Annotated in this window: 52 protein-coding genes (2 of these 52 only partly in view); 4 read left to right on the forward strand and 48 right to left on the reverse strand. The window is 49.9% G+C overall.

Annotated elements, in window-relative coordinates; translation table 11 throughout:
- The 11 genes from FKP33_RS10855 to FKP33_RS10905 all read right to left on the reverse strand — a co-directional run.
- Positions 1 to 342 carry the beginning of an iron-containing alcohol dehydrogenase gene (locus tag FKP33_RS10855; RefSeq protein WP_141334996.1) on the reverse strand. 816 nt of this gene lie to the left of the window's left edge, so only the first 342 of its 1,158 coding nucleotides appear in the window; its start codon is at positions 340 to 342; its stop codon lies off the left edge, out of view.
- Between the two features lie 80 nt (positions 343 to 422).
- Complete coding sequence (locus FKP33_RS10860; protein WP_141334998.1) at positions 423 to 1,376, reverse strand: 3-hydroxyacyl-CoA dehydrogenase family protein; 954 nt, start codon at positions 1,374 to 1,376, stop codon at positions 423 to 425.
- 17 nt (positions 1,377 to 1,393) lie between these two features.
- Positions 1,394 to 2,152, reverse strand: a complete 759-nt coding sequence (locus tag FKP33_RS10865; protein ID WP_141335000.1) for an SDR family NAD(P)-dependent oxidoreductase — start codon at positions 2,150 to 2,152, stop codon at positions 1,394 to 1,396.
- Positions 2,153 to 2,206: 54 nt separating this feature from the next.
- A complete protein-coding gene (locus FKP33_RS10870) occupies positions 2,207 to 3,373 on the reverse strand; it encodes an iron-containing alcohol dehydrogenase (protein ID WP_054797730.1) in 1,167 nt (388 codons plus the stop codon).
- A gap of 12 nt (positions 3,374 to 3,385) precedes the next feature.
- Positions 3,386 to 4,816, reverse strand: coding sequence for an aldehyde dehydrogenase family protein (locus FKP33_RS10875; RefSeq protein WP_127608443.1), 1,431 nt, complete (start codon positions 4,814 to 4,816; stop codon positions 3,386 to 3,388).
- 18 nt (positions 4,817 to 4,834) lie between these two features.
- Positions 4,835 to 5,539: an ABC transporter ATP-binding protein gene (locus tag FKP33_RS10880; protein ID WP_127608435.1), complete on the reverse strand. Its 705-nt coding sequence runs from the start codon at positions 5,537 to 5,539 to the stop codon at positions 4,835 to 4,837.
- A complete protein-coding gene (locus FKP33_RS10885) occupies positions 5,532 to 6,254 on the reverse strand; it encodes an ABC transporter ATP-binding protein (protein WP_127608434.1) in 723 nt (240 codons plus the stop codon). Before FKP33_RS10885 ends, FKP33_RS10880 begins: the two co-directional genes overlap by 8 nt.
- On the reverse strand, positions 6,241 to 7,269 hold the full coding sequence (locus tag FKP33_RS10890) for a branched-chain amino acid ABC transporter permease (protein ID WP_164751860.1): 1,029 nt from the start codon (positions 7,267 to 7,269) through the stop codon (positions 6,241 to 6,243). Before FKP33_RS10890 ends, FKP33_RS10885 begins: the two co-directional genes overlap by 14 nt.
- 13 nt (positions 7,270 to 7,282) lie before the next feature.
- Positions 7,283 to 8,158, reverse strand: a complete 876-nt coding sequence (locus FKP33_RS10895) for a branched-chain amino acid ABC transporter permease (protein WP_127608432.1) — start codon at positions 8,156 to 8,158, stop codon at positions 7,283 to 7,285.
- A 68-nt stretch (positions 8,159 to 8,226) separates the two neighbouring features.
- A complete protein-coding gene (locus FKP33_RS10900; protein ID WP_127608431.1) occupies positions 8,227 to 9,501 on the reverse strand; it encodes an ABC transporter substrate-binding protein in 1,275 nt (424 codons plus the stop codon).
- A 286-nt stretch (positions 9,502 to 9,787) separates the two neighbouring features.
- The gene (locus FKP33_RS10905; protein ID WP_141335002.1) at positions 9,788 to 10,786 is read right to left on the reverse strand and encodes a LacI family DNA-binding transcriptional regulator; all 999 of its coding nucleotides are present in this window, start codon (positions 10,784 to 10,786) and stop codon (positions 9,788 to 9,790) included.
- 266 nt (positions 10,787 to 11,052) lie between these two features.
- Here FKP33_RS10905 and FKP33_RS10910 point away from each other — a divergent pair, with 266 nt between their 5' ends.
- The 3 genes from FKP33_RS10910 (at position 11,053) to FKP33_RS27110 (ending at position 12,255) form a co-directional block, all read left to right on the forward strand.
- Positions 11,053 to 11,508 carry a hypothetical protein gene (locus tag FKP33_RS10910; protein ID WP_141335004.1) on the forward strand — a complete coding sequence of 152 codons (456 nt, stop codon included), beginning with the start codon at positions 11,053 to 11,055 and terminating at the stop codon, positions 11,506 to 11,508.
- Positions 11,509 to 11,664: 156 nt separating this feature from the next.
- Positions 11,665 to 12,036 carry a hypothetical protein gene (locus FKP33_RS10915; RefSeq protein ID WP_141335063.1) on the forward strand — a complete coding sequence of 124 codons (372 nt, stop codon included), beginning with the start codon at positions 11,665 to 11,667 and terminating at the stop codon, positions 12,034 to 12,036.
- A gap of 69 nt (positions 12,037 to 12,105) precedes the next feature.
- Complete coding sequence (locus tag FKP33_RS27110) at positions 12,106 to 12,255, forward strand: hypothetical protein (RefSeq protein ID WP_164751859.1); 150 nt, start codon at positions 12,106 to 12,108, stop codon at positions 12,253 to 12,255.
- Between the two features lie 131 nt (positions 12,256 to 12,386).
- Here FKP33_RS27110 and FKP33_RS10920 read toward each other — a convergent pair whose 3' ends face one another.
- From FKP33_RS10920 to FKP33_RS27120, 14 genes are all read right to left on the reverse strand, one after another.
- Positions 12,387 to 14,873, reverse strand: a complete 2,487-nt coding sequence (locus FKP33_RS10920) for a glycoside hydrolase family 31 protein (RefSeq protein ID WP_141335006.1) — start codon at positions 14,871 to 14,873, stop codon at positions 12,387 to 12,389.
- 291 nt (positions 14,874 to 15,164) lie between these two features.
- Positions 15,165 to 15,986 (reverse strand): carbohydrate ABC transporter permease, encoded by an 822-nt coding sequence (locus FKP33_RS10925; RefSeq protein ID WP_054797722.1) that lies wholly within the window; start codon positions 15,984 to 15,986, stop codon positions 15,165 to 15,167.
- Between the two features lies 1 nt (position 15,987).
- Positions 15,988 to 16,893, reverse strand: a complete 906-nt coding sequence (locus FKP33_RS10930; protein WP_127608425.1) for a carbohydrate ABC transporter permease — start codon at positions 16,891 to 16,893, stop codon at positions 15,988 to 15,990.
- 63 nt (positions 16,894 to 16,956) lie between these two features.
- Positions 16,957 to 18,261 carry an ABC transporter substrate-binding protein gene (locus tag FKP33_RS10935; protein ID WP_141335007.1) on the reverse strand — a complete coding sequence of 435 codons (1,305 nt, stop codon included), beginning with the start codon at positions 18,259 to 18,261 and terminating at the stop codon, positions 16,957 to 16,959.
- Between the two features lie 31 nt (positions 18,262 to 18,292).
- On the reverse strand, positions 18,293 to 19,171 hold the full coding sequence (locus tag FKP33_RS10940) for an AraC family transcriptional regulator (RefSeq protein WP_258313432.1): 879 nt from the start codon (positions 19,169 to 19,171) through the stop codon (positions 18,293 to 18,295).
- A gap of 323 nt (positions 19,172 to 19,494) precedes the next feature.
- Entirely contained in the window at positions 19,495 to 20,475 is a 981-nt protein-coding gene (locus tag FKP33_RS10945) for a branched-chain amino acid ABC transporter permease (protein WP_127608423.1), read from the reverse strand.
- Positions 20,472 to 21,338 (reverse strand): branched-chain amino acid ABC transporter permease, encoded by an 867-nt coding sequence (locus FKP33_RS10950; protein WP_054799388.1) that lies wholly within the window; start codon positions 21,336 to 21,338, stop codon positions 20,472 to 20,474. Before FKP33_RS10950 ends, FKP33_RS10945 begins: the two co-directional genes overlap by 4 nt.
- A gap of 83 nt (positions 21,339 to 21,421) precedes the next feature.
- Complete coding sequence (locus tag FKP33_RS10955; protein WP_127608422.1) at positions 21,422 to 22,672, reverse strand: ABC transporter substrate-binding protein; 1,251 nt, start codon at positions 22,670 to 22,672, stop codon at positions 21,422 to 21,424.
- A gap of 31 nt (positions 22,673 to 22,703) precedes the next feature.
- A complete protein-coding gene (locus tag FKP33_RS10960; RefSeq protein WP_127608421.1) occupies positions 22,704 to 23,408 on the reverse strand; it encodes an ABC transporter ATP-binding protein in 705 nt (234 codons plus the stop codon).
- On the reverse strand, positions 23,395 to 24,159 hold the full coding sequence (locus FKP33_RS10965) for an ABC transporter ATP-binding protein (protein ID WP_141335067.1): 765 nt from the start codon (positions 24,157 to 24,159) through the stop codon (positions 23,395 to 23,397). Before FKP33_RS10965 ends, FKP33_RS10960 begins: the two co-directional genes overlap by 14 nt.
- A gap of 58 nt (positions 24,160 to 24,217) precedes the next feature.
- Positions 24,218 to 24,571 carry a Rieske (2Fe-2S) protein gene (locus tag FKP33_RS10970; protein ID WP_127608419.1) on the reverse strand — a complete coding sequence of 118 codons (354 nt, stop codon included), beginning with the start codon at positions 24,569 to 24,571 and terminating at the stop codon, positions 24,218 to 24,220.
- A gap of 12 nt (positions 24,572 to 24,583) precedes the next feature.
- Positions 24,584 to 25,672 (reverse strand): amidohydrolase family protein, encoded by a 1,089-nt coding sequence (locus tag FKP33_RS10975; RefSeq protein ID WP_230876055.1) that lies wholly within the window; start codon positions 25,670 to 25,672, stop codon positions 24,584 to 24,586.
- Positions 25,673 to 25,692: 20 nt separating this feature from the next.
- Positions 25,693 to 26,355 carry a dihydroxyacetone kinase subunit DhaL gene (gene dhaL / locus FKP33_RS27115; protein WP_164751858.1) on the reverse strand — a complete coding sequence of 221 codons (663 nt, stop codon included), beginning with the start codon at positions 26,353 to 26,355 and terminating at the stop codon, positions 25,693 to 25,695.
- A complete protein-coding gene (locus FKP33_RS27120) occupies positions 26,352 to 27,359 on the reverse strand; it encodes a dihydroxyacetone kinase subunit DhaK (protein ID WP_201319252.1) in 1,008 nt (335 codons plus the stop codon). The genes dhaL and FKP33_RS27120 overlap by 4 nt, the downstream gene beginning before the upstream one ends.
- Positions 27,360 to 27,606: 247 nt before the next feature.
- Between FKP33_RS27120 and FKP33_RS10985 the strand changes: the two genes are divergently transcribed.
- Complete coding sequence (locus FKP33_RS10985) at positions 27,607 to 28,518, forward strand: LysR family transcriptional regulator (protein ID WP_127608418.1); 912 nt, start codon at positions 27,607 to 27,609, stop codon at positions 28,516 to 28,518.
- A 141-nt stretch (positions 28,519 to 28,659) separates the two neighbouring features.
- On the opposite strand, the gene FKP33_RS10990 is transcribed toward FKP33_RS10985, so the two are convergent.
- The 23 genes from FKP33_RS10990 to FKP33_RS11105 form a co-directional block, all read right to left on the reverse strand.
- Positions 28,660 to 28,956, reverse strand: coding sequence for a DUF2325 domain-containing protein (locus FKP33_RS10990; protein ID WP_230876056.1), 297 nt, complete (start codon positions 28,954 to 28,956; stop codon positions 28,660 to 28,662).
- 225 nt (positions 28,957 to 29,181) lie between these two features.
- Positions 29,182 to 29,619: an OsmC family protein gene (locus tag FKP33_RS10995; RefSeq protein WP_141335009.1), complete on the reverse strand. Its 438-nt coding sequence runs from the start codon at positions 29,617 to 29,619 to the stop codon at positions 29,182 to 29,184.
- A gap of 37 nt (positions 29,620 to 29,656) precedes the next feature.
- Entirely contained in the window at positions 29,657 to 30,640 is a 984-nt protein-coding gene (locus FKP33_RS11000) for an ABC transporter ATP-binding protein (protein ID WP_141335012.1), read from the reverse strand.
- The gene (locus tag FKP33_RS11005; protein ID WP_141335014.1) at positions 30,624 to 31,610 is read right to left on the reverse strand and encodes an ABC transporter ATP-binding protein; all 987 of its coding nucleotides are present in this window, start codon (positions 31,608 to 31,610) and stop codon (positions 30,624 to 30,626) included. The genes FKP33_RS11000 and FKP33_RS11005 overlap by 17 nt, the downstream gene beginning before the upstream one ends.
- 64 nt (positions 31,611 to 31,674) lie before the next feature.
- Positions 31,675 to 33,285 (reverse strand): ABC transporter substrate-binding protein, encoded by a 1,611-nt coding sequence (locus FKP33_RS11010; protein ID WP_141335016.1) that lies wholly within the window; start codon positions 33,283 to 33,285, stop codon positions 31,675 to 31,677.
- A 5-nt stretch (positions 33,286 to 33,290) separates the two neighbouring features.
- A complete protein-coding gene (locus tag FKP33_RS11015) occupies positions 33,291 to 34,175 on the reverse strand; it encodes an ABC transporter permease (protein ID WP_127608413.1) in 885 nt (294 codons plus the stop codon).
- Complete coding sequence (locus FKP33_RS11020; RefSeq protein WP_127608412.1) at positions 34,168 to 35,178, reverse strand: ABC transporter permease; 1,011 nt, start codon at positions 35,176 to 35,178, stop codon at positions 34,168 to 34,170. Before FKP33_RS11020 ends, FKP33_RS11015 begins: the two co-directional genes overlap by 8 nt.
- Positions 35,179 to 35,226: 48 nt before the next feature.
- A complete protein-coding gene (locus FKP33_RS11025) occupies positions 35,227 to 35,805 on the reverse strand; it encodes a TetR/AcrR family transcriptional regulator (protein ID WP_230876057.1) in 579 nt (192 codons plus the stop codon).
- Between the two features lie 346 nt (positions 35,806 to 36,151).
- Positions 36,152 to 37,498 (reverse strand): sulfatase family protein, encoded by a 1,347-nt coding sequence (locus FKP33_RS11030; RefSeq protein ID WP_127608411.1) that lies wholly within the window; start codon positions 37,496 to 37,498, stop codon positions 36,152 to 36,154.
- A 33-nt stretch (positions 37,499 to 37,531) separates the two neighbouring features.
- A complete protein-coding gene (locus tag FKP33_RS11035; RefSeq protein ID WP_127608410.1) occupies positions 37,532 to 38,359 on the reverse strand; it encodes a carbohydrate ABC transporter permease in 828 nt (275 codons plus the stop codon).
- Between the two features lie 11 nt (positions 38,360 to 38,370).
- Entirely contained in the window at positions 38,371 to 39,672 is a 1,302-nt protein-coding gene (locus FKP33_RS11040; protein WP_141335018.1) for a carbohydrate ABC transporter permease, read from the reverse strand.
- A gap of 94 nt (positions 39,673 to 39,766) precedes the next feature.
- A complete protein-coding gene (locus FKP33_RS11045; protein WP_141335020.1) occupies positions 39,767 to 41,089 on the reverse strand; it encodes an ABC transporter substrate-binding protein in 1,323 nt (440 codons plus the stop codon).
- Positions 41,090 to 41,235: 146 nt separating this feature from the next.
- Positions 41,236 to 42,252: a LacI family DNA-binding transcriptional regulator gene (locus FKP33_RS11050; protein ID WP_141335021.1), complete on the reverse strand. Its 1,017-nt coding sequence runs from the start codon at positions 42,250 to 42,252 to the stop codon at positions 41,236 to 41,238.
- Positions 42,253 to 42,505: 253 nt separating this feature from the next.
- The gene (locus tag FKP33_RS11055) at positions 42,506 to 44,443 is read right to left on the reverse strand and encodes an S-layer homology domain-containing protein (RefSeq protein ID WP_258313434.1); all 1,938 of its coding nucleotides are present in this window, start codon (positions 44,441 to 44,443) and stop codon (positions 42,506 to 42,508) included.
- An 87-nt stretch (positions 44,444 to 44,530) separates the two neighbouring features.
- Positions 44,531 to 47,206: a lamin tail domain-containing metallophosphoesterase family protein gene (locus FKP33_RS11060; protein ID WP_181410118.1), complete on the reverse strand. Its 2,676-nt coding sequence runs from the start codon at positions 47,204 to 47,206 to the stop codon at positions 44,531 to 44,533.
- A 29-nt stretch (positions 47,207 to 47,235) separates the two neighbouring features.
- Positions 47,236 to 48,171 (reverse strand): lamin tail domain-containing protein, encoded by a 936-nt coding sequence (locus FKP33_RS11065; RefSeq protein ID WP_181410119.1) that lies wholly within the window; start codon positions 48,169 to 48,171, stop codon positions 47,236 to 47,238.
- Between the two features lie 14 nt (positions 48,172 to 48,185).
- Complete coding sequence (locus FKP33_RS11070; protein ID WP_141335029.1) at positions 48,186 to 49,391, reverse strand: HupE/UreJ family protein; 1,206 nt, start codon at positions 49,389 to 49,391, stop codon at positions 48,186 to 48,188.
- Positions 49,392 to 50,450: 1,059 nt separating this feature from the next.
- Positions 50,451 to 50,876, reverse strand: a complete 426-nt coding sequence (gene fosB, locus FKP33_RS11080) for a metallothiol transferase FosB (protein WP_141335031.1) — start codon at positions 50,874 to 50,876, stop codon at positions 50,451 to 50,453.
- A 198-nt stretch (positions 50,877 to 51,074) separates the two neighbouring features.
- Positions 51,075 to 52,550 carry a protein adenylyltransferase SelO gene (locus tag FKP33_RS11085; RefSeq protein WP_141335033.1) on the reverse strand — a complete coding sequence of 492 codons (1,476 nt, stop codon included), beginning with the start codon at positions 52,548 to 52,550 and terminating at the stop codon, positions 51,075 to 51,077.
- Positions 52,551 to 53,460: 910 nt separating this feature from the next.
- On the reverse strand, positions 53,461 to 54,315 hold the full coding sequence (locus FKP33_RS11090) for an isocitrate lyase/PEP mutase family protein (protein ID WP_141335035.1): 855 nt from the start codon (positions 54,313 to 54,315) through the stop codon (positions 53,461 to 53,463).
- Between the two features lie 41 nt (positions 54,316 to 54,356).
- Entirely contained in the window at positions 54,357 to 54,878 is a 522-nt protein-coding gene (locus FKP33_RS11095) for a 3-isopropylmalate dehydratase small subunit (RefSeq protein WP_141335037.1), read from the reverse strand.
- 58 nt (positions 54,879 to 54,936) lie between these two features.
- The gene (locus tag FKP33_RS11100; protein WP_141335039.1) at positions 54,937 to 56,211 is read right to left on the reverse strand and encodes an aconitase family protein; all 1,275 of its coding nucleotides are present in this window, start codon (positions 56,209 to 56,211) and stop codon (positions 54,937 to 54,939) included.
- A 271-nt stretch (positions 56,212 to 56,482) separates the two neighbouring features.
- Positions 56,483 to 57,671, reverse strand: partial view of an MFS transporter gene (locus tag FKP33_RS11105; protein ID WP_141335041.1) — the 3' portion only. It continues 98 nt past the right edge of the window; only the last 1,189 of its 1,287 coding nucleotides appear in the window; its start codon lies off the right edge, out of view — the gene reads right to left on this strand; it ends in the stop codon at positions 56,483 to 56,485.

Below are 57,671 nucleotides of genomic sequence, written 5' to 3' on the forward strand. Positions count from 1 at the left end.
GCTGCCCTCATGTGTCGCAAGCACCGCAGCGGCCTTGGCGATATCCAGCGCGCTGCCCCCTCCGACCGCGATCACCAGCTCCGCTCCGGAGTTTCTGACCGCATCGACCGCTTGATCGCCGATAGCGACCGGCGGTTCGGGCACGATTTGGTCGTAGACCGAATATTCGATGCCATGCTCAGACAGAATGTGTTCTACTTTGCTTATGGCACCTGACGTAACGAGAAACGGGTCTGCGAAAACGATCACGCGACGGACTCCTAACGCTTGGCATTCGTCGCTAATTTTTCGGACACAACCTTCTCCGAAATGAATTTTTACGGGAGAAATAAATGTACTCATCCTGCACACTCCTTTATTGAAGATCATCTCTTTCATCTCGGTGACGCCAAATCCCGGAGCCTTTGCCGAATTAAGCTGTATCAGGTCGTTTCAGGCGTTCGGTTCCTCCTGTCCTTTTTCAGCCAATCCATCAATTCCTGCTCTCGCTCCCGGTTCATCTGCCGGGAGAACGCCGGCGTCCATTCATAAAAGCCTTTTCCGTTTTTTTGTCCGTAGCTGCCGCTGTCGACGAGCGCGCGCATCGCCGGCAACGATGCGGAATGCGTGCTCAAATCGGGGAACAAATAACCGGAAATCGAATCAAATACATCAAGCCCTCCCATATCGGCCGTCATGAACGGACCTGTAACCGGGAGTCTCCTTCCGATGCTGTATTTAACGGCCATATCGATATCCTCTATGGTTGCAACACCCATCTCCGCTATATATTGAGCTTCACGGAACAGCGCGTATTGCAGACGGTTCACGATCGAACCCAGCACATCTTTTTTGAGCTCGACAGGTTTTTTGTCCATGTGATTCAACAGATTCATCGCGCGCTGGGCCGCTTCATCCGATGTCTCCGCACCGCGAACGACTTCCACGAGAGGGATGAGGTGAGCGGGATTCCAAAAGTGCGTCACTAGAATACGATGCTTATAGCGGGCTTTCCATGCGATGTCCGTCGGACTTAACCCCGACGTATTGCTGGCGAGAATGACGTCCTCCCCGCATAAACGATCGAGCTTTTCAAACCAGATCTGCTTCAGCGGCAAATTCTCCGGAATCGCTTCTATCACAAAGGTGGCGCCGGAGAGACAAGCTTCCAAAGCAGTCGTGAAGCGAATGCGCTGTTCGATTTCGATTTGCTCGTCGTCTGTGATTAATTGATTGTCCCGCAGAATGGCAAGCTTCTCCTCAATGCCGGCCTTCCCTTTATTCAAATCGTGCAAATCGGCTGCCCAAACCTGTACAGGCATCCCGGCCCAAGCCGCGGTCAAAGCAATCGAATGCCCCATCGTACCTGCGCCGATCACAGCCAACTGTTCGCGCATAGCCCTCTCCCCCTTCCTTATATCGCCGTCCAGCCGCCATCGACGCGGATCGTTTCTCCCGTGACGGAGCCGGCCAGATCGGAAGCCAGGTAAAGGACGGCTCCCGTTACATCCTGAGGCCTCGCCATCCGTCCGAGCGGGATGCGGCGCAGGACATCCTCCATGAACGATGGATCGGTGAGCATCTTGGCCGTAAGCTCGGTCTCAATAAAGGTAGGCGCTACGGCATTGACGAGCACGCCTTGGGAAGCCCATTCAACCGCAAGAGCGCGGGTCAGCTGCACCACCCCGCCTTTGCTCGAGCAGTACGCCGCCCGGTTGAAATAGCCGACAAACGCCATTTGGGAGGCGATGTTGATTATTCGGCCTCCCCCTTGTTTAAGCATGACCTCCCCTGCGCGCTGGCAAGCAAAAAAAGTGCCTTTCAGGTTCGTATCCAGCACCCGGTCCCAATCTTCTTCGGTCACTTCCAGGGCAGGCTTCGCAATATTAATCCCTGCATTATTGACCCATATATCGATCCGGCCGAACCGTTCCAAGGCCGTATCGCCCAATTGCCGGATGTCGCTCACTTTCTGCATATCGCATGCCATGGCGAGGCTTTGCGGCGCGTGCAGTTGAAGCTCCCGGCAAGTCTGGTTCAAAGCGGTTACGTCTCTCCCCGTAATGATCACACGGGCGCCCAATTTAGTGAACGATAGCGCGATGTCTTTCCCGATCCCCTTGTTCCCGCCCGTCACGATCACAACTTTTCCTTGCAGGCTGTCAAAGTTCATGCTTTCACCCACCGTATCAAAAATAAAACAGGCGCCGCAGACGCCTGTTTGGGGTTACTGCCCTTCGTAAGCATCCCGGTAGATCGCTTCGATTTCTTTCACCGTGAGCCAACGTGGATTATTATTTAACAGGCGGTCAATTTTGCTGGCTTCTTCAGCCAAAGCGGGAATATCGTCTTCCGTTACGCCAACGTCCCGCAATGTGGATGGAATCCCGACATCCCGTGACAATCTGGCCAGGGCATGAACCGCTGTTTCCGCTGCATCGCGCAAAGAAAGTCCTTCCGTGTTCTCTCCCAATGCCTTGGCTACCTGTGCAAACTTTTCCAGATTGGCGAGCACATTATATTTCATCACATAAGGCAGCAGCAATGAATTCGCCACGCCATGCGGAACTTTAAATTTGCCGCCCAACGGGTAAGCTAACGCATGAACCGCTCCTACTCCCGCATTGCCGAGGGAGATGCCGGCCATTAAACTGCCCATCGCCATATCCTCGCGGGCTTGAATGTTCTTGCCGTTATATACGGCAGTACGAATGGAGCGCGATATTAATTGAATCGCATGAAGCGCAATGCCGTCCGTCAACTCCGATGCGCGCTGGGCCGTGTAGGATTCCACAGCGTGGACTAATGCATCCATACCCGTAGCCGCCGTTACCGCAGGCGGTACGGAGACCGTCAAGGCTGCGTCTACGATTGCAACATCCGGGAGAAGATAGGGACTTACAATCCCTTTTTTCACGTTATCCCGAATATCCGTAAAAATGGCGTTGTACGTCACTTCAGAGCCCGTTCCTGCTGTCGTCGGGATTAAAATAAAAGGAATGCCTTTGTTCCGTACCTTCTCGATGCCGACCAATTCCCGTACATCGCCCGGGTTGGTCATCATAATGGCCAAGGCTTTGGTGACATCTAATGCGCTTCCCCCGCCGATTCCGACGAACACGTCATAGCCTTGATCGCGAATGCCGCGCGCAATTTGCTCGAGATTTTCAAACGGAGGCTCGGGAACGACTTCGTCGATAATATCGACTTGAATATTCTCGGCTTCTAACGGATCGGTCACTTGCTTGACCAATCCGGTTTGGTTCAATACTTTATCGGTAATGACCAGTACTTTGCGAGCTCCCAATTTGACAGCCTGGACTCCGACTTGCTGTACAGACCCGGTTCCTGTTAGTAGCACGTTCGGCATTCGGAAAATAGAAGATACACTCATGCTGCTTCCCCCTTAAAGTAAGCGGACTCCGATAAACTTCGTTTCGGTCATGTCCTCAATCGCATATTTGACGCCTTCCTTGCCAAGTCCGCTCAATTTCACTCCGCCGTACGGAATATGATCGGTGCGGACCGTCGATACTTCATTAATCCATACGCCGCCGGTTTCCAGCAGTTCAGCGATGCGGAACGCCCGGTTAATATCCGAGGTAAACACCCCTGCCTGGAGACCGTAGTCCGAATCGTTCGCTGCGGCGATGACTTCCTCTTCCGTTTCAAACGGAATCACCGTAATGAGCGGAGCGAACACTTCTTGGCAAACGACTTTCATATGATGCTTGGTATCGGTAATTATGGTTGGGGAGACGATATTTCCGTTTCTTTCCCCGCCAACAAGAATAGTCGCTCCTTCCGAAGCCGCTTCGCGGATCCATTCCTCCGCTCGAATGGCGGCCTGCTCCGTGATCATCGGTCCGATATCCGTCGATTCCAGGGCGGGATCTCCGATTCTGAGGCTGGCTACTTTAGGAACAAGCCGGTCCAATAGAGGCTGGTACACGTCCTTCTGGACATACACCCGTTGCACCGAAATGCAGGCTTGACCTGCAAACGTAAATCCGCCTTTGAGAATGCTTTCTACGGCAATGTCCAAGTTGGCGTCATTGAAAATAAGATTAGGCGAATTGGAGCCGAGCTCCAGCGTTACTTTACGCGGACCTGCCATCTCTTTGATTTTCCATCCTACCGGGCCGCTTCCCGTAAAGGTTACTTTTTTGACCAGCGGATGCGTGACAAGCGGCTCGACCAAGTCAACCCCGGTGCCATTGACGACGTTCAAGGCCCCTTTGGGGTAACCGGCTTCCTCCAGCAATCTGGCTAGCTTCATCGCAGACAGCGGCGTTTTCTCCGCCGGCTTTAACACGACGGTGCAGCCTGCGGCAAAGGCCGTCGCCAATTTATGAAGCACGAGATTAAGCGGGAAATTGAAGGGCGTAATTGCCGCAACAACGCCAACCGGATACCTTTTGGCAAAGCCGATCCGATTTTCTCCGCCGATGGCGCTGTCCATCTTAATAAGCTCGCCGTCATTGGCTTTGGCCTCTTCCGACGCAAAACGTATCACTTGAATGGCGCGCCCTACTTCTCCCCGGGCGTCGCGAATCGGTTTGCCCGCTTCCGCCATGAGCAGCCTTGCAAAATCTTCCGCCTGAGCTTCCAGGCTATCCGCTGCTTTTCGTAAAATCTCCGAGCGCCGGTAGGCCGGCATCTTCTTCATCGTTTCATGGAATACGCGGTAAGCCGTTTGAACCGCTTGCTCGATATCCTCGCGCGTACCGTATTCCACGACGCCTACAACCTCGCCGTTATAAGGGCTTCTGATTTCGTGCTCTTCGCGTCCCTCTCCCCGTACTTCGATGCCATTAATTAATGATCCGATATGCATCTCTCTCATCTCCTCCTCCTACATACCCAGGAATGCTTTCTTCACGTGATCGTTGTGCAGCAGCTCTTGTCCGGTTCCTTCCAAGCTTATGGATCCATTCTCCAGCACATAACAGCGGTCTACAATTTGCAAGGTTTGCTTCACGTTCTGTTCAACCAGCATAATCGTAATGCCTTGACTGCTGATCTGTCTAATGAGACTGAACAGATTTTGAACCAGCAGAGGAGACAGGCCCAGCGAAGGCTCATCGAACATAAGCAGCTTCGGTCTGCTCATCAAGGCTCTGCCGATGGCTACCATTTGCTGCTCCCCGCCCGAGAGGGTTTTGGAAATTTGCTTCTTTCTTTCCTCCAGGCGCGGAAGCAGCTTGTATACTTCCTTCAAGGTTTCATTTCTAACTTTTCGTGCTTCCGGATGGGAGGAGCCGAGCAGCAGATTTTCTTCCACGGTCATGATCGGAAACAGCTTTCGGCCTTCCGGCACTTGAACGATGCCCATCGGCACCCGATCATGGGCCTCTACCGCCGTTGCGTCTTTACCCATAAACTCGATGGTTCCGCTCGTTAATTTGCGAAGTCCGGATATTGCATTAATGGTGGTGGATTTACCGGCGCCATTGGAGCCGACGATGCTGACGATTTCCCCTTCGTTAACCTGGATATTGACGTTCGCCAGAGCCTGCATGCCGCCGTAATGTACACTCAGATTTTTCACTTTAAGCATGATGATCATCCCCCAGATACGCTGAAATAACCTGTGGATTTTGCGTAACCTCTTGCGGCGTTCCTTCGGCGATCGGTTCGCCGTAGCTGATGACAAGCACACGCTCGCACAAGGCCATGACCGCTCTCATGACATGCTCGATCATGAGAACCGTGACCCCTGATTGTTGAATGCGTCTAATTAATTCCACCGCTTCATCTACTTCGCTTGGCGTCAGTCCTGCCAGCACCTCATCCAGCAGTATCAACTTAGGCTGGGTCGCAAGCGCTTTTGCGACTTCCAAGCGTTTGCGGTCGACAATCGTCAAGTTTTTGGCCAATAAGTCTTTCCGGCTCTCCAAGCCGACCAGCTTGACGACTTCTTCCGCCTTTTGCAGCGCTTCGCTCCTGCTGTTCGTTCTTGCAAACGCGCCTACGGCCACATTATATAGCACCGTCTTCGAACCGAACGGCTTCACGATCTGGAACGTTCTTCCGATCCCTTCGCGGCACAGCTCGTACGGGGGTTTTCCCACAATATTTTTGTCATTAAACACAATGCTTCCGGAATCCGGACGGATATATCCGGAGATTTGATTGAAGAGAGTCGATTTACCGGCGCCATTGGGCCCGATAACCCCGAAAATTTGACCTTCCTGCACACTGATCGATAAATTTTTGGTTACCGTTAATCCGCCAAAGCTTTTATTTAAATTTTGGATCTCAAGCACGGCCATCCTGGTTCCTCCCCTCTTTTACGCCCATCGCCACTTTCTTTTTGAATGACAGTTTTTTGGAAAGGAAGTTTTGCAGCGGCTCCACGATTCCTTTAGGCCAGAATACAATAACGATCGTGACGATAATGCCGTAGATGACCAGATGAAGCCCTGGAATTCCATCTCCAAGGTACACGCGCGACACTTCGCCCACGGTCCCAAGCAATATCGCACCAATGAACGGTCCGAACACCGTTCCGATTCCGCCTACGATGGCGTTGAACACCATATGAGCGGACATTTCCGCACCTGCAACCGTATCCGGCTGCAAGATCCCCATCAGCTGACCGAAGAACGTACCTCCGATAGCGGTGAAAAATCCGCTGATCGCTGCGGCGTACAGCTTTACTCTTGCCGTATTAATGCCCAGTGCTTTGGCCGCTTCTTCATCCTCACGGATGGCCGTCAAGTAAAATCCGAGCTTCGACCGCTCAATATACCAGGATACGAAAAGAACAATCGCGGTAAAAGCGAGAATGATATAGTAGTACGGCACACTGGAGAGAAACTGAAAGCTTGCAATACCGCCGTCGGTTACGAGCGGAATGATCAATCCTTCGGAAGAGCCCAGCTCAATCGGACCAATCTTGGGCACCGATTTCAGAATCGTGAGCAAGCCGCCGGAAAAGGCAACCGTCGCGATAGCGAAATAAGCGCCTTTGAAGCGAAATGTCGGAATCCCGATTAATACCGATATGATGGCAACCACGATACCGCCGATCAGCATCCCGATCCAGGGACTCAAGCCGGTATTCATAAACAACAGCGTGGAAACGTATCCGCCGATTGCCATGAAAGCCGCATGACCGAAGGACAATTGCCCCGCGTACCCGCCGACAATGTTCCAGCTGGTAGCCAGATACGCATTCAGAAGAATAAAGACACAGCTTTTCAATAAATATTCGTCATTTCCTAACAACGGGGGCACGGCTGCAAAGATGAGCCCGACGATAATGATAGGTAGAAACTTCTTCATCATATCACTCCTATTACCAATCATGTGGAGAGCCGAATAGCCCCGACGGACGAATCGTTAAGAATAACAAGAACCCAAACAGGACGAATGCCGGCGCTAATGTTTGAGCAACATATAAGGTGGCTACGGATTCAACGATGCCAATAAGCAAGCCGCCGATGATCGCTCCCGGAATGCTGCCCAGGCCCCCTAATACGACGGTGACGAAAGCCGTTGTGCCAAACAAGCCGCCGATAGTCGGATATAACTGGTTGAACGGCAGCAACGCTACGCCAGCCGTCCCAAGCAGCGCCATGCCCATACCGAATGCAATATTGAACGTTTTTCCGATGTTAATTCCCATTAATTTGGCTGCGTTCCTGTCTTGTCCTACTGCACGAATCTGACGGCCAATTTCCGTTTTATTCATGATCCAATAGAAAATAGCCGTCACAATAATACAAAGAACAAAAGCATAGACGCGGGAAAGACCATTCGTAACCCCTAAGAACGTAACGGTGGCGTCTGAAAAAGAGGTTTTGATCGTCCGATAATCGCCGCCGAAGGTAGCAAGAATTCCATTATCCAATACGATCGAAACGGAAGCCGTTAACAGCAGGGCGCCAACCGGCTCGCGCACATCCGCTTCTTTATTCAGCACGGGTTGAACCAAAAACTTGTTAACCCCGTAGCCGATGAGAAACATAGCGGGAACCACAATCAGGAGGGATACATAGGGATGCAGCCCAAGAGAAGTAATCCCGAAATAAGACAGGAACATAGCAATCATCAAAAACGAACCGTGACCGAAGTTAATTACCTTCATAATGCCGAAAATCAAGGTTAAACCTAGGGCAATGAGCCCATAAACCGAACCCATTAAAATCCCATGAACCAGCGCTTGACTCACGAATACTCCTCCTTTACCGCTTGGGTAAGAGAAGAGTGGGGAACAGAACCCCACCCCTCTCTACTTGCTTACTCCGCTTTATACGGATATATGATTTGGGAACCTTGACGGGCATCGGCTTGCGGATAAACCGTAACACGTTCAACCTTGCCGTTTACTTTCTGGAATTGAGCCATAACTAAGCTTGGATCCGGCAGCGTATTTTGTTCATTAAAGTGAATCGTTTTCGTGTAAATTTGAGTCGGACCGCTTGTCAGATTCGTTTCTTTCAACGCCTTGCGAAGCGCTTCCGTATCCGTCGATTTCGCACGCTCCAGCGCATCCGCAATCGTGTAGATGCCTGCGTATTCTTTAATTTGCTCGCCGCTCGGATGTCCTCCGAATTTATCCACAAACAGTTTGTCCAGCTCTTTGGATCCAGGACGGTTCACATCCGGCTCCCAGGCGGAAATATCAAACCAGTTGAGCGCATCCTCGCCGGCATTTTTCACGAACTGCATATCCGCTGTTCCGCCCGCCGTGGAAATAAAGGCTTTTGGCGTTACCTTTTGCTGCTTGAACGCTTTGGCCAGCAGGGTCGCATCTTGTACATAGGAAACCATCAGAATAGCGTCGGGGTTTGCCCCTTTTACCTTATTGGCTACCGGCGTTAAATCGGTCGCTTTCCGGTCGTACGGCTCGTCGAGGACGACTTGATAGCCCGCCTTCGGCAAATCCTCTTTCCAGTACTTCGCTACGCCTTGTCCCCAGGAGCTGTTCTCATACACGAGCGCGACTGTCTTGATTTCCGTGCCTTTCGCTTTCAGGTCGTTCATGAAGTTGATTTGTGTAGTAACGCGCATTTTGGAAGTATCGGCGATCCGGAATACATTCTTAAAGCCGCGTGTTGTAATGGAATCGTCCGATGGAACCGAAGCGAACCAAATCTTGTTCTTCTTCTCCGCTTCCTGGGAAGCAGGCAAGGTCATCCCGGATTGGTAAGCTCCTGTGATTAGAGCAACCTTTTCCTTATCGATCAAACGAACCGTCTCGGAAACCGCCGCTTGCTGATTGCCTTGGCTATCGCCAAAAACAAGCTCTAATTTCGCGCCGTTCAGGGACTTGATCCCGCCTTTTGCGTTAATTTCTTCAACGGCCACTTCTATGGCTTTTTTACTTTGATCCCCTAATGGCGCTGCATCTCCGGTAAGCGGAAGGATGACGCCGATTTTAACGGCTCCACCGGCACTGCTTGAACCGCCTGAGCCACCGCTGCCACCGGCTGCTTCTTTGGTCCCGCCTCCACAAGCAGTCAAACCAAAGGCAAGTATGGCGCTCATCGTAATTAAAGAAAATTTCTTCATACAAAAACCCCCTTTAATAAAGTAAAAGATTATATGTTTCTCGCCTTTACGGCGTTTGAAACCGCTTCAATGAATGCGTATTCAAATCGGTTTGAATAGGGACATGGCTTGCCGAGCAAAAATAGTAGACTATTTTACCATGAACCATTCGTTAAATAGTGACGGTTTAAGGTTGAATATTGTAACCGGTTAAAAAAATACGTATTCATCAGCCAGTTGTAAACGCTTTATAGAATACGTATTCATAAAGACTTGCGAAGGGGAATCCCTGTAAAGAAACTCCCGTTCAACAACGAGCTTTACACGTGGTGTTCCGCACCACCAGTTCAGGCTTCAGCACAATTTGTTTGGGCGTGGACGTGTCTTCAATTCCCTCTATCATATTGATCAGACTTTCCACGGCAATCTCGCCCATTTGATACTTCTCGTGACCGACGCTTGTCAATCTTATCGCGCGATGAGATGCAATTTTAATATTGTCAATCCCCGCTAAGCTTACATCCTCGGGAATGTTAAGCCCTATTGACAGCAGCGCATCCATGCACTGCAGCGCAATGGCATCGTTCGCGCACAGGATTGCGGTCGGAGGCTTGGGCCCGTTCATTAACTTCCATACGACCTTCTCAACTTCCACTTCGGGAAAATCCAAAAAATAAACAAGATCGGAATCGACCGTCAACGCTTCGCTATTAACGGCTTGAATAAACCCGGTGAATCGTTCTTTAAACGTTGAAATATTGCCGCTCTTCGAAATATACGCAATGCGCGAATGCCCCAGATCTAATAAATGCTTGACGACCAGCTCGCCAGCGAGGGCGTTGTCCAGCACCACATAGTTTCCGCCGATTTGCGGCTTGCGGTTGTAGAGCATGTAAGGTACGCCGGAACGCTGTAAATCTTCAAAGACAGGGTCATCCAGTTTTAGCGAGGACAACAGAATGCCGTCAACCGAATTTCCGATAGCGGTTTCAAGCCAGTTCGAGGTCAGTTCCTCATCAAAGCTAACCGTGACGTTGTATCCTTTTTGGCTCGCATACTGAACAATCGAATCTGTCGTCTCTGCAAAAAAAGGATTCAAAATCGAACCAGACACCATTGCAATGGTCTTCGTACTTTTCGTGACTAGACTTCTTGCAATCAAATTGGGACGGTATCGCAATTCTTCAATAGCTTGAAGAACTTTCTGCCGCGTCTTGGGATTTACACTTTCCGCGCCATTTAGTACACGAGAAACGGTGGATTGTGATACTCCGGCCCTTTTAGCCACATCGTTAGAAGACGCCATAAGTTTTTCTCCAAGAATACGTATTCAAAAATGAAACCAAATCTACTCTTTCCTTACAAGAAGAACCATCTACTTCTCCAATGTATGCCATGAATGCGCATTCATTTAAGTTGAGTATATTCGAAATTTAGTTTCTTGTCTACTCTCATTTTATAAAAAATTTTTAAGAACCCCATTCAACGCATTGGAACCGGAACCGGTTTGGATAATGCGTATTTTGTTGGTTACAATACAACTAAAATTAATCTTTGGTCAAGGAGATTTTTATGATAAGCAACCGTGAAATCAAGGAACAGATCGATGGCTTAACCGAACAAAACCAATTATTAACCCAGGAATTGCAACAAATTAAAGATTTAATCCGAAATCAATCCAATAATAATAAAAATAATCAAAACAACGGCACGAATCAAAGCAGTAACGAAAATAATGGGAATCATCAAAGCAGCAGCAGCCAAAGCGATAAACAAAGCAACGGTAATCAAGACGCAGCCACGAATAGCGGACAGCAAATTAATGATATCGCTGTCGATTTTTTAAAACTCAAAGATTTAACGGATGCTTTGGAAATGAAAATGCAAGAATATATCGCAACCAACCAAAAAAAATCGGCGTTAACCAATGAAGATGTAATCAGCCTCATCTTGAATATGATGAATGGCATGATCGATTGGACCAGAGACCTTATAGCCCAACAAAGCAGTCAAAGCCAGCTGCAATAAATTCTATATATCCCCCATTACTCATAGCAGCCGCTTCCGGAAGTTGGAGGCGGCTTGTCTGCATGCCGCATGTAAATCCATACTCAGATTCCCTTGCCCGTTTATATCTTTTTTCAATTCGTGGTATTCTAAATAAAAATGCAAAAAGGTGATTTTATGAGTGAATTCCCTGATGATTTTACGCTTGCAGAGTCGTTATCCGGACGTTGGTACAAGCTTGGCTTGGGCGTTCGCGGAGGCACCATGCTTGTCGAGATGGGCGAAAATATTTTGCTGAGCATCCATATAAGCTCCAAACGTCTTGATATACTTCTCAAAGATAAGCAAGGTGTTTATCAATACGCAGGAGATTTTGCGTTTGAGGGACTTGAAACGGAAGGAAAGCTTCTGTTCCATAGTTGGTCTATAGAGCACATTCATATGAACAATCAAAATGTTATCTTGGACAACCCTACCAATGAATTGACCCAGCTGTTCATCAAATTAAGTCTCGATAAACGAAAAGAAACCGAAAACAAGTTTTTATAGGAATTCTATGCATATGATGGTCTCCGTAAACAAATCATACTTGTAATCCTGCAGTCCGGAGGCTCATCCATGGAAAATAAAGAAGATTACTTCGAACACTTCACGAATAACAGTATTCCTACACCCGCTGACCAGGAAGACATCACGCCTACGGATCTCCTAAGTGAAGCCGTTGAGCAAATCATCGATAAACTGGCCGGAGAAGCGGCTGACGAGTAGTCTCCAAAGCTGCTGAGAACGATACCTGGGCAGGTTACGGCACCTGGGGATATCATGAAGAAACCGTTCTGTACAGAACGGTTTCTTCATGATTCAACACCTATTTCCCTTATGAATCAGGGCATATCCTGCTAAATGGAAATCAGATCCTTCACGTCAAAATGAACGCTTACCTCGTAATCTGTTTGTAGCTGAGGATATTTAATTTTAGCCGTTTTTTGTTCCGTATCGTAGTACCAGCCTTCCGCTTGGTCATTCCATTCCTTGGGATCCAGGAACATGGCAAGCTTCCTGCCCTGCAGCTTCACTTGAACCGGAGCGATCTCTTTGCAAATCAAGTCGATCACCAACGTTTTCAGCGTACTGTCATATTCACCTTCGTTTGAGAACGAAATGACGGTTTCTTGGCCGGCTTTCACGCGGATCGTCGTCTGCAGATAAGCTCCACGCTGATAATCATTGGTCAGCCCGTCATCCTCATACAGCACGAAGCTCGCATCTTCCGACGGTTCAATGATCAGCCGCAGCTCTTCCATCACGTCTTGATGGAGGTTATTCAGACCGACAGCCATCGGCACAATCGCACCGGTCCGGAGGAACATCGGAATGGAGGCCAGGGTAACGTCAAACTCAATCGTTTGTCCCCCCGCATACCGTTTTTTGCTGTTCCACTCGATCCAATCGCAGCCTTTCGGCAAGTATACTTTTCTCGTCTTGGCCTGTTCCTCCAGCACGTTCGCAACCAGGATGGAGCGTCCGAGCATGAAGTCAAAGCTCTCTTCCCATACCCGGGCATCCTGCTGGAACTCATAAACCAGCGGGCGCATAACCGGCGAACCTTCTGTGGAAGCTTCGAACAGCAGGGAGTAGAAATAAGGCGCCAGCTTGTAGCGAAGCTGGATGGCTTCACGGATATACTTCGTATAAGAAGGGTACATCCAAGGCTCGGTCACGGTATTGTCGGTATTGCAGGAATGAATGGAGAACCTGGGCTGAAAAATACCGTTCTGCACCCAGCGCACGAACAGCTCCGGTTCCGGCGCCGGACCGAAGAACCCCCCGATATCGCAGCCTTGATTAGCCACGCCCGAAAGTCCCATGCCCAGAATAACGGGTATATTGAATTTCAGGCTCTTCCAGCTTGTGCTGTTGTCTCCGGCCCACGTCTGGGCAAACCGCTGGATGCCCGCGAAGCCCGCCCGGTTCACAATGTACGGCCTGATGTTCGGTTCGACCTCGGCAATCGCCTCCTTGGCCATCTGGGCCATCAGGTTCGGCATGATCGGACGCAGCTCGCTGATCGGTTTACCTTCGCCTTCAAAATCGCATAACGCGTCCTCATTGTTAATTTCATATTCGTTGTTATCATTCCAAATGGAAGTGACCCCGAGTGAGATGAAGGATTCCTTCAGGTGCTTCTTCCACAGCGCTCTGCCTTCGGGATTCGTAAAATCCACGAACGATGCCGGGCCGCCCCAATAGCGGTCTGTTTGCGGGCCTTCCCCGTTCTGGTCCTTTACGTAAGCTCCCGCTTCGTCAAATTCCTTGTACAACGGATGCGTAGTCAGCATACCCGGCTTAATGTTCGGCACGAGCGCTGCGCCTTTCTGCATGAGCTCCCCGATAAACGCCTTAGGATCCGGGAACCTGTCGTTGTTCCAATTGAAAACATAGCGCTTTCCGTCTTGACCCGTCGTATAGCCGGACGACATGAAGAACCCGTCGCACGGAATGCCTTCTTCCTTGCATTTGTCCAGGAAGCTCAAAATCGCTTTGTCGGAATCTTTCTCCAGCTCGGTATAGTACATGGTGGAACCCATATACCCGAGGGAATACTTGGCAGGCAAAATCGTTTTACCGGTTAAATCGGTGTAATGACGTACGACGTCTTTTATTTCCGGTCCATACATAAAGAAGATGTCCAGTTCCCCGCCGTCCGCACAAAAATACGAATAAGGGTTCCAATAGCCGCTCCGCTCACAGCCCATATCGAAGACCGAATCGCAGGAATTGTGGTAGAATAGCCCGGTCGCCTGCTGAGTTTTGCCGTTGAGCTTTATATAAAAGGGAATATGCTTGTACAACGGGTCCGTATGTTCGGAGTCGTAACCGAGCGTGTCCACATTGTGCATACGCATTCTTCTTTTTTTCTTGTTCAAAGCGCCGGCCTTCTCGCCGAAGCCGTAGAAATAGTCCTCATCGTTCATACACGAATAGTGATACAACCGGCCTTGCTTGTCTTTGACATAGGATCTTTCCTTCAAATCCGCATGAAGCACCGTACCCTGTTTATCTTGAATTTCGATAGCAAAAGGCTGTTTATGGATAATGACGTTCAACTTTTGCGTTGATAGCACGAATTGCGTGTCCGAATCTTGATAGTTAACGGGAAGCGCCTCTATTTTTTTCCGGCCGTCGACGATGGAGTCCAATTTATCTTCCCAAGCCGTCATCGCGAGAACGTAGGAAGCCTCTTCAACGAATTGTTCGTCGAAGGAGCACCGGATTCGAATCACCTCGTCTTTCATCAAAATAATTCGGTATCTGGCTGCATTTGTAATGAGATCCAAATAATTATGCCCTTCGATGACCTGCAGTAATGTGTTGCTTACCAGCATAATTCCTTACCCCTTCCCTACCAAACCATTTTGATATCCACCACAATATCCGATACATGTTAATCATTCTGTTATACGATCAACCAAGTTCGTTCCAACGGAATTAACCGGTATCTTATATTCATCATAGCATTTCCTCGTTTTTTTACTTTGCAATTGTTGCTATATATTTAACCGATATTGTCCCCTAATTGCCGCTTCCCCTTATTTGTTCCATACACCTTGCTATCGAGAAAAAATAGCCATAGCCTCCATAGCTGCGGCGGTCAAGTTGTTATGATTCATGATCCTTTATTTCATCCCCGAAGTTACCATGCCGCTGACAAAATAGCGCTGGAACATCAGGAACACGACAAGAACCGGTATCATCGTAATTACGGACATCGCAAGCAAACTGCCCCAATCCACATTGAACTCCCCGATGAAATTGGAAAGCGCGAGTTGAATCGTGTACAAGGAAGGATCACTGATCCCGATCAGCGGCCACAAGAAATCATCCCAACGCCACATGAAGGAGAAGATCGCCAGTACCGCCAGGATTGGCTTGCAGACCGGCAAAATAATTCGCGAGTAGATCCTCCACTCGGATGCGCCGTCTATCCGCGCCGCTTCCAGCAGTTCATCCGGAACGGAAAGCAAATATTGTCTCAGCAGGAACACACCTGTTGGCGTTGCCGCTGGAGGAATAATGATGCTGAGCAAATTGTTGTACAGCCCGAGAAAACTGATCACCTTAAAAATCGGAATCATGATGACTTCCAGAGGAATCATCAAGGTGGAAATAAATCCGACCAAGAGGAACGTATCGCCTTTAAATCGGTACTTGGCCAAGGCGAATCCAGCCATAGAATTGATAAGCAGCAGCAGCAGCGTCGAAGAAACGGTGACGATGGTGCTGTTGATGAAATAAGCCCCAAAGTTCCCTTTATCAAATGCAGCGATGAAATGCTCAAACGTCACGGTCTTCGGAAAAAGGCTCGGAGGAAAACTATACAGATCCGTGTTCGTCTTGAAAGCCGAGAGTACGACCCAAAGTACCGGAAACAACCAAAACAATCCAAAAACAATTAACAGCGTATACACCGATATTCTAACCAGCGGTTTCATTTCCATATTAGTTTGCGCCTCCTTTGGAGAGCTTGAATTGCACGACGGTAAAAACGGCAATGAGCGCGAACAATACGACCGACATGGAGCTTGCCATACCGAGCTCTTGCTTGGCGAAGCCGATCTCATAAATATATTGAACGATAAATGTCGTCTCTCTTCCCGGACCGCCGCCCGTAAGAGCGAACATCAGCGGATACGCCTTAAACGCGTCAATTAACGAAATCATGATGACCAGCAGGCTCGTTGGCTTCAGAAGAGGCAGCGTGATGCTCCAGAAGGAACGCAGCTTGGATGCGCCGTCGAGATGCGCCGCTTCGTAATAATCGTTCGGGATGACCTGCAGACCGGCCATGAAGATGACCATGAAAAACCCGACCCGCGACCACAGGGTCGCTACAATAACCGACAGATTGGCATAAGTCGGATCAGATAGAAAGTGAACCGGCTCCGCTCCGACAAGGGTTAACACATAATTTAAAATACCGAAATCTCCGAAAATCCATTTCCAGGTCAAACCGACAATGATGAATGAAATCATAGTCGGCCAATAAAAAATGGCTCTGAACAAACCCCTAAGCTTAATTTGCTGAATAAGCAGTATCGCTACGGCCAATGATAAGCAATAAATACCGGGCACCACAGTGGCCGCATACAAAGCGGTCTTGCTCAGGGCCGTCCAGAACTCCTCATTGGCGAATACTTCTTTGTAGTTATCGATACCTACAAAGCTCATCGGATTTAACCCGTCGTACTCGTGAAAGGAATATACAAAACCGATAAGCGTCGGGATCACAATAAACACGGAAAAAATCAAAAAGTTAGGCAAGACAAATAAATACGGAGCTAGTTGTAGCTTTTTTTTCGGCCGCGACTTTTTCTTCATCCCGGTATCCATAGCATGCGCTGACATTATTACTTCCCCTTTCCTAATAAAAATCAAAGGCTGCCGCCTATCGCAGCAGCCTTCAACCTATTATTTTTTATCGTCTTTCTTATCGTCGCTAATGGCTTTGTCGATCGCTTTAGCTGTTTTATCCATAGCTTCTTTGGCCGTTGATTTGTCGGTGATGACCTCGACCAAATTATTTTTCAAATCGTTGCTGAATTTCGGAACGATGCCTTGCTTGGACCAATCTTCAGCTGCGGCTGGAGCCGTGTTATTCAACTCGTTAGCGAATACTTCGAACATCTCTTTGCCGAATGCATAATCCAGCTTGCTGCTGTCTTTGCGCGGACTCATGAACAAAGATTCTTTATTAAATTTCGAGTTCACTTCCTTGCTGGACAAGTATTCGATGAAGCTCGCCGCTTCTTTCTCTACACCGGAGTTTTTGAAGGCCATCACGAATTTACCGCCAGGAACGGAGGAGCGCTGCTTCGCCTTCGGCATATACGTTACGCCCCACTCGAAGTTGGTAATGTCTTTGTAGTTGCTGACCATCCAGTTTCCGGCCAAATGTGCGGCTACCGTACCGGAACGGAATAGGTTGTTCGGGTTTTCGCCGCCGAGCCAAACGGAAATCGGCATGACGCCATCCTTGTGCAGCTTTTTGAAATAATCGGCCGCTTGAACGCCCGCTTCATTGTTAATCGTTGCTTTCGTGCCGTCTTGACTGATCATGCTGCCGCCGAACTGGTACAGCAGCGTGGACCAGCGATGTGGCGTGAAGTCCCATACCATCCCGTATTTGGCTCCGCCCTTTTCCATAACCTGCTTCAAAGCTGCACTGAATTCGTCCCAAGTCCATACAGCATCGGGAGAAGTAGGCACCTTCACTCCGGCTTTGTCAAAAAGCGTCTTGTTATAAATCAATCCGTTTGCCGTCACATCCATCGGAGCGGCAATAACTTTATTGTCGACCACGTAGTAAGGTTTAATGGAATCGATAAATTGCTCTGTAAATTTATCGACGCCTCCGACATAAGTTGCGAGATCCAACGCCTGATTGGAGAACGCCCCGATCTCAGTTGTGCTGATCCGCGCAAGTGCCGGCGGCTTTCCTCCGGCGACCATCGTCTTCATTTTGGTCGATAAATCCTTGTAAGCAATTTCAATTAAATTGATTTTAATGTTCGGATTTTTTCCTTCGTAATCTTTAATAATGTCCTTCATGACTCCGCCTTCGACGCCATCCGAGAACCATACGAAATCAAGCGTCGCATTTTTCTTGCCGTCCGAAGCTGCAGGAGCGTCGTCTTTCTTGCCGCAAGCAAGAGACATCAAGGCTAACATAACCAAAATCAGAGTAACCGATACAAATTTGAAGCTTTTTCTCATTGCAATCAACTCCCTCTTATAATCAACATGGTCATTTGCTAACGCTTACTTTTCGAAAAATTTGCGGCGACACTCCGGCATACTGCTTAAACGAACGGCTGAAATGCACCGAAGTGTTGAAGCCGATTTTTTCTGCGATAGCACTAACCGGTTCATCCGTCGTCAGCAACAGCTTCTTGGCCTCTTCAATCCGCTTGCTCATCAAATAATTGTTAACCGTGTATCCCGTGACTTCCTTAAAAGAATGACAAATGTAATATTTGTTCAAATGGAGCGCTTTCGAAAGATCGGCCAGCGTGATGTTTTCTGTGAAATGCTGGTTAATGTACTGCAAAATTCGCCTTACATTCGCCTGACTATGGGACGGCTGTTCAGTAGGCGAAAATTCGACCAGATGCTTGGACTTCCTGTAAATCTTAATTAACAATTGCGCAAGATACGTCTTCAGAATCACTTCGTATCCGAACGCTTCGCGTTCAATTTCTTGCTGTAAAAGTCGGAAACCGCTCTCAATTTCACCTTGCTCGTCGAGTGCCCAGCGAATCAGCAAGCCGCCGGGGGCGTCAAACAACGATAACAATTTCTGATACATCTCGGACGGTAATTGCTCCTTGAGAAACAATTCCGTAAAGTTAACATAACTCCGGACATAGGGAACGTCTTTCGCAGGATTCACTCTATGAATCGTGCTGCCGCGAAATAGCAGCATGTCACCTGGCGACAAATCATAAATATCCTCACCGATAATGTAATTGGCGCTCCCGCGAATGAAATAATAAATTTCAAAGCCTTCATGCGTATGAACCGGCCAATTATACTGCCATTCGCTTTGATCCGCTCGAACATAAATTCCATTTCTTCGGAGAGCAAGATTCGTCGGAGTGTGAATTATTAAAGAAATCAGTACCACCCCTCAATAGTACTATTTGTATATTTGATTCGACATAAAACGACTGCTACGTGATCAATAATACCACACATGTCAGCCATTGAAATAACGGATATTGCTGTTAATTTAATCAGAATTGCTGAAAATAGGTGAGATTTATTAAACGTTGCGCGCAATCCAAATCCAGTTGAAAGGGAACGCTATTGAAGCCGTATTAGCCATGCTTTTAATCATCCATATGGCCGGCTGGGCGCTTTCAACTTTCTACTACAATTTCAAGATTTAGAAATAAAAAAAACTTATGACCTCATGATCATAAGTTTATTTGCTGTTCGAACAGTATCTTATCGTTGCAGAGATATTTCCTCGCCGCCTGTTTTTGCCGGTTTCGGCACCGCTTTATTCCGCTTGAAATAACGCCCTAGCCCAACCAGCCCTTTCGGCATAAACCGGATGATTAAGATGACGGCCAGGCCGTAGATGGTCAACTGGTAATCCTGGAAGTTTTGCAGCCAGGCCGGTAAAAACACGAGCAGGATCGATCCCAATACCGGGCCGAGCAGCGTTCCCGAACCGCCGATGACAACGGCAAGCAGACACGCCATCGATGCCGCGACGTTGAAGGGCGCCGGGCTGACAAACCCGGTAAAATAGACGTACAAAACCCCGCCCACGCCGGCAAACAAAGCCGACAATACAAATGAAGCCGTCTTGTACACATACAGCGGAACGCCTACGCTGGCCGCCAGCCTGTCATTCGAGCCGATGCCGCGCAGTCCGTAACCGAGTCGCGACTTGCGCAGCCAGGCTACGAATGCGATTGCGAGCAGCATGACCGCCAGCACGAAATAATAGTAGGTCTCTCTCGGCCATGAGCTCGGGAATAAGCCGGGTACTCCGGAGATTCCGAGATTCCCGCCGGTAATGGCCAGATTATGAAAAAGCTCATCCAGAATAAGGGACATCGACAATGTCAGAATCGCAAAGAAATGACCGCTGGTCCGAAACACAATTAAGGCAAGCGTCAAAGCGATCAGACCATTGCCCGCGATGGCGATCAGTGCTGCGGACCAAACGTTCATGCCGAACGTAGTCGCGCAAATAGCCGTTATATAGGCTCCGACGCCGAACAGTCCGCCCTGCACCAGCGACGTATAGCCTGTAAATCCAAGAATAATGTTTAAGCCCTGATTCACCACGATCCATATGAACGTTAATATGAAAAGGCCCTGGTAATAAGAAGACGTGGTGAACAGAGGGATCACGGCGGCCAGAAGGACGAGGGCGATCGACAGCAGGGAGCCGCGGTTCAGGATCGTTTTCATCGCCTGACCTCCTTGGCAAACAACCCCATCGGCTTAAACACAAGAACCAGAATGATCATCACGAAAACCGCTACGGTTGAATAATGGCTCGAAATGTATCCGATGGTCAGAGATTGGAAGATGCCGATAATCAAACAGGATATGATCGTTCCCATGAGGTTGCCCATTCCGGCCAATACGAGCGCCGCAAAACCGAAAAAGATCAGATCGTTGCCCCGGGTCGGGACCAGGGAATACAATCCTCCATACAAGATGCCGACGAGGGCGCCTACAGCCGAGGCAAAGCCAAATACAAATGCCGATATGCCTTTGATGCTGATGCCCATCAGCAGGGCTGCTTCACGGTTCTCGGCGACGGCACGAATCGCTGTGCCCAGCTTGCTCTTCTTCAAAATAACGGCTGTCGCCACCGTAATGCTGATTGCGGTCAGGATCAGAATCAAGCGCAGTTCGGTAAGCATAACGGGACCAAGCTTGATCATGCCTCCCGCGTCCAATTTGACCTGGAACTGGTCCGGCCCGAAGATCAGCTGCATCGTATTATTCAGGAACGTCATCAGTCCCAGTGAAATAATAAATATATTGAGGGGAGGCAGCTCATTCGCGTTCTTGTACGGGAGCCGCTCCAGCAGAATGCCCGCTGCCGTTGAAATCGCGATCGCCAGCAGGATGGATATCCAGATGGGAAAGCCCATCCGATTGATAAACACCAAGCCGAAATATCCGCCGAGCACCGCGACCGACCCGAATGCAAAATGAGGAATATGCAGAACCCCGAATACCAAAGACAAACCTAACGCAAGGAGCAGGTACAGGCTGGACATGACCAACCCGTTCGCCAACTGCTGCAAAAGCTCATTCAATATAGTCCCTCCGTTCGAAGCCTATGTTCGTTTGGCCGGACCCGTCCGAAGCGTATCGGCGGCCCGGCCATCCTCGCTTTTGTTTACTTGGACGCGTTTCTGATTTTGGCCAATCCTTCCGAGTATTCTTGGACAGGGCTGTTCATTTCTTTATGGACCTTCTTATCTCCGCCCGTCCATACGAAGCTTGCATTCGGCACATAGGCCTGATTGTTCTTGTCAAACATCTTGCCTTCCACCGGGATCCATTTCATCGTCATATGCTCTTTCGGAACCGGCATCTCGTTCAGCGCTTTCACGACCGCATCCGCGTCCGTCGTTCCAGCCTGCTCGATCGCCGCGGCCAGAATGTTCATCAGATCGTAACCGTAGCCGGTGCTTGGCGGCGCTTCCACGTTATATTCCGCTTTATATTTATCCAGGAAGGTCTGCGCGTATGGACCGTTGATCGAATGATCGGACGGATTGATTTCTGCCGGAATCATGTCGTAGATGCCTTCGAGCACATCGGCGGAAACAATTTTCTCAAACTGTGCCTTCGAGCCTCCGTTGAAACCGAGCAGTCGGCCCTTATATCCCAATTCTTTGGCTTGTTTATAGACGAACGCCGCTGATTCTACGTCGGCCCCGACGTAAATGGCATCCGGTTTCGTCGCGATTGCCGCTGTCAGCTGTGCCGTAATATCCTGATCTCCGACTTTGAAGCCCTGTACCGTTGTGATGCTGCCGCCGGTGGATTGAAGCCCCTGCTGTACACCCTCGATCAGGTCCTTGAAGAACCCTTGGGCGGTCGTACCGACCACAGCCATCGTTTTTACGTTCAGCTCTTCGCCGATAAACCTTCCGCTCGTCAGGCCCGTGAAGTCACTCGGCGGGCGGACGTGGAAGACGTAGGGGTTGTTCGTTGCCGTGATCGCTTTGTCGGGAGCTACGCCGACAAGGGTCGGAAGCTTATTTTCTTTAATGTAAGGAAAGGCGGGCATTACCGAGGAGCCGCTCATGAAACCGACGAGAAACTGGATCTTCTCGTGCTCCACCATTTTCTTGATATTGCTAAGTGCGGTTGTCGGGTTGAATTGATCGTCGAGCGAAACCAGCTCAATCCTATGTTTCTTCCCCCCGACGTCGATTCCGCCCCGCTCATTGATATGTTTGACGGCGAGCTTGATGCTGTTATTTTGCGGCACGCCATAAACGGCAAGCGGTCCGGAAAGCGGCTCGGTCTCCCCGATGACGATCGTCGGTTCGGAAGAAGACGACGACGAGTTCCCGCACCCCGCTGCAAATACAGAAACCAACATTGCTACAATCATAACCAGCCTTGTTTTTTTCATATGTTTGTTCCCCTTTAATGGATTTGTAAGGCTAGACACCCAGATAAACGCTTTGTACGATCGAATCCGTCTTCACCTCTTCGGTCGACCCTCCCTTCACGATGGAACCGGCATCCAGGACATAAGCGTAATCGGAAACCGATAAAGCCATATTGGCATTCTGTTCCACCAGCAGAACGGACGTACCTTCCTCGCGGATCTTGTTCACGATCTCTCCGATTTTCTCGACCATCATAGGGGCCAGCCCCAGAGACGGCTCATCCAGCAGCGCCATCCGGGGCCGCGACATGAGCATTCTCGCCACGGCAAGCATCTGCTGCTCCCCGCCGCTCAAGTTAGCGGCCGGCTGCGTCCAGCGATCCTTCAGAATCGGGAACCATTCGACAAGCCTTTCCACATCGCTCCGGATGGCCGATGCGTCCGACCGGAGATACCCGCCCAGCTCCAGGTTCTCTTTAACCGTAAGCGTGGGGAACACCTGCCTTCCTTCCGGACAGAGCGCAATCCCCTGCAGAATGCGTTCCCGAGGAGACATGCGGGTAATGTCCACGCCGTTGAATGTAATGGACCCCCGGGTGATTCGGGCCAATCCCAGTACCGCCTTCATCGTCGATGTTTTTCCCGCTCCGTTCGGGCCCAGCACAACCGTTGTCTGGCCTTCCTTCGCCGTGAAGCTGATCCCATGCAGCACCTCGAGGCTTCCCCAGGAAACATGCAAATTTTCAACCGTGAGCATGAGCTGCACTTCCCCTTCCCAGATAGGCTTCAACGACGACCGGGTCCCGCTGGACGATCTCCGGTTTGTCGTCGGCTATCACTTTTCCAAAGTTCAGCACAACCATCCTGTCGCAAATTTTGGACAACAAGCGCATATGATGCTCAACAATCAGGATGGAGATGCCCCGGTTTTTAATTTTCAGAAGGAGATGTTGAAAATCGTCGCGCTCCCCGACAATCATCCCTGCCGACGGTTCATCGAGCAGAATGAAGGCCGGATCGCCGACCATCGCCATCGCGACCATAAGCCGCCGCTGATCCGCCGTGCTAAGCTCCGATACGGACCGGTCCGCATAGGCGCTGTCGATCCCGACGAACTCCAGCAGCTCAAGCGATTTATGCTCGATGTTGAGCTGGCTTTGTTTGCGTGTCGTCACATTAAACAATGATCGCTTGTCCTCGAGATGGGAGGCTATGGACAAGTTCTCCAATACCGTACAGTCCTTAAAAAGGCTTGTTGTCTGAAACGTTCTCCGAATACCGGCACGGGCTATCTTCGTCGCGTTGTGACGCGTAATATCTTGGCCGTTGAATACGATGTGGCCGCTTGTCAGAGGGGTATGCCCCGAAATCAGGTCCATCATGGTCGTCTTTCCTGATCCGTTGGGCCCGATCAGACCTACGACTTCGTTCGGATAAACTTTGAAGCTCACCTTATCGACGGCTTTAATGCCGCCGTAGTGCTTGCTCACATCCGTTAACTCCAGCATGCAGGCACCTCCAGGTAATCACCGATGCAGTTCTTGCAGGCGATTATGCGTTTTGTCGTTATTTGAATACCAAATATAAGTCCTCGCCGTCCTGCTCCACGGGATATCCCCTGAGCTTCGTTCCGCTATTCACCAGATGCTCCCCTGTACGGAGGTCGAATTCCCATCCGTGCCAGGGACAGCGCAATATTTCCTGTTCGCGTCCGAATTCATATTCATACACATCTGACGGAAGGTGGGTACCGCACACCATCCCGACACATACCGGCGCGTAGGCATGCGGGCACATGTTGCGCCAAGCGAAGTATTGCCCGTTTACAAGAAAAATCCCGATTTCGATTCCATTCACTGTAACGACCTTCCGGCCGCGCTCCGCCAACTCGGCGACCTTGGCAGCTGCGTACTTGTTCATCTACGTCCTCCTCTACACGGTTGTTGAAACCGCTTCCTTCAATCCGTACAGCTCCATCGCGTTTCCGGCACCTATTTTCTCCCTCATCTCCCTGGGGAAGGGGGCAAGCGCTACCTTAGGGGGATCATAATCCCAATGCGCGTAATCCGAAGAATACATGACGACATCCTCCGCACCGCTCATTTTGTAGATTTGTACCAGATGTTCAGGGCTGACCGGCTCCTCGATCGGCTGCGTAGTCAGCCGGATATGCTCCTTGATATATTCGGACGGCAGTCTCTTCAGCCAGGGAACCGTATCCCGGAGCGCCTTGTAGTTTTTGTCCATCCTCCACATCAGATGCGGAAGCCAGGATACGCCGCCTTCAATGGCGACAAATTTGAATGCCGGGAATTTCTCGAATACCCCTTCGCAGACCAGGCTGTTCACGTGCGTCATAAAGTTGAGGGGAAGCACGTTTTCCCATTCCATAAACCGCGTCGGATAGCCGGAAGGGGTAGGAGGATAGGTCGGGCCCAAGCCTTCCAAGCCGGGATGAACGGCGACCGGCAGTCCGTGCCGTTCGGCAGCTTCATAGATCGGATGGTAGAACCGCTGACCGTACGGCACTCTTGCAGCGCTGCACATAATAATTTGGACCATATCTTTATGGCCGGCCATCCGTTCGATTTCCTTGACGGCCGCAGCCGGATCTGAATGGTTCACATGAATGGAGCCTTTATAATGAGGGCTCGCCTTCAACCACGTTTCCACAGTCCAGTCGTTCAGCGCCGACGCGAGCACATTGCCATAGTCCGGATCGTAGCAGAGCGAAATCGCATTCATGTACGGGGTGCCGGTTAAGATCGCGTAATCGATGCCGTATTTGTATATATGGTCCTTCAATACGAAGTAAGGATCGCTTGCCACTGTACCGCCGTTGTCAGGAACGGCGTCTTTGCGCAGCACGCCTACAGGAGACCAGGTTTTGGAGCCTTCCATGCCGTAACCGTACTCCATCCATTGCTGATGCCACGCTTTGGGCAAATACGGAAGCAGGTCCTTCCTGTCGGCCATCGAGTTGTGTACGTCCGTATCGATTAACTTAGGGGCTATGCTCATACTTGACATCTCCTTGTCCATTAGCTGCTGACAGCTTTCCTATTTTCGATCCAGGCGGCCATCGCGCGGAAAATGATCCAGACGGAGGTGGCTCCGGCATCCTGGTGTCCGATCGCCCGCTCTCCCAGCGCTTTCGCCCGGCCAAACCTGGATACATACTGCTTGGTATTCTCCACGCCGACTCGCGCGCTTTCTTCCGCTGCCTTCAGCGCGTCTAGCAAACTGGCGGATTTATCCGCATATTTCCGCAGCGTGGCAACGGCCGGCTGCAGAGCATCAATCATCGTCTTATCCCCGAGGTCGGCCTTTCCGCGTTCCTTGACCGCTTTCAACGCATTTTCCATGATGGTTGACAGCGTTTCCAAATCGATCCGGTCCATGACCGGCATGTTTTTCACGCCGCCTGTAAACATGGTGCCAAAGATGATGCCCGACGCGCCGCCCATGGAGTTGATCATGGACATGCCGATCGTTCTGAAAATATCGTTGATGCTCGTCATCTCGGTTTCGTTCAATTTCTGGATGGCCGCCGTAAAACCGATAGACATGCCGATGCCATGATCGCCGTCGCCGATGGCACCGTCAACCTCCGTAAGGATCGGTTTGCTTTCGATGATCCTCTCGCCGACAAACCGGAACAAATCACAGGTCATCTGTACGTTTAACGTGTTCTCCACGATCATCGCTCCTGTCTGTGCATGTTATGATAAAAAGAGGATTGTGCGGGATGGTTGTAATACCGTTTCAGCTCGTCGTCCAATCGGATCAGCGAGATCGAAACGCCTCCCATTTCCATCGTTGTACAATAATTTCCGATTACAGTGTCATGGATGGCAATGCCGCGCCCGGCCAAAACCCGGGACACTCTGCGATTGACGATCATAAGTTCGATAAGCGTCGTTGAGCCGAGACCGTTGACCAGCACGCAGACTTCATCGCCGCTGGCGAAGGGAAGATCATCCAGCATGTAATCCAGCATGTTGTCCGTCAGTTCGTCCGCCTGCATCAGCTTTGTTCGTTTGATGCCAGGCTCGCCGTGGATGCCCATGCCGAATTCGATTTCGTCGTCCGCGAGCGTAAACGACGGTTTAACCGAGCCGGGTATGGTACCCGGTGACAGCGCAACGGATACGGAGCGGGTGGCCTCGCTTGCTTTCCGGGCGATCCGCACGACTTCATCCAGGCTGTGTCCCTGGTCGGCTGCGGCTCCTGCGACTTTGAGGACAAACAGGAATCCGGCAACGCCTCTCCGGTCATGGATTCTTTCCGGCGGCGCGGAGGCCACATCGTCATATACAGGTACGGTTGCGGTTGTCAGCCCCTCCATGTCCAGCATCTCCGCCGCCATTTCGAAATTCAGCACATCCCCGGCATAGTTCACGATCAGAAACAGGACACCCCTGCCCGAATCGACCGCTTTGGCTACGCCTTGTATGGTGCTCGGAGTCGGCGCAGCGAACACATGGCCGATCGCCGCCCCGTCCGCCAAACCCTCACCCACATAACCGAGAAACAGGGGTTCATGACCGCTGCCGCCCCCGATGACAAGGCCGACTTTGTCTTTTTTGTGTTTAAGAACAATTCCGTTAATGCCGTCCACTTTGGTATAATCGTTTCCAAATGCATGGATGAAGCCTTCTATCATTTCATCTACAACCCGCTCCGGGTTGTTTATCAATTTTTTCACGGCCATCGCTCCTCTGATCATTTTCCAAGCCCTTACACTTAAGTCGATATCGTAAACTGAAAGCCCTTACATAAGGATGGATTTATCTTATAGCATTAATGCAATTAATGTAAAATTAATAATAGTGATCTTTAGTTAAGCTGAAGTTATGGATCAGGCCGGGCAGCTTGCATGACGGCAATCCATGTCATGAAATATGGTATGATGAAGGCATACTGCACTATTAACTCATACGGGGAGTAAGACGATGAATATTGAACAATTGGAATATATCGTTGAAGTGGCCAAAACGAGTTCAATATCGATCGCGGCGGAAAAACTGCATATTTCGCAATCCGGAATCAGCCAGTCGATTACCAGTCTCGAAGAGGAGCTGGGCATTAAAATTTTCAACCGGTCACGAATGGGAACCTATCCAACCGATGAAGGCAAAGTGATCATTAAGAAAGCCTATGAAATTTTAAGCAATCTGCGGGAGCTGAGGCAGGAAGCACACATGCATAAAAGCCTGATAACCGGCGAATTGAAAATTTCGGTCATTCCCAACATGATGATGCTGCTGTTCAACACCCTGTTAGCCTTTAGAAGCGATCACCCCGATATCCATATCGAAATCAACGAAAAAGGAACAAGCGATATTCTCGAGGATTTAAGGCTGCAGCACGCCGAGATTGGCCTGATCACCATTCCTGAGGATCTGCTGAAAACGTATGAAAGTTTTTATTTCGAGAAGCTTCTGGAAGCGAAGATGAAGGTGTATGTAGGGAAAAATACGCCTCTGGCCTTCAACGGTACGATCACTACGGAGGAATTGGCGAAATATCCGCTGGTCCTGTACAAGAGTGAGAATGTGAAACAGTTCGTCAAGGAATTATCCGACAAATACGGGCCGTTTAAGATCCTGTTCACAACGGACAGCAATGATGTGATCAAAAGGGCGACCATTGAAGGCCTGGGCATCGGCATCGGGACCAGCAATATCGTGCATTACGATCCCTACATCATCAACGGGGATATCATTACCGTCGACATCGCGGATTTCGAGCAAAAGCACAGAACGTATTTCGGCTGGATCCGGTCCAAGGATAAACCGCTGTCTCCCGCGGCCAAGAAATTCCTCAATCTGCTGAAGCTGGAGATCCAGAAGGGGAACGGTTGAACGGGTTCTTCGTTGCCGGACTGAACAGTCATTCGTCCACAGATGAATAGACCCTCTTCCAGCTGCACTGGAATAGGGTCTACGGCGTTAATAAACAGGTTATTTCTGCCATCTCCTTTGGCGGGGTTTTATTGAACTTCATTATCCAACTATTTGTAGAGCCTTCTCTAACGCTCCAGATGCACCGAAGCCATCATGATAGTCGATTTTCTTACCCTTTTTTTCCGCGAGCTCGCGCACGGCCCACATCGAAGTATGCTTGATCGCTCCTTTTAAGATTATAATAACATCGGCTTTATTAATGATTCGTTGAAAATAGTTTTCTACAGAGCCTCCACCCGTCTTTCCATTATGATGCACGACGATCAAACCGCGCTTTTCACCCATTTTTTTGTAGGTATCGGTTTGACTGCCTCCGATGATCGCAACTGTCTTCATTTTCAATTCCCCCCTTATCATTGGACTCTTTCAAAACCTGTTAAGGTTATTTTAACTCAATATGTGTAAATGTCAATCGGTTTACTCGGATTATTAGTACCATGAGCAGCGCGGGTGTTTGTCTCAACTAAAACAACCTCATCCGGTTAATCAGCGGTTTACAAGGTAAAGCAAAATAACCGGCTGCAACAGCCGGTTATTTTGCTTGTATAGTTACCTATTCGCTCATTGCGGCAGCGCTTTAGGATTGGGCACTTCAATTCCGTTAAGAATAAGTCTGTACGTGATACCCGCATTCAGTGAATCGGACACAGAGCAGTACTTTTTGCTTCCCAACTCGATGGCGTTCCACACGCGGTAGTCGGGGATCGTCCCATCGACCCTTACCGTCAGCTCGATGGCGTTAAAGCCTTTGGGCGCCGCTTCTCTTCGGGAACCCTCGGCATCGATCTCCAGGTGCTCCACCGTATGCAAGAAATTATTCAAAATCATCGTAATATCTATCCCGATGCAGCCTGCCAAGCCTGCCAGCAGAAGCTCCATCGGCGTCGCCCCCTCTCCGTCTCCGCCGTAAGCCGGCGTTGCGTCCATGCTTATGCTGAACCCGGAAGGGCCTACCGATTGAAATGAGCGTTTGCCTTGCCATTTGGTCGTTACGAGCATACTTTAAAACCCGCTTTCTCCTGTGAGATCATGGTAATCAATTGGAATTGTTGTTCTTCTCATATAAGTGACAAGCAATATAACGGTTCCCGTCAACCATCCGCCACTCGGGCTGTATGTTCCTGCATTCCGGCTTAACTAGCGGACAACGGGTATGAAAAGCGCATCCCGAAGGAGGATTGCGCGGGCTGGGAACATCCCCGGATAGCACAATTCGCTCCCTGCGCTTGTCCGGGTCCGGTTCGGGGATCGCCGAGATGAGCGCTTGGGTGTAAGGATGAAGCGGGCGCTCAAACAGCTCCTCCGTGGGCCCCATCTCTACCATTCTGCCTAAATACATGACGCCGACCCGATCGCTAATGAATCGAACGACCGACAAATCATGAGAAACGAACAAGTAGGTGAGCGACAAACGGCTTTGCAGATCCTGCATCAAATTCAGAATTTGGGCTTGTATGGATACGTCCAAAGCTGAAACCGGCTCGTCAAGAACCACGAATTTGGGCTGAAGAATCAAAGCCCGCGCAATGCCGATACGCTGCCGTTGTCCTCCGGACAGCTCATGCGGATATCGAAGAGCGTGATGCGAATTTAATCCGACGACTTCCAGCATCTCGCCGACCTTGGCCTTGATGTCTTGAGCGGATAATTTCAAATGGGTGCGAAGCGGCTCCTCCAGCGTCCGTTGAATGGTCCACTTGGGGTCCAACGAACCGTACGGATCCTGGAAAACAATCTGCATGTCGGTTTTCAGCTGACGCAGCTGCTCCGGGCCTAATGAGGTGATATCCGTGCCGTCAAACCGAATGCTCCCTGCGGTCGGCTCTATTAATCGCAGGATCGTTTTGCCAAACGTCGTTTTGCCGCAGCCCGACTCTCCGACGACCGCGAAGGTCTCTCCTTTTTCAATGGACAAGGAAACGCCGTCGAGCGCCTTAGCAGTACCGGCTCCTTTACGGAATATTCCATTCCGAGCGGGATAATGCTTTTTCAAATCACGTACCTCAAGCATCGGGGGCATGCGTATCCCTCCTGTACAGATGACATTTGCACCGGTGGCCGTTTCCAAAGTCGAACGTGCCCGGCTCCTCAATCTCGCAAATATCGATTTTGGAAGGGCATCTCTCCGCAAAACGGCAGCCCTTCGGGTATTCGGAAGGATGGGGTACCTGTCCGGCAATCGAGTATAGGCGCTTTTCGCCGCCCGTGAATTGGGGCACCGATTTCAACAGCCCCACCGTGTAAGGATGCTTCGGCTCCCGAAACAAGCTCGCGACGTCTCCCTCCTCGACGATTTGCCCCCCATACATCACGGAAACCCGGTCGCACATCTCGGCGACAACGCCTAAATCATGCGTGATCAGCATGATCGCCATGCCCCGCTCCCGCTTGAGCCTACGCATCAGGTCCAGGATTTGGGCTTGAATCGTGACGTCGAGCGCTGTCGTCGGTTCATCGGCAATTAATATTTCCGGGCTGCATGCCATAGCCATCGCTATCATCACCCGTTGACGCATTCCTCCCGACAGCTGGTGCGGATAAAGCTTGGCCACTTGTTCAGGCGCCGAAATTTCCACATCTCTCAACAAAGAGACTGCTTCCTTGCGGGCTGTTCTCTTATCTTTGTTTGAATGCTGCCGTATCGCCTCTTCCAGCTGTCTCCCGATTTTGAACACCGGGTTCAATGCCGTCATCGGCTCTTGAAAGATCATGGCGATCCGGTTCCCGCGAACCTTCCTCATCTCGGACTCAGGCAGCTGCGCCAGGTTCTGTCCTTGTAAGCGAATGTCGCCTCCCGTAATCACGGCTTGTTCCGGGAGAAGACGCATGATGGAGAGCGAAGTGATGCTTTTTCCGCTGCCGGATTCTCCGACTATTCCGAGCGTTTCTCCTGAATTCAAATACAGATCGATACCGTCCACTACACGTACCGAGCCCGACGGGGCGGCAAACTCCGTTCTTAAGTTATAAACCTCCAAAAGCTTAGTCATATTCGCCTCCCGTGTAACGAGTAAAGTCCGGCAAAACCCCCGAAGTTAATCGGGGGCCTGTTTATTATTTATAGAGCGAGGCAAATCGGATGATCTCATCCGGATAGAATACATACCCCTTCACGTTCTTATTGAAGCCTGCAATCAGATTGCTTTCGTACAGATAAGCCCATGGGGAATCGGCCGTGATCTTTTTCTGAACTTCCTTGTAAATCGCAGTGCGCTTAGCTTCATCGGTCTCGGAATTGCCCTTAGCCAGCAGGCTGTCGACTTCAGGGTTGTTATAAGCAGCATAGTTCGAAGCGCCCTTGCTGTCCAGCAAAAATCCGTAATGGTACGACGGGTCGTTCACGAGCGACGTATATTTGCCAAGGAACGCAGGCACCGACTTTTTGGTCGTCAGCTCCCGGTATTGTGCCGGCGCCACTTTATTAATATTCAACGTAATTCCGACCTTCTCCAGCTCAGCCTTAAGCAGTACGGCAATATCCTCGTAATCCTGTGTCGCGGAGGAAATGGTCAGATCGAACGTAAAGCCCTTCTCGTAGCCGGCTTCCTTCAATAAGGATTTGGCTTTCTCCACATCATACTTGTATTCATAGCCTTCAGAGGTATGAGCAGGAGACTTGCTTGAGATGGAGCTGGTCATCTTGGAGGCTTGACCAAAGACAACATCCTGCAGCAATTTGTCCTGATTAATCAAGTAATTGATCGCCTGTCTGACCTTCAGGTTGTCAAAAGGCTTGAAATTCGCGTTCATTCCCATATATACGATGCGGTTTGTCGATTCGGAGCTGATAACCAGGTTATCCTTCTTGGATAAGCTCCCCACATCCTTGGCCGGAATATCCAGAGCGACGTCAATATCTCCCTTTTCCAGGAAAAGCTCTCGGTTCGACGCTTCTTTTACGTACTTCACCACCACTTTGTCGACCTTCGGAGCGCCCTTCCAGTAGCTTTTATTCGCTACGAATACGGCTTCCGTGGCGGGGTCCCACTTCTCCAGGGTGAATGCGCCCGAGCCTGCCGAGTTCTGGGTTAAATAACCGTCAGGCTTGCCCTCAACGACGGATGGATCAACGACCGAGAAGGTAAAGGTCGCCAAATATTTCAAGAACAGCGGGTTCGGTGCCGCAAGCTTAAATTCTACAGTTTTGTCATCGATTTTCTTAAACGATTCGATGTTCGAGAGCTTATACAAGCTGCCGCTCTCGCCCTTGCTTTGAAGTCTCTTGAAGGAGAATACAACCGCATCGGCATTCACAGGGTTGCCGCTGTGGAATTTCACGCCGTCGCGCAGCACGAATGTATAAGTTTTCTTATCGTCGGAGATCGTCCACTTCTCAGCCAAGGAAGGCACGATCTGATCCGTACGGCCTACGGTTTTCCCGTCTTTGGTTTCTGTGCCGCTCGTTACCAGCTGATCGTACAAGGCAAACGCATAGGAGGCCGAGGTCAAATCTGCCGCTTCATGAGGATCCATCGTTTGACCTGCACCTTGGGAGTAGGCGATGGTTATCGTTTGACCCGCAGCGGGCGTATCGTTATTCGCGCCAGCTTGAGGCTGCCCGGAGTTATTCGCGCCCGGCTTCGGATTCGCGCTATTCGTGCAGCCTGCCGCCAGCACCAGAATTAATATTGCTGAAATGATCATAATAAGCTTGTTTGGTTTCATTTTCTCTACTCCTTCTTTGCTCTGAATTTATTATCCTTCGAGGAACGAGAGTGCGGATCGAGTATGTCCCGCAGTCCGTCCCCAAGCAGATTAAACCCGAGAATCGTAGTAGCGATGGCTATGCCGGGGAATACCGTCATCCACCATTCGCCGGAAATGATATAATCGCGCCCGTGGGAAATCATCGCCCCCCATTCCGCGGTCGGCGGTCGTACGCCCAGCCCAAGAAAACTTAGACTGGCGGTCGTCAGTACGGCGGATCCCAGACCGAGTGTAACCTGCACCAGCAACGGGGCGAATGCGTTAGGAAAAATATGACCGAACAAGATAGCGCTATGTCTGACGCCTAAGGCCCGGCTAGCCTCGATAAATTCCCGTTCCTTGATCACGACGGTTTGTCCATACATCAGTCGCGCGAACTCAGGAATACCGACAATGCCGACCGCCAGCAGCGCTCCGAACAGCCCTGGACCAATGGAAGCTGCAATGGCCATAGCCAGGATGAGCGAAGGAAACGCAAGCAGCGTATCCATGATGCGCATAATGATATTTCCGCTTCTCCCTCCAAAATAGCCGGCGATGGCTCCCAGCGGAACTCCGATAAAAAAAGCGATGCCGACGGAGACGAATCCTGTCCATACGGTGACTTGAGCACCATATACAATTCTACTAAATATATCTCTGCCATAATTGTCCGTGCCAAACCAATGCGCAGCATTCGGCGGCAGCAGCTTATCTGCTGTTTGAGGCTCGTTAGGCAAATAAGGAGCGACCCAAGGCGCCAGCACGGCCAGCACGACCCAAACGAGTACAAGAATCAGTCCAATACACGTTAACCTGTTGTTCAATACATGATTTATGACGACGATAGCTTGCTTTCGCTTATTCATAACGCACCCTCGGATCCAGCACCCCATACCAAAGCTCTACTATTAGATTCAAAATTCCGTATAACACGGCACTGATCAGCGTTATCGCCTGGATTGGCGCGTAATCGGCCGCCAGAATAGATTCCGTGACGTATTGGCCTACACCCGGCCAGACGAAAACCGTTTCGGTGATCACCGCTCCGCCGAGAAGATATCCGAACTGAAGCCCGACTACCGTTAGGGTCGGTACTAAGCCGTTAATAAGTCCATGCCTGGCAATGACGGCACCGTCCGACAAGCCTTTGGCTTTCGCCGTTCTCATGAAATCCTGCTTGATGACGTCCAGCATGCTGGCTCGAATCATTTTGGTCACAATGGCCATCGTGCCTAAGCTTAAACAAAAAGCCGGCATCAACAAATGAAGGAGGGAATCCTTCAGCGCCACCATATCCAAGCTAAGCAAGCTGTCAATCACATACAATCCGGTTACATGCGTCGGCGGATTGATATCCCCGCTGATTCGGCCAACCGGCGCGGGCAGCCAGCCAAGCTTCGAATAAAACAGGCTGATCAGCAGCAAGCCAAGCCAAAAAATCGGCATGCAGGAGCCTATCAAGGAGAGAATTCGCGTGAAATGGTCAATCACGGAATTTTTTCGGGCAGCAGCCAAGACGCCTAACGGTATGGCAACCATAAGTGCGATCACCATGCTGGCAAGTGTAAGTTCGAGCGTAGCGGGAAACCGTGTGGCGAAATCGGAAGCCACAGAATGTCCCGTATGCCAAGCGTATCCGAGATCTCCTCGGGCCAGCTGCTTGATATACTCCCAAAATTGGATATATAAAGGCTGATTAAATCCGTATTGCTCACGCACCTTCTCCACAAACTCGGGAAGCGCCTGCTCACCGGTTATCATCAAAGCCGGGTCCCCCGGCAGTACCCGTGTCAGGATGAAGGTGACTACGATAATCCCGATGAGACTAGGAACCATCATTGTTAAACGCCGGAGCGAGTATACCAGCAAGTCCCTCTTATCCTCCTTATTAGGCTATTAATAGGGGCCTTCATTTGCTTAGATCCCTAATAAGCCGAAAAATTCGAATCGCACCGTCTCAGCCGCCAGTTCTTCCGCCGTAAGGCGTGCCAAGTCGGAATTCGGATGGATCGGTCCGAACAGCCAACGGGCTATAACTCCTTCGATGAGACTCACTAATAGTGCCGCACGCATATGCAAATTCATTGACCCGGGCAGCATCCCGAGTTCAGTCGCTCTTTCAATATTGCGCCTGAACGCCTCCTCCATGTCGATACGCGTTTCCTTAGAGGCTCTTCGAATCGATTCATCCTCACCTCCGGTTAGCAGCAGCTCCATAAAATACCGGTTTTCATCGGCAAATTGAAAAATATCCTTCAAGAGACGCTGCGAGCCTTCGACCATCTCTGAAACGGAACCGCTTTGGCTGCGGTAGCCTTTCGCAATCACTTGAAGCAGCCGTTCCCGGCCGGAACGTATGATTTCCAGACCGATCGCTTCTTTGCTCTTGAAATACCAATAGAACGTTCCTTGCGCCACGCCGGCATCGGCTACAATATCGGATATCTTCGTATTGTGGTACCCATGCTTGGCAAACCGCTCGACCGCAATTGCCAAAAGCTGTTCCCGGCGCAGATCCCGCTTTGAAGCACTTTTATCGTTATCGTTGGTAATAACAAATACACACTCCTTCAAGATTGACTAGTCAGTCAGTTTTATATAATTTTATATCTTATAGACTTACTCGGAATTTGTCAATACTAATATTTTCATCCCTCATCTGTCTCATCCGGAAAGCTCAGGCTTGTCGCCGGATACTGTTGTTGATGCCATGAAATTTATGGGGGCAACTGGCGAAAGCCCTATCAGGCAGGCTCATTCCAGAGAATGAACCACCCAATAGAGCTTGACTCGCAGCTTCTGAGCAATCACATGTAACGTACGTTCTATCCCTTCATGGCGATCATTTCGAACGCTTCTCCGAAGCATACGCCGAGCCGTTATCCAATTGCTCCTGCCATTCCGGGGCCGGCCATCCCGCGACGCGGCCGGATAGCAGCGGGTCCTGCGTTTCCTTCATCCAGGCATCCACTTTACCCCGCAGCTCGTGAAGAACATTCGCGTAGTCGGGATTTGCAGCCAAATTATGACGCTCCAACGGATCTGCCTCCAAATCATAGAGCTCCTCTAAAGCATTAGGAACGTAATAATCGTCCCGCACGATTTCGCCGGATAAGCTCCGATGAATGTCAAGCGGCAAGTACACGGAAGGGCCGTCCTCGAAATTGCGGATATACTTGTACTGCTGCGTACGAACACCTCTCATCGGATGATACAAGTCATGCCAGGTCAGCTCCGCGAAGAAATGGTCACGGCTTACAGCGCTGGCTTCCGGCTTGAACAATCCGAGGAAGCTTGTCCCGTCCAGCTCTTGCGGAATGTCTCCGCCAACGAGCTGAAGCAGCGTTGGCATCAAGTCCACGTTGCAGAGCAGTTCTTTTACGACCTTCCCGCCTTCGATCAGACCCGGGTAATACATGACGAGGGCCGTCTCCAAGCCGGCGTCCATAAGTGTTCCCTTCGCCCGCGGGAAGGCAATCCCGTGGTCCGTCGTATAAATGACCAGCGTGTCCTTACTTAAACCGGCTTCTTCCAGACCTTGAAGAATGCGGCCGATACTCTGATCGAGTACTTTCACCGAACCGTGAAGCAGCGCAAAATCCTCTCTTACCTGAGGGTGATCGGGTAAGTATGGGGGCGGAGTCACTTGATCCGCGGGGTCCTTCACCGCTTCATACTCGTCAAAATCACGGTGTGTCTCAAAAAAACCGACCGACGCAAAAAACGGTCTCCCCTCGGCAGAGGCACCCTTTTCCTGCAAATATTGTACAACCCGCTCAGCTACTTGAGGTCCACGATCTCCCGGCACCGGCTCCACACGTTCATATCCCAGCTTGTAGGTCGAGGACGTCAGCCGGCTGTCGGGTTCGCCGATCGTTTCGTGGCTAAAGCCGATGAGCGCCGTTTCGTATCCCAGCTTCTGCAGCTCCTTCGGTAAGGTCGTGACCTCGGGTCGTATGGAAAAGCCCAAATGTGCAAGACCGAGCATCCCGTTATTATGCGGATACTGGCCGGTAAGAATACTTGCGCGGCTCGGACTGCACTGCGGGGCCGGACAAAAGTAATTGTCGAAGCGAACCCCTTTCTCTGCAAGCGCATCGATGGCGGGCGTTTCCACCCCTTTACCGTAGCAGCCTAAATAACGTCCGGTATCGTGTGAGATCATAAACAGAATGTTTGGTTTTTTCATGTCGCTCTCCTCTTTATATCGCTGCACGAGCTATTATTCCTTTACGGCGCCTGAAGTTAAGCCGGATACGATTTGCCGTTGAAACAGAAGCACCAGGATCGCGACCGGCACCGTCACGGTTATGGTAGCGGCGGAAATTTCCCCCCAAGGGAAGGTGAATTCTCCTTGAAACATGGCAATGCCGACTGGAACGGTCATCATGCTTTCTTTGGTATTGATTGTTAGAGAAAAGAAAAATTCGTGCCAAGCGTCCACAAACACGATGATCGCCGTCGTGAACAATCCTGGCGCTGCCAATGGCAGCAATATTTTGCGGAACGTCTGCATGATCGAGGCGCCGTCCACTTTGGCCGCTTCCTCCAGCTCATACGGAATTTTTTGAAAAAACGTCGTCATGTACCAGATCGATAACGGAAGCGCAAAAGTCGTATACGGAATAATAAGTCCCAAATACGTGTTGCGCAGCCCGGTAGCCTGCATGAACAGGAAAATCGGGGAAATCGTAGCGATCTGCGGAAACATGGAAACCGCCAGCAGCACACCCAAAAAGAACGTTTTTCCGAAAAATTGAAGACGGGCAATCGCATACGCCGCAAAAGACGCGACAAACAGGCTGTAAAGCATCGTCAAACCGGCTACCGTCAAGCTGTTCAACAGGTAACGGCCGAACGGATGGTTGACGAAGACGCTCACGTAATTGTCCAAGGTGTAGCCCGGCACGATCACATCGAACGCATGCGGCCCATATAAATACTCGGTTTCTTTCACGGAGGCCAGGAATACCCAGAAAAAGGGAAACATGACCGCTGCAATAAAAATGGTTATGCCGACATAAAAAAGCAGACCTGATTTTTTCGCCATGGTTTCCCCTCCTAACCTCCGCGTTTGCTGACCATGTCAGCGCCCAAGAGCTTCACAAAGATCATACAGATGATGGCTATGCACAAAAACACAATGACAGACAACGCGGAGCCGGCTCCGAAATCAAGCTCGGCAAACATCGTTTTGTAAGCATAAATCGAAATGGACTCCGTCGAATTCGCCGGGCCGCCCCCCGTCAGCACATAAATGAGATCGAAGACACGGAAGGCATCCAGCGTACGGAACATCAGCGCGACAAGGAAGGTTGTTTTCAATGAAGGCAGCGTAATATGAACAAACTGTTTCCAACGCGTCGCACCGTCCACTTGAGCCGCTTCATACATCGACCCGGATATCGTCTGCAACCCGGCGAGCAGCAGCAGTGCTACGAAAGGAGCTGTTTTCCATGTATCGGCGAACACGATCGAGAACATCGCTCCCGCTTTCGTCGATAGCAACGTACTCATTTCGGAGATCAAGCCAATTTCGGTAAAAAGCCTGGCAATCACGCCGTTCTGTCCGTCGTACAGAAACTGCCACATCATGGCGGAAATCGCGGTCGGCGTCGCCCAAGGAATAAGAACGGCTGCCCGTACGAGCCCCCGGCCTCGAAAAGAGCGGTTGATAAGCAGGGCGATCAACAGACCGAATAGCATCTCCATCGATACAGCGCACACCGTAAATAAAGAGGTATTTCCAATGGATTGCCATAACCGCGGATCCGCGATAAATCGCTTATAATGGCCCAGGCCGACAAAGTTAGGCTCCATGAAGGTCCCCATTAGCGCCCCGATGAGCCCTATGGGATCGTCGGGGCGCTTCATCAAGCCCTCCTCTTTCACTTGCTTTAAGATCTGAAGCATCTCGCCGAGCTCCGTCCTCAGCTTCAACGCCAATTCCCGGTCCAGCTCGAAGTACTTCAGCTCTTCCGGCACCGGCTGAAAATCGAATAGCAGACGATCAATCTTCTCATATCTGGCTTTAAAGGCCGGATCGGCCTCCAGTTCGTTCTTCATCTCCTCCGCGCGCTGCCGCAGCGGCTCCAGGCGATCTTTAACCGCTCCTCCTTCAGCAGCTTCCGCCCCAAGAATTCTAAGAAGTATCGGCATGGTCTCCGTATACTTCTCCATATTCAGGGCATACTCCGCATGAATCTCCGACTTTGTCGGATCATTGAGCCGGATGTCATATAAGCTGATCCAGAAGGAGCGCAGCACCGGCCAGATGGCAATCGCACAGATGAGCAAGGCGGCCGGCATAATCAACAGGTAAGCCACCCGAGCCTCTTTGGTAAACGCCGTTCGTTTAAACATATTTTCGAAAGACACCGCCTTCGGTCACAGCTATATCGAGAATCGAAATGAATGAAGAGTCGTGTGCCTTGAAGGCTGTAGACTCATTATGTGTTTATTTGCTGCCAATAGCTTGCTTGATTTGGCTTTCCAAGTTGCTCAGCGCCTGCTCCGGTGTTTGCTCCCCGGCGATCGCTTTGGATACCTCGACTTGAATCAGGCCGGAAATTTTGGCATATTGCGGTGTAATTGTTCTTGGGATCGCGCTGCTTAGACCGTTGACAAAGTCGCGGCTCGCGAACAACGGACTCGCTTTTTGTACCTCCGCATCATCAAACAGAGACAAATATGTGGGCGTTTGCGTGCTGTTGACGGCAATGATTTTTTGCCCTTCAGGGCTGACCGCAAATTTCAGGAACTCCCAGGCTTCCTTCGGATGCTTGGAATATTTGTTGATAGCCGCCAACCAGCCGCCAAGAGCTGCTGCTGAACGGGCGTCACCGGCCGGAAGCGCTGCAATACCGACATTGCCTGCAACTTTGGATAGCTTCGGATCGTTGGCCTGTGCGTACAACGCCGGCCAGTGACGGGCAAACACCGCGCTGCCTTCCAAGAAGGCATTCAGCGTCTCTTTCTCGGTAAAGGTGTTTAAATTGGCTGGTACGGACTGAGATTTTTGAATCTCAATGAGCTTCTTCAGCCCTTTCAAAGCTTCCGGACTATTCACCGTTACATTGCCTTTGTCGTCGATAATTTTACCGCCGTAGGCGCTGACGAGCTCCGTAAACCCGACCGTTAACCCTTCATACTGCTTCCCTTGGGTTACGAAACCGTATTTGGTGCCGCCTTGCCCCTTCAACGCCTCCGCTTGCTTGAGAAGATCATCCCACGTTTTCGGAACTTCCTTCACGATATCCTTGCGGTAATATAGCAGCCCCGCATTGTTATAACGCGGAAGTGCCCACTGTTGTCCGTTGAAATAGCCTGCGTCGATGCCGCCCTTCAGATATTTAGTGAGGTCGACCTTATCCTCCTGGATCAACCGGTCGAGCGGAAGAAGGAAACCGGCTTGGGCGAATTCGGCAGGCCAAACGACGTCCAGATTGATCACATCGATTTCAGCCGATTTACCGCCAAGGATGGTAACAAGCTGATCATGCATTTGCGAGGAGTCGTTCGGGAAATCGCGTACTTCCACCTCGATGTTCGGGAACTTCGCTTGGAAGGCGGCGACCAGCTTCTTCGTGCCTTCCGTTTGGTCGGCCCCCTGACTGAATACGATCTTTACCTTCTCGGCCGGCTTATTTTCTGCAGCCGGAGCGTTAGGCGTGCTGCTTGGGGCAGGTGCCTGGTCTTGAGGATTCGATCCAACGCAGGCGGACAGCGCAGCAGCTGCCAGCGAGAATACAAGGGTTGTGCTCAGAGCTTTTTTCAACATATGATTGGCCTCCTATTTGGTTTGAGCATGGAAATTATAGCTATCGAGCGGCGTGCAGAAGTGTATCACCCCTTTCAACCCAAATGAAAACGTTTGCTGAAAAGCTTTTCAGATTATCGTGAGCTTTAGCTTACTTGGTTTTTCATCTAATTGATGTTGATATCTCTCACGGAATGCCGTTCTTCAATCCAATGCGACATGTACGTGCGCAGCTCATCCAGCTGTTTGCCGTTGATGAGCTGATCCAGCTTCCGGACCGCTTGAAACCCCATTTGGTACAACGGCTGGGCAACGGTGGTCAGCTTCGGGTAGCTCATGCCCGCCATTCTCGTGTTGTCAAAGCCGATGACCGAAACCTGCTCAGGCACTTGAATCCGGTTCTCGTGCAGATAAGATATCGCACCAAGCGCTCTCTCATCACTTGAAGCGAAGACCGCTGTCAGCTCAGGGAATTTCGCATACAGCTTTTTCATGGCCTCGTAGCTTTCTTCAAAGTGATAGTTCGCATATTCAATGCGGATTTCCGGTGCAGCCTCCAGACCATGTGTCCGCAGTGCTCTCATGAATCCTTGAATTCTCGGCAATCCGGATATCGGATCAAGTGTAGACCCGCTAATCATGCCGATGCGCTTGTGTCCCTTGCGAATCAGATACTCCGTCGCATCATACGCAGCTTGCTCGTCGTTCACTCTTACGGAAGGGATCTCGTATTCCAAGCTATGCGTGGCAGCCAAAACAATCGGTATATTCAACTGCCGGAACAGTTCATAGCTGTCCGGATAAATCGGCTCGCTTGTAATGACGATCCCGTCGATCTGCTTTTCGCTTAACACCTTCACGCTTGCCAATCGACGAGCTTGATCGTTAACCGTATTACAAATAATCAGGTTATTTCCGCTTTCATGCGCCGAATCTTCCATCCCGCGGATGACCTCTGCATAAAATAAGTTGGAGATGTCCGGAATGATGACCCCCAGCGTCTGCGTTCTTTTGTGAATTAACCCCCGTGCCAAGGCGTTAGGGGTATAATTTAGCTGCTCGATCGCCTCCAAAATCTTTTCCCGCTTATCTTTGGCCACCAGATCCGGATTATTCAATACCCTGGATACCGTGCTAATAGAAACGTTGGCCATACGCGCTACATCTCTTATGGTTGATTTCATCGGATTCACCTGTCATTTGTCATGAAAAGCTTTTCATGACCATTATATCAAAGGCGCTCCGGCTCCACCATACCTTTTTTGATAACCAACGGGAAATTTGATATGAACTCAATCCTTATACCGAGTATTATACTAGGTATTATATGAATATCAAGATTTTTTTGAAAAAATTTGCGGAATTCAAGAAATCTTTCGGGCGGCAAGAAAAAATAATACAGCGCGTCCTACCGGAGGACACGCTGTATTCCTTAGCTTATTCGGTTATTTTCTTAAAGATTCGATACATGAGCACGGCGGTTTCGGCCCGCGTTATATTCGCCAGCGGTTCAACGCGCCCATTGCTCCCCTCGATGAGTCCAGCCTTCACCATGCCCGCGACAGCCTCCTTGGCATAATCGGCAATCTGCTGCCCGTCGGCGAACGTTTCGAGCGAAGCCGCACCGCTAATTATCGGCGCTTCCGCCGCCTTCAACGCCCGTTCGGTTAGGACAAATGTGTCTTGCCGGGTAATCGGATCGTTCGGTCTGAATGTATCGTTGCCCGAGCCCTCGGCGATTCCCAGCTTCCTTGCAGCCGCGATCGCTTCGTAATAATAATCCCCGGGCTGCACATCCTTGAAGTTTTCTGCCGCTTGCTTCGACTCGAGTCCGAGCGTCTTGACCAGCAGCGTTACAAAATCCGCCCGGGTGATCGGTTTGGCCGGCGAGTATTGCTTCTCGGACGTTCCTTCGATGATGTCTCTGGAGGCCAGCGCCTCGATCGGCCGCTTCGCCCACTCGAGACCGTTCAAGTCGTCGAACGTTTTGAATACCAGAGCAACGGCGTACGTACTGAAGTGGGTCGTCTCGAATACGATCGTTTCAGAAGCCAGATCGTATTTGGCGTTCGCTATCACATGGGCCTGACCCTCCGAATCCATGTACAGGACGACCAGATGGTCGCTTTTGCTTCTTTCCTCCGGCGTTGCCTTGTACGGAACCGATACCTTCACTTTCACATCCGGGTTGTTCCAAGCCAGCGTCCGGTCGCCGTCCTTCATCTCCAGCTCAATAACCGGACGGTCACCGACTGACGCGCGGACCTGCTCGCTCAAGCGGCCTTGATCGGCAGCGCCTAACGTTAAAGTGACGGTGGATGAATTGTCGCTGCGTCCCGTCAGCATATTGCCGGGGAGCACAACAGTACCGACGGCCGACACAATCTCGATGCGCCGGGATGGATTATCCTGCATCAACGCTGCCGACGGGAGCGCCAACGCATATGTCCGTACCCCTTCTACGGCATCGAGCTTAACCGTAACGGTCTTCTGCCCGTCCGTTCGCGCTTCCGCCTGTATGAATGCGCTATGGAGCTCCTCGGCCTTCAGCTCCGCTTTGGCTGCAGCTCCTTCCCGAGTCGGCTTCACGGTCAGACGGCCGTCCTCGTCCGGCTTGGGCTGCTCTCCCGCAGGCTGTTGTCCCGCAGGCTGTTGCGGGCCAGAGCCAACATGACCGACATTATTTTCTTCGTCATCGTCGGAATTGCTGCTTGGTCCCGTCTTGAAATTCCAAATCCCGGAGACGCTGCGGCCGCCGAAATCATCCTCCGCGACAGCGTACCACTGCTGCAGGGTCTTCGCCGGGAGACGGTTCCAGACGACTTCAGCCTTGGAGCCGCTCGCGACTTGCTCCACCTGGCCAATCCGTTGATCCGTATACACATTAACGCCCATGTAATCGGTCGCTACGCGCTTCTTCTTCGGCTGCAAATCGAGCGTTAACGTAAATTCGTCCTTGTTTGGATACTCCACGGGATCGTAATAGTTGTAATCGTCCAAATAAGGGGAATAGGTTTTAATATTGAGCTTATTGTTATCCGTATCAAATTGCATTAACCGAATGTATCCTTGTCCCCCTTCGGGGCCGCCTTGATAATCGGCCAGCATTTGATATACGTTCCGGTCCTTGACGCCGTCTCCGTCGTCATCGATTTCATCGACCAGCAGCTCGGCGTCATGATAATGCCCGGATAAGACGGCAATGACATTTTTATTCGGTACTACGACCCGCTCAAACACCTTATCGGCAATCGGCGCGCGGTTGCCCGACACCAGCAGGTATTCGTGGAAATTCAAGATGGCCATCCGGTCCGGATACTGCTTCAGCACATCGTCCATCCACTGGATTTCTTTGTCGCCAAGCCCCCAGCCCATATACAGCACGATAAAATCGTTGCCGTGGGACGATATGAGGTCATAATGCCCTCGGTTGTTATCGTACGACCCGCCGAAGGTCGGCTGCTACTTGAAGCGGTCCTCGCCGAAATAATTCCAATAATGATCGTAAGCGCCCAGCTTATGATCCACGTCATGGTTCCCTGCAAGCACCCCATAAGGAACGCCTGCCTTCTCCAGCACCGCCATATCGTCCAAAGCGCGCTGCCACTGTATCGGTTTATCCGCTTCATCAACCAGGTCGCCGGTGTGGATGACATATTTAATGTTCATCTCATCCTTCTTATCCGCAATCCAATTCACAATATCCTCATAGATATGAGGATAGCTTTCGGAATAATACTGCGTATCCGACATCCAAACGAAGGAATAATCATAATCGTCGGGCGTAGGAGGGATTTCGTCCTGAATCAGCACATCGATGGTGTGCGAGCGGGCATATTTCCCGGCTTCGAATGTCGCGTACAGCTCAAAATCCTCTGCACCCGCCACATGTTGGGCAAGCTTCTCCCACTCCTGCTTGGTCTCATCCCATGCGTACATGGTTACTTTGCGTCCTTCCAGCGAAGCTCCCTGCCACTTCAGCTCAACGGTATCGGTTGCTTTCACCGACGGATCCAGCTGCACTTGGAACCTTTGGTACGGGAACTGCGTGTCGCTGTCCGTTGTTACATATTGTCCGTCCTTGGCCGCAATCGCCATATAGTCCGCTTCACCAAAAGCTGTTTCTCCTGCCGGAACCTGCTGCTTCGGCGGCTCGTAATCGACCGTATTCCGATAGCCTGCGAGCTTTCCAGGTGCGCCGCCTCCATACGCGTAGCCCTTGTAGAACGAAACCTTCATGGCATCACCGGTCGGATCGGTCACCTTCACGGCGAGGGATACGTCGGTCTTAGCAGTTCCATTGCCCTGCTGCGGCGCGATGAGTTCCGGCTGCGAAGGGTGTTCGTTAGGCGTAAAGAAGGTAATCTTGGATTCCGAACGATTCCCCACCTTATCGCTGGCTTGAATGATCAGCGTATGCTCCCTGGGCTGCAGCTTGGAAGAGGAGGTGGCATACGGGAACGTAATAGGCGCGCCGTCGAGCCGGGTCTCCACCTTCTCCAAACCGGATGAAGCATCGCTAACGGCTGCATCAATGATAAACGGTCCTTTATACGTCTCTCCTTCTACCACCGTTGGTTGAATGGATGGAGCCGTGTTGTCCACATTGACGGTGGCCGTGCGTTCCCCGCCTCCCGATTGGATAACCTTGACGGTGTAACTTCCGTCGGCCCACTTTGTCGTATCCCATTCATAAGCCTTTGATCTAAACTTCTCCTCCGTAATGTGGAACTTGAAATCGATCACCGGGAATCTGCCACTGCTGTCCCCCATCTTGATTTCCTGCTCGCGGTCCGTATAACGGTCATCATACAGCTCCGTTCCGTCAGCGAGAACAAGGCGAATGTTCTTCACCTGGAAATCGTCCTTGTTTTCTTCCTGCCGAGTATCAAACGGCGAGGCTTTGGAGCCTGCCCGAATGGAAAGGACATTATCCCCGATTTCCAAACGGTCCGGGTTGATCGGAACGGTTAACGTCGTCCAATCATTAATCGTATCATCGAACGTGAACAGAATCTCCTGCCCGTCGGTCACCGCATTTTTGAACCAATAATTGACCGCGGTCACATCAAAGGCGAAATACGCCTCATTCTCCAGCGCAATGCTTGCAGGGGCGGCCGGCTCGTTATCAATCGCGACGCTCAGCTCGCTCGGGGCGGCCGACTGCGACGTAGTCTTCAACAAGTACCGGCCAGATAACGTGTCTCCGTCCTTCACGTTCATTCGAAGCGGCGATGTATCCAAGCCTCCGGTAATAAGCAGTCGATACGTCGGGCTTGTAGTCGTATTCGTGCCGTCTGAAGCTGCAAAGTAATAGTCAACATAAGTCCGTCCGATCAGCTCTGGCGAAAAGACCTTGTGATGATACATCGTATCGCTGAAGCTCTCTTTCAGGTAACGCTTGGTGTACGCAGACTGCTGATCCGTTTTGTAAAAGACCGCTACCGTCTTCACGCCCTGATCGTCCTTGGCATCCGCAACGAGCTCGACATCCTGCCATTGCTCCACCTCCGTTTTTCCCGTCAAGACTTCAATCGTCGGTGCTGTCGTATCCACAGGCAGCATCACCGGAAGGAGCGGCACTTGATGGCCGGCTACCGTACCCGGCGTCGCCGCTTCCAGACCCGCGCTGTACTTGATCATCGTAGCGGCGCCGTTGGCGGCGTACTTATAGAAGATGCCTTTGTTCGCCTTCGTTTCTTCGTCGTTGTCGTAGAGCGCAACCGATATCTCTTTGTGGGTGTTCGTGGCAATGACGATGCCCCGCTTGCCACCGTTGGCCATCCCGTCACTGCGCATCTTCATGATGTTCACGTTTTCCTGCAGATTCGTGCCATAGATCGCGTTAAAATCAGCGACGGTTTTGGACTGGTTCTGCGCGTTGATAATCCAGAATACCATCGTTTGCTTAGCTGGAAGGATGAAGTCCTCTACGTCCGTCGGCCAAACGACATCGGCGTCCGGACCGGAGTCTGTATAACGATAATAAATTTTATAATCTTTAAAGTTAACGTCCTTGTCGGAGTTGTTATAAATCTCGATAAACTCATACCCGTCAGCCGACCCTACGTTCGTCGAATCGGGCACAAGCTCGGTAACCATTAACGGCGGCAGCGCATTGAAGTCGATATCCGGCATTGCAATCTGCACCGTATACGTATCTGTTTTTACAGTATTGGCGCTGTCCTTAGCCTGATATAGTACTGAAGCTGCGCCTCCTTCAGCTCTGTTCCAGGAATCGCTGCGCTGAAGTCGGTACCCGTCATTTTTACAAGCGGTACAGATAAGAAGGTCGGTTCCGAAATCGATTTATAGTATACCGCCGCCGTTACAATATCGTTGTAGGTGGCCCCAGCGACCGTATCCTCCGGATTCGTAATGCTTGCCGTGATGATTACATCGTTCTCCACATTTGCAGCCGTTACCGGCGTGTGCGTGATGACCGGCGGCTCGTTATCCGGCAGGTGCACCGGAGTATCCGGAACCTGACCGGGGGAAAGCGTCCCTGGCGTCGGCGCCTGCAGGACGGCAAGCTTCGCTTGTTCCGTTCCCGCTAGTGGAGATCTATAATAAACGCCTAATCCGGTGCCAATGTCTTCTGTGACGTAGATCGCTTTTGTGATCTCGTTGGCGGCCGCGTCTCGAATGACCACGCCGCGGCTGCCACTGTTCGCCAGTCCGGTAAAACCGGTCCCGGTAATTTCTGCGATCTGATCGGGGTTAAGCGACGTTCCGTACTTGGAGTTAAAGTCTGCGACCGTCTTCGCGCTCTTGTTGTACCAGAGAACAACCGTTTGCCCAGAGGGCAGCGACACCTCAGGGAATTGGAACGGAATCATAGATCCATCTGAGGGATAATAGTACCTAACAGAATAATCGTTTAGCTTAAGCGTCCGATCAGAGTTATTATAGATTTCAATAAACTCGTAATCGTCATCCCCCGTATTATTCGGATGAATTTCCGTCACGAGCAGCACCGGCGCGCTCGACTCTGCCGCCGCAACTGCAGCAACCGGTCCAAAGGGTGACAAACAGCTTAGCAGCAAACTGCCAGCCGCCACGGCTGATATGTATGTTTTCAACAACTTACGTATGCTTCTCACCATTCGCTTCTCCTTTATATTGAAAATACGCGTTCGATAAACCAGAAGACGCCGAATAAGCCGATCAAACCCGAGGCGCCTGGAAGCCAGCGGTCGTAGGCTTTCTTCAGGCTTCGATGAAACACCCACAGCAAGGAAAGCACAATCGCTACCACCGCAAGCTGACCGAGCTCTACCCCAAGGTTAAAGGAGAACAAGGGCAGTGCAATGTGACCGGCCAGCGTTCCCTGCAATATCTCGGCAAACCCGAAGCCGTGAACGAGTCCAAACAGCGCCGTCAGCGTCGTCCGGTTCATCGGGATCTTCCGGGTCCAATTTAGATTCTCCATCGCTACATATACAATGCTAAGGGCGATGAGCGGTTCGACAAGAATCGGCGACAATGAGGCCAACTCCAATGCGGCCAAAACCAAGGTCACACTGTGACCCACGGTAAAAGCCGTAATTAGGCGGACGACCTCCTTCCGGTTTCGCGTGGCAACAATAAGACCGGCGACGAACAAAAGATGATCGGCCCCGCCCCATATGTGCTCCATCCCCATCCGCACGTACTCCATGAGCGTCAGGTACCAAGGGTTGGAAGCGGTGCCTTGCGAGGCCGGCTGCACGCCTTTGAAGCTTGTCTTCTCCTCTGCCGCCCCCGCTTGCCCGCTCTCCTGCGTCTGCGAAGAGCCTTGAATTTGCAGGATGGCGTTGTTCTGGTTCAACACCTGAGTGACGGTTTGTCCACCCAGAAGAATCGTTGCGAAGCTTCGATGGTCCGAGTTCGTTCCGTTGTAAAAGAACCCGTACTGCACCTGAAAGCGTTCAACCTTGCCGGGAAACGCGTACACCAAATCGAGTTCGACCATTGGCATTTTGGCCCGCAGCGTTTTCTTTACCTGTTTGATCGCGGCTTGTCCGACCTTGCCGTCCCCTGTCACAATCAGTCCGTCGTTCACAAATGCCTTCAAGCTTTCCGACGCATCGCTTAATTCTTGTTCGGAAAGCTTTCCGTCCCCGTCCTGATCAAGCTTGAGCGCTTCCATCAGATCATGCTCGCCAAAGGAAAGCAAATATTGAAGCTCCTGTTCCTTGACGGTGATATCCGAATACCCGGTAAAGGTGAAATGCGCTTCCGCGCCGGGCGGAAGAAATAGCCCCAAACCCATCGCCAACAGCAGAACAACAGCCGCCAGCCCTCTACGGTAAATGGGACCGTACCTATTCGCGAGCATCATTTAACATGATCAACCTCCCTTCTTTGTGTCCAACTCTTTAGCAGCAGGCGGTTCATTAATTAAATTGTAGTCATTTATGTTCGCTCGATGTTAACGCAGCGTTAAGAAATTATGAAGAACCGACAAAAATCGATTCCTCACGACAAAAAGCCCTTCAAATGAAGAGCAACTGGGCATGACTCATGCAGTTGAACGGGGCAAGGGGATCAACTCCCTATACCATCCCATTATTACGACCGCACGCCAACACGCTAGATGTTACCCGCAGGTTTCTCTAAGGGGGTACACCCTTCTCCCAATTTAAAGCACCAAAGGAAATAGGCCAATCAGAAGTTTCTGACTGACCTAATAATTCGCAAGGGCCCTTTCGGGTTCCTTGACGGTGAGCGGTTGTAAAATTAATATCCATTGCGCCGTGACTTGCGAATTAGTCGAACGACGGTAAAAATAACAACGATCCATAAAGCGAGGCTTAGCAGTGAAAGCAAAGGAAACCCGAGCGAAAAACCGGCAAATGGATTGAACAGTGATCCTAGAATCGTCCCCAAAGCTAATCCACCGAATAGTCCGCCAAAAAATCCACCAAAACCGGTTCGCGGAGATGGCGTCGTTCTCGGAGGCGCTGGATTACGTACCGCATTATCCGGTCTAGCAGGAGTTGTACGGCCGGGGCTCCCGATCCCGGGATTATAGCTTCCCCGAGGCGAACGATATCCGCCCCGTTTAAAAGGCTCAACAGTACCCGACGGTTTGACTTCCTCTTGCATTTCATACGACAAACTGTAAACTTCCGCCGGCGAATTTCCAAAAACCAATGTGCCCAATAGGACCAGTACCAAGATCTTTCTCATTTTGTTTGTTCACACCTCCACCAGTAGATTGCCCCAATCGGCGGATGGAAATATTACGAATATTCAGGGAATAAGTGGACATATTAGAATTACTTTCAACAAGGGTCGCAAACATTGGAGCACTGAAGTACCACGTTACTTCAATAAAACAAGCAAACTGCCGCGGCATCTGCTTGTAAATGAAACTTACTCTTTTGTTCACACATGATTATATATAGAATGTCATGTTTTTCTTTTCATCCTTATAATATTGGATTCGCTTTTGCAAATTTCCAGTGTGAAATTCAAATTTATGTCCATCAGGGTCCGTAAAATAAATTGATTTTCCTTCTCTTGCTTCATCACGATTACGCCCATCCAGGATACTTACACCTTGATTCTTAAGTTGCTGTTCAATATGTTCAAAATCATGTTCATCTACTGTAAAAGCCATGTGGGTATACGATGAATGAATATCATTTCTTGGAATATCCATTTGTACATTTAAAGCAAGCCAAATACCATGTAAATCAAAATAAGCCATCTTTTCTGCTTTAACCATAAGTTTCGCTTTAAGCGCTTGCTCATAAAATAAGATTGATTTCTCAAGGTTAGATACGGAGAAAGTGATATGGTTTAATCCTTTGATTTCCATTTTGTTAAACCCCTCCCCTTCATATAATCATGCTTTTATACATGACATCATACGATGCATCTATTCAAAAAGCCTGCTGGCCTTTTTAAAATGCAAAAAAGACAGCTTTGGACTGCCTTTTTTGGTCATTCATTACGATACTGTGTGAGTTCGTGCAGTGATCCATAGCAGAAAGAACCATCCCTAACGCTTCTATTATCATGTGCCGCAAAAGGTTCGGTAAGGACGGTTTGATTGCGCAGGCAGTGTCGAGTAATCAGCCTGTTCGGGGGAATGCGCGTAAGGGCTTGAAAGAACATCAAGAAGCCGCTCCATCACGCTGTAGTCTCCTTGTTTCACCGCGGCTTCTAGTGCGGCTTCTACCCGGTGGTTCCGAGGGATTAGCGCAGGATTGCTGTTCCGCATCAACTGATGCGAGGAGGCTTTCGTTTCCTGCTGCCTGCCTAATCTCGCCTGCCACAGCTCGTGCCACTGAGCAAATTCCGGGGTCGTAAACAGAACCGTATCCTCCGCCGTATCAAAAGTTAATGCGCGGAAGGTATTGGTATAGTCCGCACGATACTTTTGCATCATACTGAGCAGGTCTTCAATAAGGGATTCATCCTCTATCTCTTCGTTAAATATCCCCAGTTTTGCTCTCATTCCCGCGAGCCAATTCAAGTGATACCACTCCGTAAAATTTGAAATTGCATCCTGGGCCAGTTCGACAGCCTGCTCCTGATTTTCATGCAGCAGCGGCAATAGCGCTTCAGCAAATCGCGCGAGATTCCACGCGGCAATATGCGGCTGATTGCCATAGGCATAGCGGCCTTGAGTGTCAATGGAACTGAATACCGTTGACGGGTCATAGGCATCCATGAAGGCGCAAGGACCATAATCAATGGCTTCTCCACTAATGGCCATGTTGTCGGTGTTCATCACCCCGTGAATAAAGCCAACCAGCTGCCATTTGGCAATCAGCACGGCCTGACGCTTAATCACTTCCTGAAGTAGGAAAAGATAGCGATTCTGGGCAGCGTCAACGTCTGGAAAATGTCGTTGCAGTGTATAATCAGCCAGGACCCGGAGATCCTCGGCAGTGCCCCATTTTGAAACGTATTGAAAGGTGCCGACGCGCAGATGACTGGCAGCCACGCGAGTCAAAATTGCGCCAGACAGGTCGGTTTCACGGATTACCGACTCACCCGTTGTCACCACCGCTAGGCTGCGGGTAGTCGCAATACCAAGCGCATGCATGGCTTCGCTGATGATGTATTCGCGCAGCATCGGTCCAAGTGCCGCTCGACCATCACCCCTACGGGAGTATGGCGTTCTACCTGAACCCTTAAGCTGAATGTCAACCCGCTCACCGAAGGGAGTGATCTGCTCGCCAAGCAGCAGAGCCCGGCCGTCCCCTAACATGGTAAAATGCCCGAATTGATGCCCAGCGTAAGCTTGAGCAAGAGGCAAAGCACCTTCGGGAATCCGGTTGCCGGCAAGCACCGCTACGCCATCTTCGCTTTGCAGCGCCTGGACGTTCAACCCCAGGGATGTTGCCAACGGATTATTGAGAATGATCAACTTCGGTGAGCGTACTGGGGTTGGGTTGGTGACGGTAAAAAATGATTCCGGCAGACGGGCATAACTGTTGTCGAAGTTCCATCCTGTCTCTATTATTTCTTTTCCCTTTGTCATCGTATCTCCTGTTCTTCTTCAGTCTTTTTGTATCCTAGTTTTTTACATGGACAAAAATCATAGGCATTCTATTGCATTTTTTAGTTTTCTGTTTCCAAATTAACACAAGACAGGCCCTGTTAGTGTATACTTCTTCCAATTTATTATACCCTTTCTACACAAAGATGGCGCCTTATAAATATTATTTAGTAGTGAAATCATTCCCCCTCTATTCCTACGCGCAATACCAATTACGCGAAATTATACAGGCTCAAACCCTGTATACCGCTTAATACAAGGGCTATTGGCTTTCAATCAACACACTCCACATGAGACGTACGGAAACAACATACAATCTAGCCGCATCTATTGATAGGGTAAACTAATTCATAACAAAGAGGCCCTCACAGTCAAACCTAAAAATGGTCGAATCCTACTTCTAACTTCTCCATACACATGAACATCAACTTCCTCGGCTACTTCCAATGAAGCAACTAACCCATAGGGAACAGAAAAGTGCCGCTTGGTCGCCCGTCAAAATCTCATGTTGAATTGTTCCTCTTGTTAAAGATAGGATGCGACTTTGTCCATGTCAACGATCCAAATTAACCGAGAGATTTCAATCCACGCATCCGGATAGGATGCGACCAAAGTTACCGCCCACATCCAACTGACCTTCCTTGTTTCAATCCAAGCGTGGATTGAAACATATAGAGTGTGAAGTGGAAACCTATCCGATAGACCAGATAGGTTTCTTGGGGTGAAGTCCCTTTTTTTATATCTGAAAATCCTTACGGCTCAAGGCCTCAGATTACTGCAAAACGCTCAATTACAAAGTACATCCATAAAAGCATAAACCCATCCTTTATCAGGACGGGTTTATTGATAATAGTGTGTATAATGGCTATATGGGTTACATCAAGGGCCGTAATTACACCAACTTATATTTATTCGCACGTTCAACAAATTCCTTGTACCCCATAAAGTTTTCAAATTCTTGAACATCCGCAAGATATTCTGCCGCCAAGCTTTGATCTTTTGTTTGATGGAAAAGTTCCAGAGCTTTTTTCACCCCGGCATAAGCCGCTAAAATAGAAAAGCCGTAATATAGGACAATATTAGCGTTCGCATCCTCTTCATCGGCAACAGAGAATCCCTTGCTATCAATTGCCATCACTTTCCCTTTGACCCGATGGCGCACTTCCTTTAATACATCGGGACGAATACCCGTAAGGAAAACCATGTCTGCTCCTGCTTCCGTGAAAGCGTTCGCGCGTTCAATAGCGCCCTCTAAGTTATTCAAGGCCCAAATCATATCTGTACGGGCGATGATAAGAAAATTGGGATCGGTTTTCGCATCTACTGCAGCCTTTATTTTAGCCACCATTTTGTCAAGCGGGAGCAGAATTTGCGGCACGTCTGCATGCTTTCCGAATTCATGATCTTCAATATGGATGCCGGAAACACCAGCTTGTTCAAAAGCTTGGACAGTCCGCCAAATATTAGCGGCATTATTGAACCCATTCTCCGCATCCGCAATGACTGGAATAGATACGGCATCTACTGTTTTTTTGGCGTGGCTGACCATTTCATGCAATCCCAACAAACCGATGTCCGGCAGTCCGTACGCGCTCGAGGAAGTAGCATAACTACCGACATAAACAACGGGAAAACCGGCATCTTCAACTAGTCTGGCGCTCAGGGCATCGTATGCGCCGGGAACGGGAATGCTTTTTTCCTTTTCGATTAGCGATTTCAGTTTTATTCTTCTTTCTTGATGATTCATATTAAAAGTACTCCTTTTCAATTTTCTTTCGCTCATCCATTTCAGATGGTCGTATTTGTTTTTCTCGAAGCAATTTTTTTAGACAACCAGCCGAAATGGCCGCCGGAGTTCATCACATCAACCATAAACGGCGATAATTTTGTCCCTGTAATTGACGTATTTTTTGTTCGGTTGATGATCAGGGCAGTTTCCAGGTCTACTTCGATTTCGTCTCCCATTTCCACTGCTTTCAAAATGCCCGGACACTCTAACAGATTGATCCCGTTAATCATGGATTGGTCAATGAGGTAAGTGGAGAAACTCTCTGCTACTATACAGTTGATTCCTAACACCTTCATTCCTATGAAGAAACTTGCATGGATTTTTCCATTACCGAAGTTTCTCCCACCTACCAAAATATCATTTTTTTGCACGATACCTGGTATTTTAGGATCATACGCCGCCAGAAACTTAGCTGCTAACTGGGCCGGCGGCAGCGCATCCATCCCCAAATACCAGCCGGTGGCAGTATCCAAGTTCACATGCTCTCCTAAAACCGTAATTGCTTTTCCAGTAAACTTCATGCTCGTACCGATCTCCTTTCTTTACAAAAATGAGACGGTTTCACGTCTCAACATCACTTTAGTAAGTTTGCGGATCCGTGATATAACCGGTCAATGCAGAAGCGGCTATGGTCGCCGCACTTGCGAGGTAAATATCCGCATCGGGGCTTCCCGAACGTCCCGGCGTATTCAACGTTTGTTGGGACAAGCCTACTTCACCTGGCGCCAATGGCCCTTGTACACCAACACATACATCGCAAGTCGAAGAGAGTATAGTTGCGCCGGCTTCCGACAACGTTGCAAGCAATCCTTCTTTTGCCGCCTGTTCGTATACCCTTCTTGTAACGGGAGATACTAAGAACCTCACGTCGGCGTGTATTTTTTTCCCCTTCAATATGCTCGCAGCGGTTCTTAAATCGTCCAGAGTTCCTCCTGCGCAAGTGCCGAGGAGACATTGATTTACTTTAATAGAGCCTAATTCTTTGGCAGGCTTTACAGTGTGCATTTCAGGAGGACAGGTTACCATCGATCCAATTTTTTCAGCGTCATATTTTAATATTTTTTCATATTTCGCATCATCGTCAGCTTTTATTGTTTCAACATCGATGTTGAAGTTTTCCTTGAACCATTGCTGGGTCTTGCTGTCGGATTGCATAATCGCTCCGTCTGCACCTGCATACATCACGTTGCCGCATAGAACCATTCGCTGTTCGATCGACATTTCGTCTATGGTAGTTCCGGCAAACTCAATCACCATTCCGTATGCGCTGTCAGGACCGATATCATTTAATATATGAAACCAAATATCCCGGCTGCTAATATTGCGGCCAAGCTTGCCGTTTATTTCGATCCGCAAAGTTTCAGGGACGCGGACAGTGATTTCTCCTAACGCATAGGCCTCATATGGAGCGCTTCCTAAACGTCCTCCGTTTGTAAAGAAAGCTCCTATTCCCCCGGCGTTCGAGGCTTGCGGGTCCACATGCACAAATACTTTTCCGGGAAGAATGTGCCCTTTTTCAACATTAACCACATGTCCGATCCCTTCGCCCTTATCATAGATGTTCTTGATGCCCAGCTCTTCGGATTTGCTTCTTACTGCCTTGAACAGTTCAACATCTTCAATGGATTTAGGCGGATAGTTGTGGTCGCCGTTAATGATACAATTTTCCGGTTTGGCTATTTTGTCTACGCCTACTTCCAACAGTTTTTTATGAACATCCTCGATCCAGTTGAACCCGGAGAAGGAATAGAGAATCGGACCTACAAAATCTTTAAGCACTACATATTCGCCAGGTACGACATTTTCTTTGCCGGCATATTTAGCCAATATTTTCTCACTTAAAGTCTTACCCATTTCATTACCTCCCTTGTCTTAAATCCAGTTAAAAATGATTACGGTTACAAACTGAGGTTTGCATAAGAAATCTAATAAAATTGTTCCAGCTATTCATTCGTTGTCTGCCGCCATAGTCAATTTTAAGCGATTATTCTCCAATCGTACCGGCAGCAAAGTAAGTAATCGTCCTATCCCCTTTCTTCAAATATTTAAATATAAGTTCAAAGTATTAATATTTTTAATATATACTAAAATATTCGATTTTACAACTTCATATTTAAGCTTAAATTTATATGACCCGATGTTCTTTAAGAAACAGAGATGCGATAAATCCAACAAAGGCACATATCGAGCCAAGAAGAAAGACGTGAGTATAAGTTGAAGAAGCATCAATGAAATAACCCGAGATAACCGGAGCCGATGCTCCTACCAACTGTGCCGACATACTCATGACGCCACCGATCGGCGCGCTCGCTTTTGTGGGGAACATGGTCGTCGTAAATGGCCAAATAACAACCCACATATTCACAAAAAAGGCGAATATCAAAACCAAAACCATTGTTAACCACAATGGAACCGAGATCAGATCAAAGACAGCGAAAAGCGCTGATAAAATCGCGGTTCCGATCAATGCGCCGGAAGCAACCTTTTTACGGCCAAGCTTGTCGGATAAAATGCCTCCGACAGGTTGACTTAGTAAGGCGGGAACGGTAGAGGCAATTGCCCATAGAAATCCGGCTGCACGAATGTCAATTCCATATTTATGTTGGAGAAAAGCCGCGAACCATGTCCAAACAAAGTAAAGCGCTCCCAAATAACCTGCATACACAATGGATAATAGATAAGGATACCATGAACGTTTCATAATATATCCGAAAGAAGGTTCGTCTTCGGCCGCATCAACATCGCTTTTTACTTTATCTACATCCAAAGAAACCAATCCGATTTCCTCAGGACGATTTTTAACAAGAAAGGGAACAATAAAAATCATGATAACTCCCGGCAGAGCGGACCAAAGAAATCCGCTTTGAATCTGGCTCAAACCAAATATGGAAACGGAACCCAATATGAGTATCGGCATTAAAGCTCCGCCTAAAAATTGTCCCAACGCTCCCCCAGTTGCCATGATGCCAGTTGAAATACCTCTTTTTCTCGGCGCGAACCAGCGCGCTAATACGGGATATGCAGGTACCCAAACGGCTGCCGCTCCGACACCAATTAACGCTCTTGCCGCTATGCTAAGACCCACGCTATCGACCTTAAAAGCATAAATCACGCTGGCTAATGTCATGATTGCAGTGCCAATTGTAACGGTCCATTTAGCACCCAACCAGCGTTCACTAATATATCCCCAAGGCACTTGCATAATCGCGTATGCCCACAAATAAGCGGAGTCAATCCATCCGACAGTTGCAGCACTCCAATTGTATTCTTTTCTTAAAATCGGAATTACCGTTGGAATATTGTATCGCATGAAA

It is taken from the genome of Paenibacillus sp. tmac-D7 (genome assembly GCF_006519665.1).
GTDB classification, from domain to species: Bacteria; Bacillota; Bacilli; order Paenibacillales; family NBRC-103111; genus Paenibacillus_G; species Paenibacillus_G validus.

Excerpts from the sequence above, each read along its gene's own strand:
- FKP33_RS10970 (WP_127608419.1), bottom strand. The coding sequence starts at position 24,571 with ATGAACAAGTACGCAGCTGCCAAGGTCGCCGAGTTGGCGGAGCGCGGC.
- FKP33_RS10915 (WP_141335063.1), top strand. The coding sequence starts at position 11,665 with ATGAGTGAATTCCCTGATGATTTTACGCTTGCAGAGTCGTTATCCGGA.
- FKP33_RS11015 (WP_127608413.1), bottom strand. The coding sequence starts at position 34,175 with ATGAATAAGCGAAAGCAAGCTATCGTCGTCATAAATCATGTATTGAAC.
- FKP33_RS11030 (WP_127608411.1), bottom strand. The coding sequence starts at position 37,498 with ATGAAAAAACCAAACATTCTGTTTATGATCTCACACGATACCGGACGT.
- FKP33_RS11045 (WP_141335020.1), bottom strand. The coding sequence starts at position 41,089 with ATGTTGAAAAAAGCTCTGAGCACAACCCTTGTATTCTCGCTGGCAGCT.
- FKP33_RS10985 (WP_127608418.1), top strand. The coding sequence starts at position 27,607 with ATGAATATTGAACAATTGGAATATATCGTTGAAGTGGCCAAAACGAGT.
- FKP33_RS10995 (WP_141335009.1), bottom strand. The coding sequence starts at position 29,619 with ATGCTCGTAACGACCAAATGGCAAGGCAAACGCTCATTTCAATCGGTA.
- FKP33_RS11085 (WP_141335033.1), bottom strand. The coding sequence starts at position 52,550 with ATGACAAAGGGAAAAGAAATAATAGAGACAGGATGGAACTTCGACAAC.
- fosB (WP_141335031.1), bottom strand. The coding sequence starts at position 50,876 with ATGGAAATCAAAGGATTAAACCATATCACTTTCTCCGTATCTAACCTT.
- FKP33_RS10925 (WP_054797722.1), bottom strand. The coding sequence starts at position 15,986 with ATGGAAATGAAACCGCTGGTTAGAATATCGGTGTATACGCTGTTAATT.
- FKP33_RS10975 (WP_230876055.1), bottom strand. The coding sequence starts at position 25,672 with ATGAGCATAGCCCCTAAGTTAATCGATACGGACGTACACAACTCGATG.
- FKP33_RS11000 (WP_141335012.1), bottom strand. The coding sequence starts at position 30,640 with ATGCCCCCGATGCTTGAGGTACGTGATTTGAAAAAGCATTATCCCGCT.
- FKP33_RS10965 (WP_141335067.1), bottom strand. The coding sequence starts at position 24,159 with ATGCTGGAGTTAACGGATGTGAGCAAGCACTACGGCGGCATTAAAGCC.
- FKP33_RS10935 (WP_141335007.1), bottom strand. The coding sequence starts at position 18,261 with ATGAGAAAAAGCTTCAAATTTGTATCGGTTACTCTGATTTTGGTTATG.
- FKP33_RS27110 (WP_164751859.1), top strand. The coding sequence starts at position 12,106 with ATGGAAAATAAAGAAGATTACTTCGAACACTTCACGAATAACAGTATT.
- FKP33_RS10890 (WP_164751860.1), bottom strand. The coding sequence starts at position 7,269 with ATGAAGAAGTTTCTACCTATCATTATCGTCGGGCTCATCTTTGCAGCC.
- FKP33_RS10955 (WP_127608422.1), bottom strand. The coding sequence starts at position 22,672 with ATGAAAAAAACAAGGCTGGTTATGATTGTAGCAATGTTGGTTTCTGTA.
- FKP33_RS11095 (WP_141335037.1), bottom strand. The coding sequence starts at position 54,878 with ATGAAGTTTACTGGAAAAGCAATTACGGTTTTAGGAGAGCATGTGAAC.
- FKP33_RS11050 (WP_141335021.1), bottom strand. The coding sequence starts at position 42,252 with ATGAAATCAACCATAAGAGATGTAGCGCGTATGGCCAACGTTTCTATT.
- FKP33_RS11100 (WP_141335039.1), bottom strand. The coding sequence starts at position 56,211 with ATGGGTAAGACTTTAAGTGAGAAAATATTGGCTAAATATGCCGGCAAA.
- FKP33_RS11035 (WP_127608410.1), bottom strand. The coding sequence starts at position 38,359 with ATGGCGAAAAAATCAGGTCTGCTTTTTTATGTCGGCATAACCATTTTT.
- FKP33_RS11040 (WP_141335018.1), bottom strand. The coding sequence starts at position 39,672 with ATGTTTAAACGAACGGCGTTTACCAAAGAGGCTCGGGTGGCTTACCTG.
- FKP33_RS10910 (WP_141335004.1), top strand. The coding sequence starts at position 11,053 with ATGATAAGCAACCGTGAAATCAAGGAACAGATCGATGGCTTAACCGAA.
- FKP33_RS11010 (WP_141335016.1), bottom strand. The coding sequence starts at position 33,285 with ATGAAACCAAACAAGCTTATTATGATCATTTCAGCAATATTAATTCTG.
- FKP33_RS10920 (WP_141335006.1), bottom strand. The coding sequence starts at position 14,873 with ATGCTGGTAAGCAACACATTACTGCAGGTCATCGAAGGGCATAATTAT.
- FKP33_RS11060 (WP_181410118.1), bottom strand. The coding sequence starts at position 47,206 with ATGCCGGATATCGACTTCAATGCGCTGCCGCCGTTAATGGTTACCGAG.
- FKP33_RS11005 (WP_141335014.1), bottom strand. The coding sequence starts at position 31,610 with ATGACTAAGCTTTTGGAGGTTTATAACTTAAGAACGGAGTTTGCCGCC.
- FKP33_RS10945 (WP_127608423.1), bottom strand. The coding sequence starts at position 20,475 with ATGAAAACGATCCTGAACCGCGGCTCCCTGCTGTCGATCGCCCTCGTC.
- FKP33_RS10960 (WP_127608421.1), bottom strand. The coding sequence starts at position 23,408 with ATGCTCACGGTTGAAAATTTGCATGTTTCCTGGGGAAGCCTCGAGGTG.
- FKP33_RS10880 (WP_127608435.1), bottom strand. The coding sequence starts at position 5,539 with ATGCTTAAAGTGAAAAATCTGAGTGTACATTACGGCGGCATGCAGGCT.
- FKP33_RS10900 (WP_127608431.1), bottom strand. The coding sequence starts at position 9,501 with ATGAAGAAATTTTCTTTAATTACGATGAGCGCCATACTTGCCTTTGGT.
- FKP33_RS10870 (WP_054797730.1), bottom strand. The coding sequence starts at position 3,373 with ATGAGTGTATCTTCTATTTTCCGAATGCCGAACGTGCTACTAACAGGA.
- FKP33_RS11070 (WP_141335029.1), bottom strand. The coding sequence starts at position 49,391 with ATGATGCTCGCGAATAGGTACGGTCCCATTTACCGTAGAGGGCTGGCG.
- FKP33_RS11090 (WP_141335035.1), bottom strand. The coding sequence starts at position 54,315 with ATGAATCATCAAGAAAGAAGAATAAAACTGAAATCGCTAATCGAAAAG.
- dhaL (WP_164751858.1), bottom strand. The coding sequence starts at position 26,355 with ATGATCGTGGAGAACACGTTAAACGTACAGATGACCTGTGATTTGTTC.
- FKP33_RS11055 (WP_258313434.1), bottom strand. The coding sequence starts at position 44,443 with ATGGGCTGGGGGCTTGGCGACAAAGAAATCCAGTGGATGGACGATGTG.
- FKP33_RS10860 (WP_141334998.1), bottom strand. The coding sequence starts at position 1,376 with ATGCGCGAACAGTTGGCTGTGATCGGCGCAGGTACGATGGGGCATTCG.
- FKP33_RS10885 (WP_127608434.1), bottom strand. The coding sequence starts at position 6,254 with ATGGCCGTGCTTGAGATCCAAAATTTAAATAAAAGCTTTGGCGGATTA.
- FKP33_RS10990 (WP_230876056.1), bottom strand. The coding sequence starts at position 28,956 with ATGAAGACAGTTGCGATCATCGGAGGCAGTCAAACCGATACCTACAAA.
- FKP33_RS10930 (WP_127608425.1), bottom strand. The coding sequence starts at position 16,893 with ATGTCAGCGCATGCTATGGATACCGGGATGAAGAAAAAGTCGCGGCCG.
- FKP33_RS10875 (WP_127608443.1), bottom strand. The coding sequence starts at position 4,816 with ATGCATATCGGATCATTAATTAATGGCATCGAAGTACGGGGAGAGGGA.
- FKP33_RS10905 (WP_141335002.1), bottom strand. The coding sequence starts at position 10,786 with ATGGCGTCTTCTAACGATGTGGCTAAAAGGGCCGGAGTATCACAATCC.
- FKP33_RS10865 (WP_141335000.1), bottom strand. The coding sequence starts at position 2,152 with ATGAACTTTGACAGCCTGCAAGGAAAAGTTGTGATCGTGACGGGCGGG.